A 55873-nucleotide genomic window follows, 5' to 3' on the forward strand; every position below is an offset into this window, starting at 1 on the left:
GAACGAATCGTGGTCGAGTACGAGTCTATCGCCGCCGGGAAGGCGGACGCGGTTCCGAACCGGGAGGTCGGTCGGGTCATCAACGTGGTTCGGGACCTGACCGAGACGCCGCGGGGCGTTCGCGGGTCGGTGACCGACCTCGACGGCGAGCCGGTGGGTCGCTGGCACGCGGAGGCCGAGTGGCTCCGGGCACTCGAAGACGGCGAGCTTTCGCAGGTCGAGTTCTCCCAGCGGGTGGTGGAGACGATAACGGAGTCGTGAGGGGTTCGACGGTCCCGTCTCCGGTCGTCTCCCCGCAGCGGTCTCGCGCCGCGACGCCGCGGGAGCGCGTCGTTCAGAAACCCCTTTACCGACCCACCCGGAAGGAGTCGGTATGTTCCTGACCTTCAGGGAGGAAGTCGAGGACGCCATGGACGGCGCGCTCGACGCGCTCGGCCTCCCGACCGACGACCTCGGAATCGAGACGCCCCCGGAGGGCGTGGACGCCGTACTCGCCTCCAGCGCGGCGTTCCGACTCGCCGGAGAGGTCGGCGCGCCCCCGCCGGAGGTGGCGGGCGACCTGGCGGACGAGATCGACGCCGACGAGTTCGAGTACGTGTCGGCGGCGCTCGCCCAGGGGCCGTACGTCAACTTCCTGCCGAGCGACGCCTACTACGAGGGCACCGTCGAGCAGGCCCAGGACGAGGAGTACGGCCGCCTCGAACCCACGGGCGAGGAGGTCGTCGTCGAACACACCAGCGCCAACCCGACGGGACCGGTCCACGTCGGCCGGGCGCGCAATCCCATCGTCGGCGACGCGGTGGCGCGGGTGCTCGACTTCGCGGGCCACGACGTCGACCGCCACTACTACGTCAACGACGCCGGCCGCCAGATGGCGGTGTTCACGTGGGCCTACGAGACGTTCGACGAGGAGGACCTCCCCGCCCCCGAACGCGAGAAGGCCGACTACGACCTGGTGCGCTACTACCGCAAAGGCAACGAGTTCCTCGAAGAAGGCGACCCCGAAGCGGTCGAGGAGGCCGAGACCGAGATTCGGGCCATCATGCAGGGCCTCGAAGACGGCGACGAGGAGGCCTACGAACGGGTCCAGACCGTCGTCGACGCCGTGTTGGGCGGGATGCGCGAGACCCTCGACCGCCTGCCCGCGGAGTTCGACGAGTTCGTCAAGGAGACGAGGTTCATGCGCGACAGTTCGACCGACGACGTGGTCGACCGGCTGAAGGAACTCGACCAGGCGGTCTACGAGGAGGAGGCCTGGCAACTCGAACTCGACGAGTTCGGCATCGAAAAGAACCTCGTGTTCCTCCGGTCGGACGGCACCAGCCTCTACCCGACCCGGGACCTCGCCCATCACGAGTGGAAGTTCGACGAGTACGACCGCGCGGTGACGGTGTTGGGCGAGGATCACAAGCTCCAGGCCGAGCAGATGAACGCCACGCTCGAACTGCTCGGCAACGACACCGACCAACTCCGGCAGGTGCTGTACTCGTACGTCAACCTCCCCGAGGGCAAGATGTCGACCCGTGCCGGCACCGGCGTCGACCTGGACGACCTGCTCGACGAGGCCATCGACCGCGCCCGCCAGGAGGTCGAAGATCGACTCGACGACCGCATCCGCGACGACGACCTCTCGGAGGCCGACGTCGACCGCATCGCGCGGCAGGTCGGCATCGGCGCGGTCCGCTACGACATCGTTTCCAAGCAACCGACCAAGGCCATCACGTTCGAGTGGGACCGCGCGCTCGACTTCGAGGCCCAGAGCGCGCCGTACGTCCAGTACGTCCACGCGCGCTGCTGCGGTATTATCGCGGAAGCCGACGAGGCGCGACGGGCCTCGGTGGAAGCGAGCGGTGAGCAGAGCGAACCGCGAACCGGCAACGAGAGCGCGATTCCCGACGCCGTCGACGCCTCGCTGCTGGAGGCGGACGAGGAGCGCGAACTGCTGGAGGTCATCGCACGCTTCCCGGCCGTCGTCGAGTCCGCCGCGGACGACCTCGAACCGCACACGGTCGCCACCTACACCCGCGAATTCGCGGAGACGTTCAACGCCTTCTACCGGGAGTGTCCCGTGCTCGCCGACGACGTGGACGACGACCTGCGCGACGCCCGCCTCGCGCTCGTCGTCGCCGCCAGACACACCGTGGCGAACGCGCTGTACGTCCTCGGCGTCGAAGCGCCCGATTCGATGTAGAAGTCAGGGCGGCGACGGCGTCGCCGCCGGCCGATTCTATCGGGCGACGTATCAGTCGCGGAGCGGCGGGTCCTCGAACTCCGCACCGCAGTCCTGGCAGACGACGACCGTCCGGCCCCCCTCGCCGAGCGCGACGCGCAGGTCCTCGTGGCCGCACTCGGGACACGCGCCGGGGACGCGCGCGTCCCCGCAGTCCGGGCAGACGAGTTTCGGTTCGTCCCCGCCCGTCTCCAGGCGCACGTCGCCGCGGCCGCACTCGGGACACGCCAGGGGAATCCGCACGTCCTCGCTGTCCCGAGGTGCCCCTATCGCGAGCGCCACGAGGTCGCCGTCAGAGTCGTTCCTGCCCGACTGGAACTCGCCGGGGGCGAACCGTATCGCCTCGCCTTCGCCGACGGTGACCTCGCCGCGCTCGCTCGCGGGCTCACCGCTCGACCGGTCCGCGTCGCTCCACCACGCGAGCGTCTCGAAGGTCGCCTCCCCCTCGACGACGTAGAACACCTCCTCCTGGTCCACGTGGGCGTGAAGCCCACCGGGAAATCCCTCGCCGGGGGCGAGCCGGTAGCGGTTGACCGCGACGTCGATCGTCCCCAGCGGGTTCGATAGCCCGTGTCGGTCGACGCGGGCGTCGCGTTCCGCGTCGTCGGTGGAGACTCGCTCCATGTCCGTCGGGTCGACCAGCATCCACAAATCGTTTCGGTCCTCGCAACCGCCGGGACCGCACGTTCCCGGGGCGCTCCGCGAGCGGACGAACCCGAGACGTTCCGCGGAGAGGACGATTCCCGGGCCGTTCCGCGCGACGGACGCGTTCGGGCCGCTCTGCGTGCTACGCCTCCTTCCGGAAGACGAGACAGTAACTGTGGTCGTAGCCGTACCCGAACGCCCCCTCGCGGTCCGGGCTCCCCTCGTCCTCCCACGTCACCACGATTTCGCCGTCGAAGTGGAGGACCTCCGAGACGGCGTCCGCCACGTCCCACGCCAGCGGCGTCACGTCGCCGTCGTACTTCACGTTCACCACGTTGACGAGGACGGGCGCGCCGGGGGACAGGACCGACCCGAGTTCGGAGAACGCCCGCCTCACGTCGTCGAGATACGACTCGTAGTCGCTCTCGCCGTCGTAGTTCTCGAAGGGGTTGGTCTCCATCCCGCACACCATGAACGGCGGGGAGGTGAGACAGCAGTCGACCGTCGGCAGGTCGTACGCCGACAGCTCCAGGGCGTCCCCGTGGACGACGTTGTCGGGGTGGTCAACGCGGTCGCGGACGTACTCCGCGCGGTCGGCCTCGTACTCGACGCCGTAGGGGACGCGATCCATCGACTCCGCGACCGCTAGCGTGGTTCCGAATCCGGCGAAGGGGTCCAGGACGGCGTCGCCCGGGTCGGTGAACTCCCCGAGGAAGTGCTCGACGAACGACTCCGACATGACGACGTCGGCGTCGAGCGTCGGCGGGAGGTCGTGCTCCCTTTCGTGCCGCAACGTCGTGAACGTCCGCATGGCCAACGTATCATCCATCGAACCCATAAGCGGTTCGCTCGCGGGACCGGAGCAGTCTCCTCCGACGGGCGCGTAGAGGTCAGGGATGACGGACCGTCCCGGCCCAGACGACGCCGACGCGAACCGCCCCGACGCGAGCGACCCGGACGCCGAGCGGACCAGACCGGAGACCGAATCGAGTTACGGCATCCCGGCGAGCGGGGAGGGGATGCTGCCGTGGTCGTTCGTCGCCGAACGGATGGCGAGCGACCGCACCTACTGGGCGTCGACGACGCTCCCGGACGGTCGCCCGCACGCCCGTCCCGTGTGGGGCGTCTGGATCGACGACCGGTTTCACTGCGGCGGCGGCGAGCGCACGCGCTGGGTCCGGAACCTCGCCGCGAACCCCGCTATCGTCGTCCACCGCGAGAGCGGTGACGAGGTCGTCATCGTCGAGGGCGAAGCGGAGGAACTCGCCGACGAGGAACGCCTCGCGCGCGTCGACGCGGCCTACGAGGAGAAGTACGGTACGCCGCACGGGACGCCCGCGTTCGCGGTCCACCCCGACGCGGTCCTGGCGTGGAGCGACTTCCCGACGGACGCGACCAGGTGGGAGTTCCGGAGCGACGGGTGACGGCGGGTCGGTCGCGAGTCAGTCCGTCGACGCCCACTCCCAGTCCTCCTCGACCACCGCCGGGTCGTGGAGGTGGCAGGCCGCGGGGTGGCCGACGCCGGTCACCTGCTCCGCGGGGTCGCGGCGTTCGCAGACCGACTCGAACTCGCTCCGGAGGCGCTCGTCGGCGGCCTCGACGTCGCCGCGGACGACGTCGTCGAGCGCGGCCGACAGCACGCGGTCGGCGGCGTCGTCCCCGAGCGACTCGGGCAGGCCGTACTCCTCGCGGAGCGCCGTCCTGACGCCCGACTCGTCGACGTCCTCGGGGTCGTCCGCGACGCCCTCGGCGACCGCGAGTTCCCGGAGCGACGCGCGGTCGACGTCGCGGTCCGCGACCGCCATCCGGAGGTCCATCACCGCGCGCCAGTCGTCCTGGTCGAGGTCGTAGCCCTCGGGCTGGACGACCTTCGGGCAGCGCGGATGGAACCGACAGCCGGACGGCGGGCTGGCGGCGTCCGGCACGTCGCCGGTCAGGGTGACCTCCCGGTCGGGGGCGTCGGGGTCCGGCGTCGGGACGGCGGCGACCAGCGCCTGGGTGTACGGATGCTGGGGGTTGGCGAACACCGCCTCGGTGGGACCGCGTTCGACGATTTCGCCGAGATACATCACGCAGATGCGGTCGCAGATCTGCCGGACGACGCCCATGTCGTGGCTGATGAGCAGCAGGGAGAGGTCGAACTCCGCCTGGAGGTCGTCGAGGAGCGCCAGAATCTCGGCCTGCACCGAGACGTCCAGCGCGGAGACGGGTTCGTCTGCGACGACGAGGTCGGGGTTGAGGACGAGCGCCCGGGCGAGGGCGGCGCGCTGTTTCTGCCCGCCCGAGAGTTCGTGGGGGTAGCGTTCGAACTCGTCCGCCGAGAGGCCGACGCGCTCCAGCAGGTCCTCGGCGATGGCGCGCCGACGGTCGGCGTCGGACATGCCGTGGACGAGCAGCGGTTCGGTGACCGACTCGCCGATGGACATCCGCGGGTCGAAGCTCGCGGTCGGGTCCTGGAACACCATCTGGGCGCGCCGCCGGAACGCCTTGCGCTCGGCGCGGTCGTACGCGCCGACGTCGTCGCCGTCGAACGTGACCGTGCCGTCGGTCGGCTCTTCGAGGTGAAGCAGCGACGTAGCGGCCGTGGACTTCCCGCTGCCGGACTCCCCGATGAGGCCGACCGTCTCGCCCGGGTACACCTCGAAGTCGACCCCGTCGACGGCGCGCACCCGGCCCACCTCGCGCCGGAGGGGGCCCTCGGTCACCGGGTAGTGTTTCTTCAGTCCGTCGACCGAGAGGAGCGCGTCGCTCCGCGTCTCCGACGGTCGCTGGCGTCGCTCCGTCATCGGTCACCTCCCCACGTCGAGGCGGCCTCGCCGAGCACGACCGACTCGTCGCGGTCCGGGCGGTAGTAGACGCAGGACGCCTGTTGTGTCCCGCCGACCGTCCGGAGTGGCGGCTGGCCGTCGCGGCGACACTCGTCGGTCGCGTGCGGACACCGCGGGTGGAACCGACAGCCGGACGGCGGGTCGACGGGGTCGGCCAGCGACCCGCCGATGGGTTGCAGGTCGCGGCCCTGTCCCGGCAGGCAGTCCAGCAGCGCCCGGGTGTAGGGGTGGCTCGGGCGGTCGAACACCTCGTGAACGTCGCCCCGCTCCATCACCTTGCCGCCGTACATGACGACGACGCGGTCGGCTATCTCCGCGACGACGCCGAGGTCGTGCGTGACGAAGAGGACCGCCATGTCGCGTTCCGCCTGGAGGTCCGCGAGCAGGTCGAGAATCTGGGCCTCGATGGTCACGTCCAGCGCGGTCGTCGGTTCGTCGGCGACGAGCAGGTCCGGGTCCGAGGCGAGCGCCATGGCGATGACGGCGCGCTGGCGCATCCCGCCCGAGAACTGGTGGGGGTAGTCGTCGACCCGGGTCGGCGCTTTCGGGATGCCGACGCGTTCCAGCAGGTCGACGGCGCGCCGGCGGGCGGCCGCGTCGCCGACGTCCCGGTGGAACTGGACGGCCTCGACCAGTTGCTCGCCGACGGTGTAGACGGGGTCGAGCGCGTTCTGCGGGTTCTGGAAGACGTGCGCGATGCGGTTGCCCCGCACCGTCCGGAGTTGCTTCTCCGAGCGCTCGGTGAGGTCCTCGCCGTCGAAGACGATGCGACCGCCGGTTATCTCGCCCGGCGGCATCGGGACGAGCTTCGTCACCGACTCGCAGGTCACCGTCTTGCCGGACCCCGACTCGCCGACGAGACACACCGTCTCGCCGCGGTCCACCTCGAAGCTCACGCCATCGACGGCTCTGACCGTGCCGTCGCGGGTGTCGAACCGCGTGTGCAGGTCCTCGACCGAGAGCAGGGGGTCGGCCATCAGTCGTTCACCCCCTCGACCCTCGGGTCGAGCACGTCGCGGAGCGCGTCTCCGAGGACGTTGAACGAGACGGTCGTGAGCACCAGGACGAGAACGGTCGCGCCCGACTGCCACCAGAGCCACGTCGGGAAGTATTCGCTGAACATAGCTGTTTGAATCACGTATCCCCACGACCGGTACGCCGTGAGGGGGCCGAGTTTGAGGAACGACAGCGTCGTTTCGACGATGATGAGCGTCGGTACCTGGAGCGTCACCGCGGTCAACACCGTACTCGAGACGTTCGGGACGATGTGGCGGCGGACGATGGCCAGCCGACTGCAGCCCGCGTTCCGGGCGGCCTGCACGAACTGGGCGTCGCGCTTCTGGAGCGCCTCGCTGCGTACCAGCCGCGCGACGCCGCCCCAGTTCAGCAGGCCGAAGATGAGGATCATCAGCGCCAGTTCGACGTGGTACATCGTCCGCGCGACCAGGTAGACGAAGAACGGCGGAATCGCCTGCTGGACGTCGACGTACCGCATCAGCGTCTCGTCGACGCGACCGCCGAAGTAGGCCGCGACAGTGCCGACTATCGTCGCCAGCGGCACTACCAGCATCGACGTTATCAGCGCTATCTGGAGCGCGACGCGGCTCCCGCGCAGGATGAGCAGGGCGACGTCCCGTCCGGCGCCGGTCGTCCCGAGCGGATGGAGCCACGTTCCGTGGCACACGTCGTTCGTCACCGCTCCGACGCAGTTCGACGTCGCGAACACCGAGGTGGTGAATCCGACCGGCGGCTGCACCGAGGACATACCGCCGTAGGCCCCGTCGCGTGCGAGCATGTACTCCTCGACGGGAGCGGCGAGCACCGGTCCGAACAGCCCCGCGAGGAAGAACAGGCAGACGTACACGAAGCTCGCCGTCGCGAGCCGGTCCGTCCGAAGCTGTCGCCAGTAGTAGCGCGTCATCCGGGGGTTCCGCGCGAGCGGAACCACGACGTAGAACGCGAAGACGACCAGCGCGAGGAGGAACAGCCAGTCGAGCAGGCTCACGTCCCACCACGCGAACGTCGCCTGCCGTTCGGGGAGGACGACGTAGTCGTAGAGGAACGCGACGAGCAGTGCGACGACGGTGCCGACGAACGCCCACGTTCGAGGGGTCGCCAGTCGTCGGTCGTCGTCCAGGGCCTCCCACCGAACGGACTCCGCGACGACGCCGTCGCTAGATGCACCAGCCATCGGTGGGGACACCTGCCTCGGGGGAGGGGAGGGCGGTTCCGCGGGCGTGCCGGGGACACCTCGACATTGTTCTGTAGAGACAATTATAGGTACTAAAAACCTGAGGTTGTGTCACGTACCCACGACCGTCTCGGCCACGAGACGTCCTCTCCCGGAGAGACGGACCCCGATGCGTCCGCCCCCGGAGGGGCGGGCGTAACTGCCAAAACGTTAATACGTTCCGGTGAGTCGCACGCGACCGTGAAGTGGTATCTCGCCCGCCGGCTGCTCTGGACGGTCGTCGCCGCTTACCTCGTCCTGTCGGGGGCGTTCCTCGCGCTCTGGTTCGCGCCGCCGCCGAGCGCCATGGAGTCGGGGTCGGCCATCTCCGTGCCGAACTCCCTGGGGTCGCCCAGCCCGGTCGTGGACTCCTCCGAACCGCTCCAGGAACGATACGTCGCGTTCCTGGTCAAGTACGCGACGCTCGACTTCGACGCCGAGACGACCGAGCGGCTCACCGGTTCGCTGTCGGTGACGCTCGCGTACCTCGTGCCGGCGTTCCTCGCCGCCGTCTTCGGCGGCACGTCGATCGGACTGTACGCGGCGATGAACCCGGAGAAGCCGCTCGGGCGACTGGCGACGCTGACGGCGTACGTCGGCGTCGGCGTACCGGGCTACTGGCTCGCCAAGTGGGCGAACGTACTCGCGTACGAGTGGTTCGACTGGGAGCGACGGTTCGCGTACGACGGCGGCCTCGCGCCGTGGAGCGCGGAGAACCTGCCGCTGGTCGCGCTTCCGTTCGCCGTCTCGCTCGTCGGGATGCTCGCGGTGCAGGCCCGCTACGCCCGGTCGGAGACGGCCGAACACGTCCACAGCGAGTTCGTCAAGACCCTGCGAGCTAACGGCGCGAAGCCCCGGACCATCGGTCGACACGTCCTGAAGAACGCCGCGGTACCGCTGCTCTCGCTGCTGTTCGTCCGGACGCTCACGATGCTGTTCGTCACCGTCGCCGTCGTCGAGGTGGTCTTCGGCATTCCTGGATTCGGTTCCGTCGCGCTGCACGCCGTCCGAAACCGGGAACTCGACCTCGTTCTCGCCGTAACCACGGTTCCGGTGTCGCTCGCGCTGCTGGGGAATCTCGTACAGGACGTCGCCTACACGTTCCTCGACCCCCGGGTCGAACTGGGCGGCCGGTAGCCGGCGACGGCCCCCGGACGGTCAGTCGAGCACGTCGACGGTCGCCTCGGCGGCGTTCGCTTGCACGCTCTCGATGCCCTTCCTCGCGCCCGCCTTCCGGTCGTACCCCTCGCCGCTGTCGGCGATGACGTTGCCGTTGTCGTGAACGAGCCGCCAGCGCCACTCGTCGGCCTCGTCGCGGTACAGTTCGAACGTTGCTTTGCTCATACCCCATCTGACGGTCGCGGTAAACTTGACTCCCCGCGTCTCGACACAATTCTGGACTGTCGTCGACTGGCTCGCTACCCCCGGTCCGCCCGCGCGGCGACCGACGGCGCGCGTTGGCGGAAAGCGAAAGCGGGCCACTCGTCGCGCCCGGAGGAGCAACGAGCCCGCACGTTCATCATGCTCCACGCCGTTAGGGGAGTCGAATGCGCTCGCTCGTCCCCGTCGCGTTCGTCCTCGCGGCCCTCCTGTTCGTCGGCGCGTACGTCGCCGGCTACCCCGTCCCCGGCGAGGCGTCCGTCGAGTCGCTCCAGGGAGCGGAGGTCGTCTCGGTGCCGGACGACCGACCCGCGAACGTGAGCGACCCGTCGTCGGCGCAGTTCCGTCGGTGGGTCGAGTTCTACGTCCACCTGTACGTCAACGAGGAACGGCGGGAGCGAGGGAAGACACCGCTGGAGTTCGACGCTGGACTCCGCACCGTCGCCCGCGGGCACAGCGCCGAGATGGCCCGCCAGGACTACTTCGCGCACGTCTCGCCCGACGGCGAGGACCCGGGCGACCGCTACCGGGAGTCGAACTACTTCTGTCTGCAGGGCGCGGGCGAGAACATCGCCTACACGTACTTCGGCCGCCGCGTTCGCACCGAGAACGGTACCGTCGACCGCTATCGGAGCGCGAAGCAACTCGCCCGCGGCGTCGTCACCCAGTGGATGAACTCGCCGGGACACCGCAAGAACCTCCTGTCGCCGAACTGGGAACGGGAGGGAATCGGCGTCTACTACGCCGACGACGGCCGTATTTTCGTCACCCAGAACTTCTGCTAGGTGCTCACAAAAAACTAAGTGGCCTGCACTACACATCACTGAACAGAAGTTTACGCCTGGGTTATAAGATGAGCGAAATCAAACGGAGAGCGTCCCACGAGCCCGAGTCCGAGAAGCCGTCGAGAGACGTCATCTTCCAGGTGCTCGGTAACCAGCGGCGTCGGTACGCACTCCACTATCTCAAACACTACGAGAATCCCGCCGAAATCGGACCGCTCGCCACCCGGATAGCGAGCTGGGAGAACGACGTTCCCGCAGCGGACGTGACCTCACAGCAGCGCAAGCGCGTCTACAACACGCTCCAGCAGGCACACCTCCCGAAGCTGAACGAGACGGGGTTCGTCGAGTACGACGCCGCCCACGGCCTCGTCGAACTGACGGACCGCGCGGAGGACCTCGACATCTATCTCGAACTCGTCCCCCAGAACAGCCTCCCGTGGTCGGAGTACTACCTCGTTCTCGGCTGCGTCAGCCTCGCGCTGACGACCGTCGCGTGGCTCGACGCCGGTCCGCTGGCGGCCGTCCCGCCGTTCGGCTGGGGGCTGGGGCTGGCCGCGCTGGTCGCCATCTCCGGCGCGGCCCACCGTTACTACCACCGGAACGTACGCCTCGGACACGCCGAAGCGCCGACGGACGCCGAGTGAACGCGGCGAGCGAGTCCGAGTCACCCGACGTCGAGGGCGACCCGTCGTTCAGTCCGCGGCGAGCACCGGTCCGGACGCCGACCGTTCCAGCGACACCGGCTCGCCGAACGCCGCGAGCAGTTCCCGATTCGTCTCGACGTGGTCGGTCACCGTCGGAATCCGCATCCGGCCGCCCGCGAGCGCGAGGAAGACGAGCAACTGGTCGGCCGTGTGCTCGTCGACGGTTCCCGGGCCGGCGTGAAACTCGTGGAACGACTCGACCGCCTCCGTCGCCACCGTCTCCGCGGGTTTGCCGCGCTCGCCGAGTGCGTCGAATCCCGCGAGAACGCCGTCGTAGTCCGCCCGGACGACCAGCGACGACCCGGGAGACCGCGCGTCGACGTACGTCGTCCGGCACTCGGTCACGGCGTGGTCCGCGTCGACGAGTCGATCGCGGGCCGTCGCCGCCTGACGCTCGGCGACGTCGGCGTCCACGAGGTCGTCCGACGCTTTCGAGTAGACCCGGAGCCCCGACAGCGAACCGCGGTCGGCGAGCGAAAGCGACGAGAGCGACGAGGGCGCGAGCCACAGGGTCGCCTCGCCGCCGCCCGCGGGGTAGAATCCGGCCCGGGTCGCGTCCACCGCGGCCATCAGTCCGGCACGGCGTACCAGCGGGAGCTTCACCCGGCGGTGGTACGCCATCGGCGGCGACCACTTCACGTCAGTTCCGCCGCTGGCAGTCACGGCCAGCGGTTCGTCGAGGGCCGTCGCCAGCGGAAGCAGCGCGTCGAAGAGCAGCGTCACGCTCCCGGCCGTGCCGACGTCGACCGAGAACCGGTCGCCAGATAGCGGTCCCGGACGAACAGTCAGCGTCTCGGAACCGACGGCGTCACCCTCGACCGCGGCGTCGCAGGCGCGCGCCACCGCGCGGACGGCGGCGAGGTGCTGCGGGCGGAGTCCGGGATTCGGCCGGTTCGCGCGCACGCCGGTCATCCGGAACGGCTCGCCAGAGAGCGCCGACAGCGAGAGTGCGGTCCGGAGGAGTTGGCCGCCGCCGGTCGAGCCGTCGAGTTCGAGCATCGACGAAACCTTCGTCGCGCGACGACGTGTACGTTGTGCGAGCGCCGCCTGCGCGAGGCAGGTCGATTCGAATCGACCGACGGGACGAACCGTCACGCGGTCGGTTCGACGTTCTGGTTCACGTGGAACAGGTTGGTCGGGTCGTACTCGTTCTTTATCTCGACCAGCCGGTCGTAGTTGTCGCCGTACGCGAGGTTCTCCTCGCCCTCGCGTTCGCTGATGAAGTTCACGTAGACGCCGCCGCTGGCGTACGGTGCCATGGCGTCGAAGAACTCCCGCGCCCACGCGATGCACCGTTCGTCGTCCTCGGGGTCTTCCCACCGGGTGTGGACGTTCATCACGTACTCGGCGTCGCGGTGGGGGTACGCGGTCGCGTCGGCCGGAACGCGCGCCATCGCACCGCCGACCTGTCCGAAGAATATCTCCGACAGCGACGACGGAAGGTCCGCCGCGAACTCGACCGCGGTGTCGATGGCCTCGTCCGAGAGTTCACCGAAGTTGTGTGACTTCCAGTAGTTCCGAGCGCCCTCGGTGAGCAGGGGGTCGAAGCTCTGCTGGAACTCCGCGTACCGGTGGGGTGCGACGGCGTCGGCGATGGGGTCGCCGTACTCTCGGACCGGGGCGAGCACCTCCTCGCCCGCCTCGACGTCGCCCGCGTAGAACGCGACCACGATGACTACCCCGACGCCGTGAACGTCTTCCGGGAGGAAGGGAAGCGGCGGGGCCTTGCGGAGGATGACCCAGACGGCCGACTCGTCGGGCGCGTCGGCGTTGAAATCGCGGACGTGACGGATGACGTCCGGGGCGTCGTCGCCCGAGTAGACCACGGGGCCGGCGAGCACCTCGGGACCGACCTCGTGCAGGTCGAACTCGAAGGCGGTGACGACGCCGAAGTTACCGCTGCCGCCTCGAACGCCCCAGAAGAGGTCCGGGTTCTCCTCCTCGCTCGCGTGACGGAGTTCGCCGTCCGCGGTGACGACGTCGACCGAGCGCAGGTTGTCGACGGTCATCCCGAACTTGCGGGTGAGCCACCCGAACCCCCCGCCGAGCGTGAGTCCGGCCACGCCGGTCGTGGAGTTGATGCCGAGCGGCGTCGCGAGGCCGAACGCCTGGGCCTCGTGGTCGAAGTCGGCGAGGGTCGCGCCCGGTTCGACCCGGGCCGTCCCGGCCGCCGGGTCGACCTGCACCGACGTCATCGGCGAGAGGTCGATTACGAGGCCGTCGTCGCAGACCGCGTTTCCGGCGATGTGGTGTCCCCCGCCCTTGACGGCGACCGCCACGTCGTTCTCCCGGGCGAACTCGACCGCTCGAATCACGTCCGCGACTCCCCGACACGAGGCGACGAGCGCCGGATACCGGTCTATCATGCCGTTCCAGACGGAACGGGCTTCGTCGTACCCCGGGTCGCCGGGCGCGAACAGATCTCCGCGGAGCCCGTCGCCGAGTTCGTCGACTACGCTCTCGTCTAGAGACGTGACTTCCAGTGCCATGGGAGGATATAGGCGCGGTCGAGAGATATAGCTTCGTTAACATATAACGGACCGGACGCCGGGGGCAGTAATGCTCGGCGGAACGAGAAATCAACGACGACGAGAGACCGAAGACCGCGGTCGCGGCCGGATTTCGTGCGACGTCAGCGACGGCAGTGGTCGTCCGTCGCCCGCGTCTATCGCCGGCCGAACGCGACGGGCGGGTTCGACGCGCTACTCCAGGTGGACGGCGGGCCGCATCGGCACCGCGTGGCGGGCCTTGTCCGCCGGGTCCGGAACGTCCTCGCCCTCGCGGTACACCGCCACGTCGGCGTCGAACTCGCGCTCCAGGAAGTCGCGGGCGTTCTCGTAGACGGCCACCTCGTCAACCTCGGCCAGCACGTCGACCTCCGCGTCGGGGCGTTCGCGCACGTCCTCGACCAGGTCCTGCACGAGGTCGTTGACCGCGTCGCCCTTCTCGCGCAGTTCCTCCTTCTGCATCACGCTACCCATCACTGCGCCCACGTCGGGACCGGTCTCCACCACCTCCGAGAGCACCGTCCGCTTCCAGTCGGCGGCGACGTAGACGCGGACTGTGTCGGGGTCGGTGTCGGTCACGTCGACGATGTCGCGCACGTCGTCGGTCAGGTGCTCGACCAGTCGCTCCTCCAGTTCGGTGCGTGCGCTCTCGAACTCGGGGTCCGGTTCGGGCCACTCCGCCTCGGCGATGGGGTCGCCCGTCAGCCGCTCGTGCAGTTCCGTCGCCAGGAACGGGACGAACGGAGCCAGCAGGCGCAGACGGGCGGACAGCACCTCGCGCAGCGTCCAGCGCGCGCCCGGCCGGTCCAGGTCGGCGCGCTTGCGGTACCACTTCAGGTGCTCCTCGAAGCCGTAGAAGGCGGCCTGACTGGCGGTCCGGGTCTCGAAGCGGTCCATCGCCTCCGTGGCCTCCCGAATCGTGTCCTGCAGCTTCGCCAGCAGCCAGCGGTCGACGTGCTCCAGGTCGGGCTCGCCCGCCTCGCCCTCGATGATGTCGGCGGCGCGGTTCCAGAACCGGTCCAGCTGGTCGCGGGTGCTCTCGACCTGCTCGGAGCGCCAGTCGTAGTCCTGCCACGGCTCGGCGCTGTTCAGCAGGAAGAAGCGGACGGTGTCCGCGCCGTACCGCTGGATGGCCTCCTGGGGCAGGACGACGTGGCCCTTCGAGGAGGACATCTTCTCGCCCTCCAGCAGGCCCATCCCCATCACGGTGATGCCCTTCGGCCAGTCCGACTGCTCGAAGAACTCCGCGTGGTGGAACAGGTAGAAGGTCAGGTGGTTGCTGATGAGGTCGTTGCCCGAACAGCGGTAGTCGACGGGATACCAGTAGTCCCACTCCTCCCGCAGGTCCAGCGCCGCCTCGTCGGGGTCGTCCGTCTCTTCGGGGCCGAAGAACAGCGTGTCGAAGAAGTTCCGGTCCAGTTCCTCGACCGGCACGTCGTCGATGCGGTGGGCGATGGTGTAGTAGGACATGTAGATGGTCGAGTCCGACAGCGGCTCGATGACGAACTCGTCGTCCCAGGGCAGTCGGGTGCCCAGCCCGTAGTTGCGGATGGCCGGCCACTCGTTCAGCCAGTCGATGGTGTGGTCGTACTGCTCGCGCGTGTTCTCCGGGATGGCGTCCAGTTGCGCGACGGCGTCGTGGGCCTTCTGTTTCCACTCCTCGTCGTCGTACCGCAGGAACCAGGTCTCCTGCTTGGCGACCTCCACGTCGCCGCCGCACCGACAGACGACCTCCTCGCTGAACTCCTGCATCGAATCGAACGACCCGCGAGCCTCGAAGTCGGCCTTCAGCTCGTCGCGCACGTCCTCGACGACCTCGCCCGCGTAGTCGCCGTACATCTCCTTCAGCGTCCCGGAGTGGAACTCGCGGTTGTACACCTCCTGGGTGGCGTCCTCCAGCGCGGGGTCGTCCGAGGACTCGATGCCGTGTTCGGAGACGGCGTCCCGCGCGGGGAACTCGCCGTACCCCTCCACGTCGATGATGGCCTTCGGCTCGATAGCCTCGACCGCCGCGGGGTCGATGCCGTACCGCTCCATCCGGGCGTCGTCGTCTTTCGCTTCCCGCAGCGCCACCCAGTCGTCAGGCGAGTGGGCGGGCACGGACATCACGACGCCGGTCGCGTTGTCGGCGTCGACGAACGACGCGGGCAGCACCAGCACCTCGTCGCCGGTGACGGGGTTGGTGACGCGCTCGCCGACCAGTCGCTCGCCCGCGAAGTGGTCGTGGACCGTGACGTCGCGCTCCTGCAGTTCCAGCTTCTCGACCGCCGACTCGGAGACCAGCCAGCGTTCGCCGTCCACCGCGGCCTCGACGTAGTCCGCGTCGGGGTCGATGTACGCGTTCGTGACGCCGTGGACCGTCTCGGGCCGCAGCGTCGCCATCGGGACCGTCACGTCGCGTTCGTCGCCCGTCCAGCCGAACTTGACCAGCGTGTACTCCTGGAACTCGGCCTCCTCGCCCTCCAGCAGGTCGTGGGTCGTGACGGGGTTCCGTTCGTTCGTGCAGTACTTCACCGGATGCAGGCCCTTCTCGAGCAGTCCGCGCTCTTTCAGCGTCTCGTACTGCCAGGTGATGAACTTCGAGTAGCGGTCGTCGTTCGTCGTGAACTGCCGCCGCCAGTCGATGGACAGCCCCAGCGACCGCATGTTCTTCCGGTAGCTCTCCTCGATGAAGTGACGGGCGTACCCCATCGGCGTCTCCATCTCCGCCAGTTCGTCGTCGGAGACGTTGTACGTGTCCTGCAGCACCGACAGCTGGTCCTCCTCGCGGTTCTTCAGGCGCTCGACGGCCCCGACGATGGGGGTTCCCGTGACGTGCCACGCGATGGGGAACAAGACGTTGTCCCCCTGGAGGCGGCGGTAGCGCGCCCACACGTCCGGCACGGTGTAAGTCCGGGCGTGACCGATGTGCATCCCGCCGCTGGGATAGGGATAGGGAACCGTGACGAAGGTCGCCTCCTCGTCGGAGGGGTCCACCTCGTACCGACCCTCCTCAGCCCAACGGGACTGCCACTTCTGTTCGACCTCCCGCGGGTCGTACTCGTCCATACGGTGACTTCTGGGCTTGTACCTAAAAGAACTACCATACTTGACTGGTGCATCTGTCAGGATGGCGAGAGGGTCGGTCGTCTCGTCGCCTGCCGCCGCCGACCGGAGAGAAACTCGTCGACGAGTAATTCTCGACAATCGTACGGGAGCAATCGTCAAAACTGATAACCCTGGCCTCCGATTGAACTGACGTATGAGCTTCGACGAAATGGACGTGGACACGATCTGGATGAACGGCGAGTTCGTCGACTGGGAGGACGCACAGGTCCACGTTCTCACGCACGGACTACACTACGGGAGCGGCGTGTTCGAGGGAGTGCGCTGCTACGAGACCGAAGAGGGGCCGGCCATCTTCCGCTGGGAGGAACACCTCGAACGTCTCTACAACTCCTGCAAGCCGTACGACCTCGACATCGAGTACGAACCCGAGGAGCTGACGGAGGCGACGCTGGAACTCATCGACCGCCAGGACCTCGCGTCCTGCTACATCCGACCCATCGTCTACTACGGCTACGACAGCCTCGGCGTCAGTCCGGGCGACTGCCCGACCGACGTGACCATCGCCGCGTGGCCGTGGGGCGCGTACCTCGGCGAGGAGGCCCTGGAGAACGGCGTCGAGGTGATGGTCTCCTCGTGGCGCAAGCACGCCTCCAGCCAGATTCCGACGAACGCCAAGACGACGGGGCTGTACGTCAACAGCATGCTCGCCGGCGAGGAAGCCCGTCGCAACGGCTACGTCGAGGCCATCGTCCTGAACAAGGAGGGCAACGTCGCCGAGGGCCCCGGCGAGAACCTCTTCCTCGTCCGCGACGGAGAGATTCACACGCCCGGCCTCTCCGAGTCCATCCTCGACGGCATCACCCGCGATACCGTCATCACGCTCGCGGAGGAGATGGGCTACACGGTCCACGACGACGCGACCATCAGTCGCGGCGAACTCAACACCGCCGACGAACTGTTCTTCACGGGCAGCGCCGCCGAGGTCACGCCCATCCGGCAGGTCGACAACGTCGAGATCGGCGACGGCGGTCGCGGCCCCGTCACCGAGGAGATACAGTCGCGCTTCTTCGACCTCGTCAACCGGCGCACCGACGACCACGACGACTGGTTCACGTACGTCTAGCGACCGCCTTTTCGCTGCGTCGGTCGCACTTCGGGCGACCGCTCCTCGTAGAAATCCGAATCAAACAGACGCGCTCGGGCTACGCCCTCGCTCGCATCTTCGACGGCGTCGCGGTCGGTGGAATCCCGGGAGCGACCGCTGCCGGACGGAGAGCGACGAAAGAAAGCTCGCAGAACTCAGCTCGTGACGACGACTTCGCCTTCCGCCATCTCGGCCTCGCGCGCCTCGCGCTCCTCGTCTTCCTCCTCTTCTTTCTTCGCCTTGATCTTCTTCATCCGGAAGATCTCCTCGCGCTCCTGCTCTTCGAGCTTCTGCTCGATGTAGTCCTGAGCGTCGTGTAGCTCCGGGAGGAGCTTGAACTCCAGGGCGTTGACGCGGCGCTTGGTCGTCTCTATCTCGTCGAGCATCTTCTTCATCGCCGTCTCCACCTCGGCGGCGAGGATGATGCTCTCGAGCAGTTGTTCGTACGCCTCGGCGGCCTCGTCGATGCGGGCGCTCGTTCCGAGCACGCCGTACCCGCGCTCGTCGAGCGACTTCTTCACCTTCGAGGACTCGATCTGCGGGACGACGACGCCCATGATGTTCTTCGACTCGGTCGTGATCTCCGGGTGTTCTTTGAGCGCCGCGGCGGCCCCGCGAACGGCGACGTCGCCCTCCATCGCTCGCGCCATGTTTATCTTCTGCTGGGCGGTCTCGTAATCCTCGTCGAGTCCCGAGCGCACGTCCTGGGCCTGGTCGAGGATGTCCATGAACTCCATGATGAGGCCGTCGCGCTTCTTCTCGAGCGTGTCGTGACCCCGCTCGGAGAGCTCGATGCGGTCCTCGATCTGCATCAAGTTCTTCCGAGTGGGTTTGACGTCCTTGGCCATCTTGGCGGGGTCTTGTGTCTCGAACGGGTTAACCTTTTACAGTCGATTTCGACGGGACCAGATTTTTCGTACGGCGACGCCAACGCTCGACCGACGCAGGCCCGCCCCGGAACCATGCCTTCCGACGACCGACCCCGATGTGACTCGAATCGCCCCGTTCGCCTCCTGCACTACGCGGACCTCGAGAACGTCTACGACCACCCCGAACGCGTCGGCCGCCTCGCCGGGCGTATCGACGCCCTCCGGGACGACGCGACGCTCGTCGTCGGTGCGGGCGACGACACCGCGCTCGGCACCCTCGCGCTGTTCACGGACGCGGGGCGAGCGCAGGCCCGTCCGTTCTTCGAAGCGCTCTCGCCGGACGCCGAGACCTTCGGCAACCACGAGTTCGACCGCGGGGTCGAGCGCGCGCTCGAACTCGCGCGGACGACCCCCCAGGCGTGGCTCTGTGCGAACGTCGCGGACTGGGCCGACGGAGGACGCTCGACGTTCCCCGACGGGGTGTCCCCCTCCGCGACGTTCGACGCGGGCGACCGACGCGTCGGCGTCGTCGGCGTCGCCCACCCGAAGACGGCCGAGATGAGCGGCGCGGACCTGCAGTTCACGGACCCGGCGGCGGCGGTGAACCGGGAAGCCGCCCGCCTGCGCGAACGCGGGGCCGACCGCGTCGTCGCGCTCGCGCATCTCGGCGACGACCCAGCGTTCGCCGCCGCCGTCGACGCCGACGCGGTGCTCTGCGGCCACGAGACCGAACGCCGGATTCGCCGCGTCGAGGGGACGCTCCTCGTCCAGACCGCCGACGGCGAACTCGCCGAGGTGACGCTGGGCGACGACACGGACGTGACGGTTCACGACGTCGCCGACGCGCCGCTCGACGAGGACGTGACGGCGACCTACCGGCGACGCCGCGCGGCCGCGGGAGTCGACGCGGTCGTCGCCCGCGTCGACGACCCCATCGAGCGCACCCCCGACGTTCGCTACGGCGGCGAGTGCCGACTCGGCAACTTCGTCACCGACGCCTACCGCGCAGGGGCGGACGCGGACGTCGGACTCGTCCACTCGGCGTCGCTGCGCGAGGGGCCGCCGCTCGCGGGCGACGTGACGGTCGGCGACGTGGTCGGTGTCGCGCCGTTCCCGACGACCCTGGTCGAACTCGAACTGTCCGGGAGCGACCTCCGGGCCGCCGTCGAGTGGACCGGGGAACCGTTCGGTCGCGACGACGGCGTCGGCCTCCACGTCTCCGGAGCGTGCGTCCGCCGGGACGAGGACGGCGACCTCCGGGCGGTGCGCGTCGGCGGCGAACCGCTCGACGCCGGGGCGACGTACTCCGTCGCGCTGATGAACTACCTGCCGTCCGTCGAGCAGTTCCCGACGCTGACGACGGACGACGTCGTCGCGGAGTACGGACCGCAGTACGAACACCTGGTCGCACACGCGCGGGCGGGCGGTCTGGCCGCCGTGGAGTGCGAGGGTCGCATCCGCCGGGAGTAGCAGAACTGGACCGATTCGCTGACGGTCCGGAACAGACGCCGCTGGGCGGTTCGAGCGTCGTCGCGCCGAAAAAGTGCCGCGAAACGGCGGTCGTCAGTCGGCCGTGGCCTCTTCGACGTCCGCCTCGGCCGTCTCGTCTTCGGGGTAGTACTTGTCGATGAGGTCCTCGTCGACGCGGTTGAGCTCCTCGCGGGGCAGCATGCCCAGGAGGTCCCAGCCGATGTCCAGCGTCTCCTCGATGGAGCGGTTCGTGTCGAAGCCCTGGTCGACGAACTCGTCCTCGAACCGGTCCGCGAAGTCGAGGTACTTGTTGTCACGCTCGGAGAGCGCCTCGCGACCGACGATGTTCACGAGGTCGCGCAGGTCCTCACCCTCGGCGTACGCGGCGTACATCTGGTCGGAGACGTCGCCGTGGTCCTCGCGCGTGAGGCCCTCGCCGATACCGTCGTCCATCAGCCGCGAGAGGCTCGGCAGGACGTTGATCGGCGGGACGACGCCCTGACTGTTGAGGTCGCGGTCGATGTAGATCTGGCCCTCGGTGATGTACCCCGTCAGGTCCGGGATGGGGTGGGTGTCGTCGTCGCCCGGCATCGTGAGGATGGGAATCTGGGTGACCGACCCGTCGCGGCCCTCGATGCGGCCCGCGCGCTCGTACAGCTGAGCGAGGTCGGTGTACATGTACCCGGGGTAGCCACGGCGACCCGGCACCTCTTCACGCGCCGCGCCGATCTCGCGCAGGGCCTCGCAGTAGTTGGTCATGTCCGTCAGGATGACCAGCACGTGATAGCCCTTGTCGAACGCGAGGTACTCGGCGGTGGTGAGCGCCAGTCGCGGCGTGACCGTCCGCTCGACTGCGGGGTCGTCCGCGAGGTTCATGAAGACGACCGACCGTTCCAGCGCGCCGGTGCGCTCGAAGTCCTCCATGAACTCGTTCGCCTCTTCGGCGGTGATACCCATGGCGCCGAAAACCACTGCGAACTCCGAGCCCTCGTCGTCCTCGCCGGCTTCCTCTTCCTCCGGGACGGTCGCCTGGCGGGCGATCTGGAGCGAGAGCTCGTTGTGCGGCAGGCCGGACCCGGAGAAGATGGGGAGCTTCTGGCCGCGGACCAGCGTGTTCATGCCGTCGATGGCGGAGACGCCGGTCTGGATGAACTCCTCGGGGTACTCGCGGGCCGTCGGGTTGATCGCCGCGCCGACGATGTCCTCGCGGCGGTCCGGAACGATTTCGGGGCCGCCGTCGATGGGTTGACCGGACCCGTCGAGGACGCGCCCGAGCAGGTCCTCCGTGACGGGCATCTTCATGGTCTCGCCGAGGAACCGAACCGAGGCGTTGCGGTCGATGCCGCCGGTCCCCTCGAACACCTGGATGGAGACGAGACCGTCGCTCGATTCGAGCACCTGGCCGCGTAGCGTGTCGCCCTCCGGCGTCTCTATCTCGACGATTTCGTCGTATCCGATAGGTTCGTCGACCTCGGCGAACACCAGCGGACCGCTGATCTCCGTGATTGTCTGGTACTCTTTCATCGTTAGTACTTCTCCCTGAGCTCTGCTTTGATGTCTTCTTCGAGGTCCGCGACGAACGCATCTGCCTCGTCGTCCGGCGTCGTCGCGATGCGGTTGAGTCGCGGCGCGGCCTCGATGTCGGTGATCTCCTCGACCGGCACGCCCGCGTCGAGCGCTTCGAACGCCGCGTCGTTGTACGTCTCGATGGCCTTGAGGATGAGGTACGTCTTCTCCGGCGGACAGTTCGTGTCCACGTCGTGCAGCGCGTTCTGCTGGAGGAACGCCTCGCGGATGTAGCGGGCGACCTCCAGGGTGAGCTGCTGGTCCTCCGGCAGGGCGTCCTTGCCGACGAGCTGGACGATCTCCTGGAGTTCGTCCTCCTCGTCGAGCACGTCGACCGCCCACTGGCGCGTCTCGGGCCAGTCCTCGGCGACGTTGTCCTCGAACCACGGGTCGAGCTGGTCTTTGTACAGCGAGTACGACTCGTTCCAGTTGATGGCCGGGAAGTGCCGGCGCTCCGCGAGGTCGGCGTCGAGCGCCCAGAACGTCTTCACGATGCGCAGCGTGTTCTGGGTGACCGGCTCCGAGAAGTCACCGCCCGGCGGGCTGACCGCGCCGACGACGGTGACCGAACCCTCGGTGTCGTTGATGTTGTCGAAGTAGCCGGCGCGCTCGTAGAACTCGCTGAGGCGCGCGGCGAGGTACGCGGGGTACCCCTCCTCGCCGGGCATCTCCTCCAGCCGGGAGGAGATTTCGCGCATCGCCTCGGCCCACCGCGAGGTGGAGTCGGCCATCAGCGCCACGTCGTAGCCCATGTCGCGGTAGAACTCCGCGATGGTGATGCCCGTGTACACGCAGGACTCGCGCGCCGCGACCGGCATGTTCGACGTGTTGGCGATGAGGCAGGTGCGGGACATCAGCGGCTTCCCGGTCTTGGGGTCTTCCAGTTCCGGGAAGTCCTCGATGACCTCCGTCATCTCGTTGCCGCGTTCGCCACAGCCGATGTAGACGACGATGTCCGCGTCGGCCCACTTGGCGAGTTGCTGCTGGGTGACCGTCTTCCCGGAGCCGAACGGGCCCGGAATCGCGGCCGTCCCGCCCTTCGCGAGCGGGAACAGGCCGTCCTGGACGCGCTGGCCCGTCACCAGCGGCGTGCGCGGCGTCTTCTTGTCCCTGGCGGGCCGTGCCTCGCGGACCGGCCACTCCTGCTGCATCTGGATCTCCTCGCCGTTGTCGAGTTCGACGACCGTCTCCGTGACGGAGTAGTCACCGTCGCTCGTGGAGACGACCTCGCCGCCCTCGTAGTCCGGCGGGACCATCACTTTGTGCTCGATACTCTCGGTCTCCGGAACGGTCCCGACCACGTCGCCGGGGGCGACCTCGTCGCCCTCCTCGACGGTGGACGTGAACTCCCACGTCCGGTCCTGGTCGATGCCGGGGGCGTCCACGCCGCGGTCGAGGAACGCGCCCATCTTCTCTTCGAGGACCGTCAGCGGGCGCTGGACGCCGTCGTAGATGGAGTCCAGCATCCCTGGTCCAAGGTCCACCGACAGCGGCTCGCCCGTGTTCTGGACGGGTTCGCCGGGGGCGACGTTGGACGTCTCCTCGTAGACCTGGATGGTCGTAATGTTCCCTTCGATCTCGATGACCTCGCCCATCAGGCCTTCGTCGCCGACGTAGACGACGTCGTTCATCCGGGCGTCGAGGTCCGTGGCGGTGACCACGGGACCGCTCACGCTCTCGATTTCGCCGTCCTCTCGAACGGCGTCGGTGTCTGTTGCTTGGCTCATTCGTTGTCACCTTGTTCGTCTTCGTCCATAAGGTCGATACCGATCGCTCGCTTGATCTTGTCGCGGAGACCGCCGCTTCCCGCGCCGCCGCCCAGCGTGACGAGGGTCGGTTCGACGCTCGTCTCCACGTCGCTGCGGACGTTCCGCGAGAGGTGCGACATGTCCTCGTCGTGCATCACGATGATGCCGACGTCGTCGTCGTCCATGACGCGGCTCACGGCGTCGTCGAGTTCCGTCTCCTTCTGGTCGTCCGGGACGTTCTCGAACTTCCGGACGCCGGCGAGCCGGAACCCGGTCGTGAACTCCGGACTGCCGATGACGGCTATCTCCTGGCTCATAGTACCACCAGTTCCGCCTCGATTTCGTCCTCGGAGAGGCCCGCTTCTCGTCCGCGCGCGATGGCGCGGATGTTGTCCACCTCGCGCTCCTTGGCGAGCACGTACGCGAGAACCGGACATATCGACAGCGGAAAGACGTGCGAGAGGTGCTCCGAGTACTCGAGCAGTGCAGCGTCTAGTGCGTGCTCGAATCCGATGAGGCTGTCGGCTCGCTCCAGTTCGTCGAGCGCCTCGTCGAGTTCGTCGCTGTACGTGCTCTCGCGGATGTGCGCGACCAGTTCGTCGGTGTTGGTGGCCAGCTGGGACAGCTCCGACGCGCCGAACAGCTGACCGCCGTCGATGAAGTACTCCGAGGGGTCGATGTCCGCCCCGCTGCGACTGATGCGCAGCGCGTTCCGGATGTTGCGGAAGTCTATCTCGGCCTGCAGGAACTCGGCGTACAGCTGCAGTGCCCGATTCTGGGACTCGGTGATTCCCTCCATCAGCTCCTCGTAGAACGCGCGGTCGACGGCGTTCTCCAGGGGGACGAGCAGGTTCGTCGCCTCGTAGTCCTCGTACGCGTCGGCGACCGGGTCGCCGAAGATGGTGCCGTCGAGCAGCTCGACGACGTCCTCGACGGAGCCGGCTTCGGTCAGCCGGTCGAGGAAGTCGTCGTCGAACTCGCCCGCGCGGATGAGGTCCGACCGGACGTCCTCGCGGTCCGTGTCGGAGTAGATGCCGCGGATGATGGTCTTGACGTTCCAGGCGTCGAACTTCCGCAGGTAGCGGGCGATGAGGACGTAGAGGTCGCCGCTGGAGAAGTCGAGCAGGTCGTTGAAGTGCTTCGCCAGGTTGCGGTTCAGCGCGTACTCGATGAGGTCCACCCCGTCGTACCGAGCGCCGAGCGCGTTGATCTCCGACTCGTACTCGGACTCCTCCATGAACCGGGCGATCTCGCCCGGACCCATGCGAAGCAGCTTGCGGTAGTCCTCGTCGTCGAACAGCGCGGCTCGGCGTGCCCGCACTCGGGCGTTGACGTACTCGTAGTTCGAGGTTCCCTCTGCGTCTGCCGTCCTCATTGCTCGAACAGCCGCGAACTGATGTCCTGGAGGTTGTCCTCCCACACGTCCTCGAGTACCGAGTCGAACGTGTTGTTCACGCGGAGCCGAGAGGCCTCGCTCTCGACGACGACGCCGCCGAGGCAGTCGCGCTCCCCAGCGTACTCGAAGCCGTCGTAGTCCGCGAGAACGTCCGTGAGCAGTTCCTCGTCGTCCGGTCGGCCGTACACCTTGATGGTGGCGTCCGAGTCGAACTCCTCGCCGGCGGCGTCCAGCAGCGTCCGCGTCAGCTTCTCGCGGTCCTCGCCGCCGAGGTTCGCGATGCGCTTCTCGACGTCGCTACGGACTTGCTGGAGCACGTCGCGGCGGGCCTCCAGGCGCTTCTGCTTGGCCTCCAGCTTCGCGCTGGAGAGCTTCTGCTCGCGCTCGCGCTCGATTCGGTTCTCGACGTCGCGCTCTTTCGCCGCGAGGATCTCGTCCGCGTCGGCCTCGGCCTCTTCGATAATCTCGTCTGCGCGCTCTTGGCCGTCTTCGCGGATTTCCTCCGCGCGCTCGCGGGCTTCGTTCCTAATATCCTCAACTACCGTTTCCAAGCTCATTGATTAAGAGGGGGAAGGGGGGTGCGTTTAGACCACGAAGACGGTAACCAGCGCCAGGATGACCAGCGTCTCCGGCAGGACCGTCAGGATGAGGCCCGTACCGAAGAGGTCCTTGTCTTCCGTGATAGCGCCGACTGCCGCGGCACCGATGCCGCGCTCCGCGTAGCCCGAACCGAGGGCGGCGAGACCGACCGCGAGCGCGGCGGCCGCCTCCTTCGGGATAGCCGGCTGGGGGTTGAACTGCTGCTGAAGCGGTGCAAGTGCGTCGACGAATGCGAATATGAATTCGTACATTTTCCTTGGGTCCTCCGTAGGCTCTCTCGTAACCGAACAGGAGGAAGTTCACGCTACAGGCGTCATAAAACTTCCCAAACTATCCGGGCGTATTCGGCGGTATCGGGCACTGTATCCCAAAAATCATGATACTACGCACCAAAGGGGAACGAGAAACGGACGCCGAAAACGGTGAAAATCGGCGGGAAAGAAGGACGAACGGTTAGTCCTGCGTCGTGTACGTTCGCTCGTAGCCGAACGGATCGTACTTCTCGCCGCCGCCCTCGTAGAACTTGCTGAAGAACTCGACGTACTCGAGACGCACCGCCTGCAGGCCGGCGCTCGTGACGCCGAGCGCCAGCACCAGCGCGTGACCGAGCACGAGGATGAGCAGTCCGACGAGCACTCCGGCGGCCCCGGAGTGGATCATGCCGGGGAACATGATTTCGGTGACCTCGTGGCCGTGGACCATGTCGCCGACGTGGGGCATGTGGTCGATAGCGAAGTGCCACTCGGCGTGGCTACCTTCGTCCGTCACGTAGACGCCGAAGAACAGCAGGTTGACCACGAACGCCATGCCGGCCTTCGCCAGCAGCACGGCTCCCAGCCGGGTGTACGACAGCACGTTCACCAGCACGTTGAGGAACTCGACGCCCTCGACGGGGTCGCCCGACAGGAGCAGCACCAGACCGAGCGCGAACGCGGCCAGCCCGGCGAGACCGGCGACTTCCGGGACGCCGGTGAAGCCGAACGGGAACGGATGGCCGTTGAAGACGCTCTCGGAGCCGACGAGGATGCCCGGTGCGCTTCCGTTCGCACCCGCGAAGATCCACGCCCACAGGCCGAACATCATCATCAGCCACGAACCGCTCTCCTGCATGGCGTCGACGAACCCGTGGCTAAGGTTCTCGATGAAGTCGAACGTCCAGCCGATGGTGAGGTGGACGATGCCGGCCAGCAGGCTCAACACCAGCCAAGCGGTGGCGTAGTCGCCGAACGCGGGCTGGAGACCCTTGTGAATCGGCGGGCCTTTCATGCCGAGTCCGTCGACCCAGACGACATCGCCGAGCACGTGCAGGCCGAATATCTCGCCGTACAGGACGCCGAACAGCGCGGTGAACGCACCGGCCCAGACGGCGATGCCGCCGAGGCTCTTGAACGCCGCAGAGTCGAAGCTGCTGTACAGCCAGTAGCCGAGCCCCATGTACAGCAGGCCGTACCCGAGGTCGCCGATCATGAACCCGAAGAACAGCGGGAACGTGAGGAACAGGATGACCGTCGGGTCGAACTCGAAGTACTTCGGCCGGTTGATGGTCTCGACGAGCAGTTCGAACGGCTTCACCGGCCCGGGGTTGTCCTGGACGACCGGCGGCTTGTCGTCGTCGATGGTCGCGGTGCCGCCGTCGGCGGCGACGCCGGTGTCGCCGGCCTGTTCGACCGGCGCGTGGTGGCCGCCGTGCTCCTCGTAGTCGGCGCGCTCCAGTTCCTCGACGTCGACGTGGTCGTCGACGGCGTCGGTGAGCGCGCGTTCGAGGTCGCCGTAGCGCTCCGTCGGAATCCAGCCCTCGGCGACGAAGGCGTTGTCCGTCGTCGCGAACTGCAGCGGCGCTTCCGCCTTCTGGACCTCGATGGAGAGCTTCTCCTCGGCCGCCAGCAGGAAGTCCGCGGCGTCGAGCTTGATGTCCTCGAGTTCGTTCTCGGCGTCGTGGAGCTTCGATTCGAGCTGCTGGCGCTCGTGACGGAGTTCGTCGACGTGGTCCTCCGGCGTTCCGGAGGCGTCGGGAATCTCGTAGGCGGCGAAGTCGACGCCGACGAGCGCCTCGTCGAGCACGTCCGCGTCGGCGTCCTCCGTCGGGTACGCGAAGACGGCGACGGTCCCGTCGTCCGTGAACAGTTCGAACTCCCGGACGTCGTCGTGGTCGGCGAGATGCTCGCGGACGTCGTCGGCGTCGCCCTCGCCGACCGCGACCTGCAGGCTGTCGTAGCCCGACAGGAGGTCGAGGTCGATGCCGAGGTCCGCGAACGGCTCCATCGTGTCGATGCGCTCCTCGACCTCGCGGAGCTCGCCCTCCAGGTCGCTCCGGCGGTCGTCGAGTTCGTTGACCCGCGTCCGGATGTCCGCCAGCTCCTCCTCGAGCGCGTCGTCGGTGACGATGCGGCTCCGGCCGGCGTCCTCGTCCTCCACGTCGAGGATGCTCTCGATGGACCGGACCGTGACGAGCTTGTCGGACGCCTCGTTGGCCCCCTCGATGGGGTTGCCCGGCTCGAACCCCTCCCAGGAGTCGTCGTAGTTCGAGAGGTGAACGAGGTTCAGGTCGTGAATCGCCTCGATGACGTCGTCCATCACCATCCGTGATCCCGTCACCGAGACCTTGCTCATCTGTTCAGGTCTGAGCATGCACCGCCTCCCTGAACCGGTCGACGACGTGTTCGATGACGTCGTCTACGTTCCCCTGGGCGCGCTCTTCGAGTACCTCGCGCTCACGTTCGCCCTCGGCGAGAATCTCCTCGCGCTCGGTCTCGATTTCCTCGCGCGCCTCCGCCAGACGCTGTTCCTCCAGTTCGGCGGCCTCCGCCTCGGCTTCCTCGCGGATCTGCTCCGCGCGCTGGCGAGCCTCGGAGATCCGCTCCTCGCGGTCCTCCTCGGCCTCGACAACGATCTCGTCAGCCTCGCTTTCGGCCTCCTTGACTCGTTCGAGAACCTCTGGCCTCGGCATATGCTGTAATCAAGCGGAAGGTTGCGCTAGCGGCTATAAACTACTTGCGGAACCGCTTCCCGAGCCCGCTGGTCGCTCGCGAACCGGGGATCCCGTTTCGTCACACGAAAACGTATAACACGCCAGCGACCCTACGACGGTGCATGGACGACGGCCAACCCGGAGACGAACGAACCGGGCGTGGTGGGGACGCCGAGGCCGCCGATGCGGCGGACGACGGAGCGGGAGCGAAGCGCACCGAGGCCTGCGGTCGCTGCGGGTTGTCGTCGGTCGTGGACGCGGCGGGCGACGGAGCAGGCCGCGACCCCTACGGCGACGCGCGCATCGAACTCCGGGAGTCGGAGCTGCGAACGGCCAGCCGCCACGTCGAGCTACTGGGGCGCGTGAAAGACCGCCTCGACGACTTCGCTCGCCGGGTCGCGTACGGTCGATAGCTCAGCCGAACTCGCCCGAGGTCACGGCGGTCGGCGAGCCGAACCGTCGCAGCGAGGGGACGGCGAACCAGTAGGCGGCCGCCAGCGCGGTGCCCAGGCCGCCGAGTAGCATCACCGCCTCGCTGCCGAACCGCTCGCCGGCCAGGCCGCCGAGCAGCATTCCGGCGGGCATCACGACGCTCGTCGCGCTGCCGATGGCCGCGGAGACCCGGCCGAGCAGGTCGTCCGGGACGCCCGTCTGGACGGTCGCCATCGCGGAGACGTTGTAGACGCCGAGCGGGACGCGCGACGCCGCGAACAGCGCGACCGTCGCCACGACACCGGGAACGGCGACCGCGCCGGTCCAGAGCGCGCTGGAGGCGACGAAGCCGACGACGGTGGTGTACCCCATCGGTAGCCCGTCGACCGCCGAGGCGGCGACGGAGCCGACGAGCACGCCGACCGTCGTCCCCGCGAGCAGCAGGCCGTACGTCGCCGGACCGCCGAGCGTGGCGGCGAATGCCGGCAGGACCGCCAGCGCGACGCCGGTGAGGAAGTTCGCGAACAGGCTGGCGACCAGCATCCGCCCGGCGAGGGAGTCGGCGAGAAGGGCGAGGCCGCCCCGGAGGTCGGCGAGGTAGCTTCCGAGCGCGAGGTCGTCGTCCGGCGGAGTGCGGGCCGGCACCGAGAGGACGGCGAACGTCAGCGCCGCGACCGCGAAGGTGACGGCGTCGACGACGTACACCGCGACGCCGCCGGCGACCGCGACGAGCGCGCCGGCCACCGCACGCGACGTGGCGTCGACGCTCTTCGAGACGATGGAGGCGACCGAGTTCGCCCGAACCATGCGGTCCTCGTCGACGAGTCGCGGCAGGGCGGCGGTCTGGGCCGGGCCGGCGAAGAGGTTGCACAGCGCCAGCAGCGGCATCGCTGCGAGGACGACCGCGACGGACAGGTGGCCGAGCGCGGCCGCGAGCGGGACCGCGAGCACGACCAGACACTGGGCCACCTCCGAGAGGGTGAGCACGCGTCCGAGTCGCGCCCGGTCGACGAGCGGTCCGGCGAGAAGCTTGAACGCGCCGGGGGCGCGGGTGAGCATCCCCGCGAGGCCGGTGTAGGCCGTCGAGCCGGTGAGGTCGTAGACGAGCCACATCGCCGCGACCGAGTAGAGGCCGTCACCGAACTTGCTGACGCCGCGGCCGACGAGCAGTCGCCGGAAGCCGGGGTTCCCCAGCACGGCCAGTCGACGGGCGACCGCGTCGGGCACCAGTTCGGCGGCTCGCGCGGAGAGGTCGGTCGCCCGAGAGTCGGTGGATGTCACGTCCCCGTCCGACGACCGAAGCGGTCTTGAGCGTTCCGTGAACGCCAGTTCTGTAGGAACATTTATACTTCTCGGCAGATTGAAGATGGCGGCCGGCCGACACGACCGCATGGCGGACGACGCGACCGACGCCCTCGAAGTGCTCGGGAACGAGATTCGGATGGCGACGCTCCGGGAACTCGCCGAGGCGGACGGCCCGCTCTCTTTCACCGAACTGCGCGAACGCGTCGGCGTCCGGGACACGGGGAAGTTCAACTACCACCTCACGAAGCTCTGTTCGTACTTCGTGCGCGAGACGGACGGCGGGTACGAACTCGGGCACGCCGGTTCGCGGGTCATCGCCGCGGGCGACGTGGACGCCGCCGCGACCGCGGGCGACGGCGGGAGCCCACCCCCGGACGACGCCTGCCCCGTCTGCGGCGACGACGACTGCGAGAAGTACTTCCACGTCCACCTGCGACCGTCCTGGCTCTGAGGCGGGGGTCCCGGTCTGACGGGGGCGTCCGGTCGTAACCGAGAGCCGGACCGTCCGCGACGCGGGAGACTCCCGACGAGGAGAGGAATCCACGTCGCTGGCGTGGGGGACAAGAGGTATATCCGTCGAAACCATACTGCTCCACCGACCGAATGGAAGAGAGTATCTCCGGGTTCAAGCTCCGCGGTGATTGGGGGGACATCGTCGAACACGGCGAGCGTATCACCCAGGCGCTCCGGGAAGCGGGAGCTTCCGGTGAGGCGTTCGAGGAGTGGGACGAGTGGCGACCGAAGACGCACGAGCGCTTGGGCGAGGACGTAGCCGAGAAAACCGCCGAGCAGGCCCACGTCGGCGAGGGGAAAGGCGAACAGGAGGGCGAATCTCCGGACGAGGACCTGAAGACCGCGGGCGAGAAGCTCACGGAGTCGTACGAGAAGCTCGAAGACGACGACACTGAAGGCGCGGTCGACCGCTGGCAGGACTCGGTGAACTACGTCGCCCGGGCCGCCGACTCCGCGAGTCGGAAGGCCATCCGGCGCGTCGAGGACACCGTCTACCAGAACGTGATGACGCAGCTCGCGCCGTACTACTTCGACAACGAACTCGTCAGCGCCAACATCCAGCAGACGAACCGCAACGGCGGCGAGGAGCGGTTCATCTTCGAGGTGAACGTCAACGACGACGAACTGAAGGAGGAGGTCTCCGACCGGCTCGCCGACTACGAGGACGAGATCGACCGCTGGCACGTCGACGCCGAGAAGGAGACGGAGAACGTCGAGGCCGCCGAGGGGGTCGACGCGCCCCGGAACGGCGGCGAGGGGAAGTTCGACACGACCTGATGCCGTCGCGGGCCGACCTCGGTTTCGCGCCCTCCTTCCGGTACACTATTGGCCCGAGAACGGAAATCGCTGGGCATGAGTGGTTCGCTGCTGACTCTGGTCGTCGCCGGCGTCGCGAGTTTCTTCATGGCGTGGGCCATCGGCGCCGGGTCGAGCGGGTCGACCCCGTTCGCTCCCGCTGTCGGCGCGAACGCGGTGTCGGTGATGCGTGCGGGCTTTCTGGTCGGCATCCTCGGCTTTCTCGGCGCGACCCTGCAGGGAGCGAACGTCTCGGAAGCGGTCGGCCGCGAACTGATTCGTAACGTCCAGTTGTCGCCGCTGGCGGCGACGACCGGCCTGCTCACCGCCGCCGGCCTCGTGGCTATCGGCGTGTTCACCGGGTATCCCATCGCCACCGCGTTCACCGTCACGGGTGCCATCGTGGGAGTCGGACTCGCACTCGGCGGCACGCCGGCGTGGAGCAAGTACCAGCAGATAGCGGCGCTGTGGGTGGCGACGCCGTTCGTCGGCGGCGGCGCGGCGTACGCCACCGCGCGCTTCCTCCGGAGCGAGAACGTCGCCGAGCGCGTCGCCATCCCGCTCCTGGGCGGCCTCGTCGGACTCATCGTCGCCAACATCGAGTTCGTCATGTTCGGACCGCCGGGAGAGAGCGCGTCGCTGTCCGTGGCGGTCGGGAACGAACTCTCCCTGCCGGCCGTCGCCGGTATCGACGCCGGCGCGCTGTTGACCTCGCTCGTCGTCACCGCCGGCATCGCGGCGCTGCTCCGTCGGCAACTCGTCACCGACCGGATGCGAGGGCAGCGTCGGTTCCTGCTCGCGCTCGGCGGCTTGGTCGCGTTCTCCGCGGGTGGGAGCCAGGTCGGACTGGCTATCGGCCCGCTGCTCCCGCTGCTCGACCCGTTCTCGATTCCGTTGACTGCGGTCCTGGTCGGCGGCGGCCTCGGCCTCCTCGCCGGCTCGTGGACCGGCGCGCCGCGGATGATAAAGGCGCTGGCGCAGGACTACTCGGCGCTCGGGCCGCGCCGCTCCATCGCCGCGCTCATCCCCTCGTTCGCCATCGCCCAGAGCGCCGTCTTCTTCGGCATCCCCGTCTCGTTCAACGAGATAATCGTCAGCGCCATCGTCGGTAGCGGGTACGCCGCCAGCGACGGTGGCGTCAGCGGTCGGAAGATGCTGTTCACCGTGCTCGCGTGGATCGCCTCGCTCGCCATCGCGTTCGGCGCCGGATACGGCATATTCGCCCTCATCAGCTCGGTCGTCGGATGACTCCCCGTCGCGGTCACCGCCGACGCTCGGGGGAACTCGACCGGAGGGAACTCACTCGCCGTCTCGAATCTCGGCTCGGCCGCTCGTCGCGCTGCGGAGACGGTCACGGAGGTCGTCCGCCACTTCGACCGGAATCCGGACGGCGAACCGGACGTCCTCACCGTACTCCGCGTCGAACTCCGCGCCTTCGCTTTCGAGAATCCCTCGCACCGTCCCCGAGTCGTCGTACTCGACGGCGACGGTGACGCGCTCGTGGGGACGCTCCTCGACGACCCCCGCGTCGTCGACCGCTTCCTTGACGGCCTGTGAGTACGACCGCGCCAGTCCGCCGACGCCGAGGTTCGTCCCGCCGTAGTACCGGGTCACGACGACGACGACGTTCTCGAGGTCGCGCTGCTGGAGGACGTTCAGCGCCGGCTTTCCCGCGCTCCCGGACGGTTCGCCCGCGTCGCTGGAGTACTCCCGGAACGGGTCCGCACGCACCCGGTAGGCGGGGACGTTGTGCGTCGCGTCCGGATGGCGCTCCTCCACCTCGGCGACGAACGCCTCGGCCGCCGACGCGGTGTCGGCGGGGGCGGCGTAGCCGAGGAACTCCGAGCCGCGAACCTCGAACGCCGCCTCCCCGCGTCCCGCTATCGTCCGGTACGTCTGCCCGGCCATCGTCGGCGGTTCGCTGCCCACCCCCGAAAAGCCCCGGATTCGGACCGGGCGGAGTCCGGTCTCCGCCGCGTCTTCGAGCGCCGCCCGAGCGGTCCCGAAAAGAGTTAAGCACGCACTACGTAGTTGCCCGCAATGCTGCTGGTCCTGTGCGTGGACCTCGACGACGACCTCGGACGGAAGACGTCGTTCGACACGCCCGTCGTCGGGCGGGACGCCGTCGAGGACGCGGCCGTCGCGCTGGCGACCGCCGACCCGGAAGACAGCGACGTGAACGTCATCTTCGAGGGCGTCCACCTGTACGACCGCATCGACGCCGAGGAGAGCGTCGAAGTGGCGGTGGTCACCGGCAACGAGGGCGACGACGTCAGCGCGAACCGGGAGGTCGGCGAGGAGGTCGACACCGTGCTCGCGGGTCTCACCACCAGCGAGGAGGTCAACGCGGTCATCGTGACCGACGGCGCACAGGACGAGAGCGTCATCCCCGTCATCCGCTCGCGGGTGCCCGTCGACGGCGTGCGCCGGGTGGTCGTCCGGCAGGCACAGGACCTGGAGTCGATGTACTACACCATCAAGCAGGTGCTCAACGACCCGGAGACGCGCGGAACCATCCTCGTCCCGCTGGGCATCCTGTTGCTCATCTATCCCCTGGCCATCGTCGCCGACTGGGTCGGCCTGCCGGGGACCGTCTTCGGCGGTACCTCCGCACTGCTGGGGCTGTACGCCCTCTTCCGTGGCCTCGGCCTGGAGCGGACGTTCGACCGCCTCGCGGAGACGGCCCGGAACGGACTGTACGCCGGCCGGGTGACGCTCATCACCTACGTCGTCGCCGCCGCGCTGCTGGTCGTCGGCGGCGTCAGCGGCGTCGAAACCCTGGAGTCGGTCCAGAACCACTACAGCGGCGACATCGGCGCGATACGGGTGCTGGCGTCGCTGATGTACGGCGCCGTCACGTGGTTCACCGCGGCCGGCATCACGTCGAGCCTCGGCCAGATCACCGACGAGTACCTCGCCGACCAGTTCCGGTGGCGCTACCTCAACGCGCCGTTCTACGTGCTCGCCATCGGCGGCGTGCTCCACGCGGTCAGCGCCTACTTCCTCAACGAGGTGTCGCTCGAGTACCTCGCCGGGATGTTGACGGCGGGCACGCTGCTCGGGCTTATCAGTACGCTCGTGTTCGCCATCGCCGAGTCGCGGTTCTCGCGGTCGGGCCAGGCGCGCGTGAGTTGAGGAGAGTCGACCGTCAGCGTTCTCGCGTGACGACGAACGCCGCGAAGTCCCGCAGCAGGTCCACCGCCTCCGAGTCGGAGACGCCGATGCGGTCCAATGCGGCGAGCGCGGCGTCGGACTGTTCGTGGGCCAGTTCGTTCGCCTCCTCGGCGTCGAGGTCGGTCACCTCGACGATCGACGGTCGGCCGACCTCCGCGTCCTGGCCCGTCGGCTTCCCGAGTTCGGCGGGGTCCGCGGTGGCGTCGAGCACGTCGTCCCGTATCTGGAAGGCGACCCCGACCTTCTCCGCGTACTCGCCGAACGCCTCTATCGTGGCGGCGTCGGCGTCGGCGGCTATCGCCCCGAGTTCCGCGGCGGCGCGAAAGAGCGCACCCGTCTTCCGGCGGGCCAGTTCCATGTACTCGGCCTGGTTCGTCGGTCGGTCGACGAGTTCCGACGCCTCGCCCTGCCCGAGTTCGACCATCGCCTCGGCGACCACCTCCATCGCGCGCGGGTCCGGCGAGAACAGGCCGAACGCCTCGCCGAGCATGCCGTCGCTGCCGACGATGGCGGGGCCGTAGCCGTACTCCGCCCACGCGCTCTTCGTGCCGCGGCGCACGTCCGAGCGGTCGATGATGTCGTCGACGACGAGCGAGGCGTCGTGGACGAGTTCGATGCCGACGCCGAAGTCGACGGCGTCCTCGGCGTCGCCGCCCGCCGCCTCGCAGACGAGCATCGCCACCGTCGGCCGCACGCGCTTGCCCCCGGAGAGCGCGGTGTGTGCCAGCCGGTCGGAGAGTTCCGCAGGCTCGACTCGGTCGACGACCGTCTCCAGACGGTCCTCGACGAGCTTCCGCCGGGCCTCGAGGTACTCCATTCGTCGAAGCCTCGGGACGGGGGACGCAAATACGTGACGGGTTCCGAGCGTCGCTACGGCGACTCGCGCCAGTCGTAGCGCATGACGAGCGTCTCTTCGTCGACCTGGTCGGCGAGCGTCTCGACCATCTCGTCGCGTTCGAGGTCGCCGAACTGCTCCAGTTCGTACGGTTTGACCGTCACGGGACTGCTTTCGCCGTTAGCGACGCGCTCCTGGAGCTTGACGACGCCGTACACGAGCGCCTCGGGGCGAGGCGGACAGCCCGGCACGTGGATGTCGACCGGGACTATCTCTTCTGCGCCCTCGACGACGCTGTATCCCTCCTGGAAGGGCCCGCCGCTGATGGCGCACGAGCCCATGTTGACGACGAACTTCGGCTCGGGCATCTGGTCGTAGATTCGCTTCAGGCGCGGGCCGAACTTGGCGACGATGGTCCCCGGGACGATCATCACGTCGGCCTGGCGCGGCGACGCCCGCGGCACCCCCGACCCGAAGCGGTCGAGGTCGTGTTTCACGCCGAAGGTGTGCATCATCTCCATCGCACAGCAGGCGATGCCGAACTGGAGGAGGAACATCGACGACCCCCGGACCCAGTTCATGAACGCGTCCAGTTTCGTGAGGATGAACGGCGACGAGCCGAACGCCTCGCGGAGCCGCGAGTTGAAGCGGTCGTCGACACCCGGGCCCCTCCGGTCCCCGCGGATCTCGCTTATCGCGTCCCGTCTCGCCGTCGCGTCTTCGGTCGTCGCGTCGCCGTTCGTCCCCGCTGTCTGGTTCCGTACGTCGTCTCCCATGGCTCTACCGGTGGGTTGCCGCCGAGTTCGAAAGCCGGTTCTGCCGTACCCACTAGGATATTTTTAAGCTACCTCCCGAAACGAGCGACGAAGACCGTGAAGTACCTCCGGCTAACCCTCGCTCACTCGACGACGACCATCCACCCCATGCACCGGTTCGCAAACGAGACCGACGCCGTCGAGGACTACCGGATGCTCCACTGGAACACCGCCAGCAACGGGACGAACACGCTCCTCTTCTACGTCGAGGGGGACCGCGAGGCGTACGTCGACGCGTTAGCAGACGTAGACTCCGTCGTGAACTACACCGTCACACCCATCGACGACGAGGCGTTCTACGCGTACGTCGACGACGTGGCGGACGGCGTCGGGAAGCAACTGGTCGACGCGGTCTCGCAGGGTAGCCTCGTCCTCGCGTCGCCGCTCGAGTACCTCGACGAGGGTCGCGTCCGGTTCACCCTCGTCGGCAGTCCGGCGGACCTCCGTGCGGCCGTCGACGCGATTCCGGACGGCATCCAGGTCGAACTCGACCGCGCAGGCGAGTACGACGACACCCCTGCTGTCGACGGACTCACGGACCGCCAGCGGGACGCGCTCGGCGCTGCGGTCGAGGCAGGATACTACGAGGTGCCGCGTCGGGGAACCGTGGCGGACGTCGCGGAGCGACTGGACTGCTCGCCCGGGACCGCCTCGGAACACCTCCGGAAAGCGGAGGCGACGCTGGTGTACGAAGCAGTCGGAGAGTCGCTCTGACAGCGGAGCAAAAAGACCCGCTCGTTCGGGTTCCTCACTCGGGGACGAGGAACCTCACTGGAACTCGTCGATGAGTTCCGGCACGACCTCGAACAGGTCGCCGACGATGCCGTAGTCGGCGATGTCGAAGATGGGGGCGTTCGGGTCGGTGTTGATGGCGACGATGGTGTCGCTGCCCTTCATCCCGGCGACGTGCTGGACCGCGCCGGAGATACCGATGGCGAGGTAGACGTCCGGCGTGACGACCTTGCCGGACTGGCCGACCTGCCGGTTCTTCGGCAGCCAGCCGTTGTCGACGATGGGACGCGAGGAGGACAGCGTCGCGTCCGTCGCCTCGACGAGGTCCTCGATGAGCGAGAGGTTCTCCTCCTCCTCGATACCGCGGCCGATGCTGACGAGGAAGTCGGCCTCGCTGATGTCGACGTCGCCGCCGCCGACCTCCTCGAAGCCAGTGACGGTCGAGCGGACGGCCGACTCGTCCGGTTCGAAGTCGAACGACGAGATTTCGGCCTCGCCGACGCCCTCGGCCTGCGGCCACTCGCCGCCCCGGGTCGTGACGACGAAGCTGTCGCCGTCGACCTCGATGGTCGTCTCGACCTTCGAACCGTACATCTCGCGGGTGGCGACGAGCGTGTCGTCGTACTCGACGTCGACGACGTCGGTGACCACCGGGAGGTCCAGCGCGTTCGCCACGGCGGGCGCGTAGTCCAGGCCGTTGACGCTGTTGGGCGTCAGGACGACGGTCGGGTCGAGGTCGGCGTACAGCGCCTCGACGGCCTGCGCGTAGACGTCGTGGTTGAACTCCTCGCCGTAGTCGACCGTGTGGACGTGGTCGACGCCCTTGCGGTTCAGGGAGTCGGCGAACGACTCCACCTCGCCGGAGACGACGGCGACGTGAAGGTCGCCGTCGATGTCGTCGGCCAGGTCGCGGCCGGCGGAGACGACCTCGAAGCTCTCGTCGCGCAGTTCGCCGCGGCGGTGGTCGGCGACGGCGAGAACGGCGGTCATTCTGCCACCCCCTTCTCGCGGAGGACGTCAGCGAGTTTCCCGGCGGTCTCCTCGGCGCTCCCCTCGAAGATCCGGGCGTCGCTCTCGCTCTCGGGTTCGTACATGGCCGTCAGGGCCAGGTTGCTCTCGGCCGCCTCACCGTCGAGACCGAGGTCGTCGAGGCTCTTCGGCGCTATCTCCTTGCTCTGGGCCTGCCGGATGCCGCGCAGGCTGGCGTACCGCGGTTCGTTGATACCGGTCTGGATGGTGAGCACGGCCGGCAGTTCGACGTCGGTGAGTTCCTCGACGCCGCCCTCCAGTTCGCGGTGGACGTGCGCGACGCCCTCGTCCGCGTCCAGGTCGAGGCTGTTCACGACGGCCGCCCACTCGTAGCCGATGGAGTCGGCCAGCGAGACGCCGGTCGCGCCGAAGGCGTCGTCGCCCGCCTGGACGCCGGTCAGCACGAGGTCGGGGTCCTCCTCTTCGACGACGGCGGCGAAGATGTCGGCCTTGGTCTCGACGTCGAGCAGGTCGGTCCCCTCGAGTGCGTCGTCCCAGATGCGGACCGCGCGGTCGGCCCCCTTCGCGAGCGCCATCCGGATGGTCTCCTCGGAGCGCTCGGGACCGATGGTGACGGCCACGACCTCGTCGGCGATGCCCTCCTCGCTCAACTGGACGCCCTCTTCGACGGCGTAGTCGTCCCACTCGTTCAGGTCGTACTCGAGGTAGCGGTCGGCCACCTCGGTCCCCTCGATCTCGAAGTCGTCCGCGAGTTCGGCGACTTCCTTCACCGTTACCAGGACCTTCATGGTTGTTTGCTTCCCCGTTCAGGTGGTAAACGTTTTCGAAACATCGGACGGGGAGCGTTCAGTTGTTCGAGCACTCCCACCGCAAACGTCGAATCCCGCGGCCCACGTCGCCGCGGACGGCCAGAGCGTCGTTCGGAACCCGAGTCGGCGTCGTCGAACCGAGGCCGCGACCGTCGCCGGGGATAACTCTGACCCCGGTAAATGCGTAACGTCCGTCATTTCCTAATCCCCAGAGATAGCGACTTCTGTAGCCGCTACTCCGCCTTTCTGCCCATTATCTGCGGAAACCTATACGTTCGACCGTGGCGTATATAGCTCATGGCACAAACAGCCGAAGAGTCGTCCGTAGAATCGTCCACAGAAATAGTACGCGGACGCGAGTTCGTCAACCGCCGGGCGATGTCCAGCGCGGTCGTCGCCGGCGTCGTCGGCGGCGTCGCGTTCGGCGGACTCCTCCAGTCGATGGGGATGTTACCGGTGGTCGCGTCGCTGTACGGTCTCGAGGGTCTCGCGTGGGGGTGGGTCGCGCACCTCTTCAACAGCGTCGTCTTCGCGCTCGTGTTCGCCGGCCTCCTCACCGGAACCGGTCTCCGGAGATACGCCGGCGACACGTCCGCCGACGTCGGTCTCGGCGCGGCGTACGGCGCGGTGCTGTGGTTCGTCGCCGCGGCCGTCGTGATGCCGCTCTGGATGGGCGCCGTCGGACTCGACGCTCCCCCCGTGCCGAACCTCGACGTCGCGAGCCTCGGCGGTCACCTGCTGTACGGCGTCGTTCTGGGTGCGGTGTTCGCCATCGCGTACCGACGCTGAACCGTCCCCTTCTTCGCGTCCCGTTTTCTGCCCGAACGCTCTCGGATGCGAGGTCAAAGCTTACTTACCGACTGGAGCGGCTAGTTGTGGGTAATGAGCCAGCAGGAGGAGGGCGAACCGTCCGACAGGAAAAAGTACGAGTTCCAGAAGGTCATCGAGGACCTCCGCGAGTACGAGGGCTCGGGGACCCAGCTCGTCACCATCTACATCCCGCCGGACAAACAGGTAAGTAGCGTCGTTCAGCACGTCACCCAGGAGCACAGCGAGGCGAGCAACATCAAGTCCAAGCAGACGCGGACGAACGTGCAGGACGCGCTGACCTCCATCAAGGACCGGTTGCGCTACTACGACACGTTTCCGCCGGACAACGGTCTGGTCATCTTCAGCGGGGCCATCGACACCGGCGGCGGCCAGACCGACATGATAACGAAGGTGCTGGAGGACCCGCCGGAGCCCATCCAGTCGTTCCGCTACCACTGCGATTCGGCGTTCCTCACGGAACCGCTGGAGGAGATGCTCGGGGACAAGGGGCTGTACGGTCTCGTCGTCCTCGACCGCCGCGAGGCCAACGTCGGTTGGCTGAAGGGCAAGCGCGTCGAACCCGTCAAGTCCGCCTCCTCGCTCGTGCCGGGCAAGCAGCGCAAAGGTGGTCAGTCCGCCCAGCGTTTCGCCCGCCTGCGCCTCGAAGCCATCGACAACTTCTACCAGGAAGTCGCGGGGATGGCCAACGACCTGTTCGTTCCCGAGCGCCACGACCTGGACGGGGTGCTCGTCGGCGGTCCCTCCCCGACGAAAGACGAGTTCCTCGACGGCGACTACCTCCACCACGAACTCCAGGACATGGTGCTCGGCAAGTTCGACATTGCCTACACCGACGAGTCCGGCCTCTACGACCTCGTCGACGCCGCCCAGGAAGTGCTCGCGGACGCCGAGGTGATGAAGGACAAGTCCGAGATGGAGGAGTTCTTCAAGGAACTCAACGAGGGCGGTCTCGCGACCTACGGGTTCGAGCCGACCCGGAAGAACCTCGTGATGGGGTCGGTCGACCGCCTGCTCATCTCCGAGGACCTCCGCAAGGACGTGGTCGTCTACGACTGCGGCGACAAGGAGGAGTACGAGTTCGTCGACCGACGCGCCGACACCCCGGAACACACCTGCGAGGACGGGTCGAGCGTCGAAGCCGAGGAGCGCGAGGACGCCATCGAGTACCTGATGAACATCGCCGACCAGCGCGGCACCGAGACCAAGTTCATCTCAACGGACTTCGAGAAGGGCGAACAGCTTCTGAACGCCTTCGGCGGCGTCGCCGGCATCCTGCGGTACTCCACGGGCGTCTAGACGGCCCGTCTCCGTTCGTCGCTTCTCCTCTCGACGGCTTCTCCGTCAGTCGCGCAACTGGAGCAACTGCTCTCGCCGCCGGTCGATGTTGAACGGCGGTCGGAGGTCGGGGTCGTCGGCGAGACGGTCGAGCACGAGCAGCGGGTCGACCCCGGTCGCCTCGACGTGGTCGAACAGGGCCTCGATGTGCTGGCGGTTGCGCGCGAGCGACGACATGAGCGCCGTCGCGAGCACCATCGCGGCCGCCGTCTCGCGGTCGTCGGGGAGGGCGTCGCTGACCGTCGAGAAGTCGGTGAGTTCGGTGCCTCCGTTCTCGGACGGTTCGAGGGAGAGACACGTGGGGCAGATGGCCACCGACTCCGGTGACGACGGAACGTGTTCGCGGAGTTCGGGCGGGACGACGAACGGGAGCGCTTCGTCGCCACATTCGGGACACTCCATACCGGTACAACGGTCGGAAGCCTCAAAAGTGTGGTAGTTACGGCGGAGTCGTCGGCGCGACGACCTGGACTGGCGACGACGGGCCTTCGAATCACGTCGGCGGCGGCGTCTCACGACGGTTCTCGTCGCTCTCCTCCTGTACGTCGATGTGGATACCGCTGTCGTTGTTCTCGCCGAATCCGGCGCTGAGGATGCGCGTCAACGCGTCCTCGACGCTCTCGTCCGTCTCGGTGAACTGGTCCGGTTCGACCTCGATGACGAATCCCGTCGTGATGTTCGGCGCGGTCGGGAGAAAGAGCACCTCGCGGCCGTCGTCGGTCATCTTCCCGGTCTTGAACGCGGTCATCCGGAGGCCGTTCCACGTCTCGAGCTTGACGGGTTTCTGGAGCTGGTTGGTGTCCGAGAGCGCCGTCTCGGCGGCCATCTTCGAAGCGTTGTACACCACCCGGAGGCCGGGAAGCCGGTTCATCATGCCGTCGATGGTGTTCTCGACGAAACTCCCGACGGTCGTCCGCATCAGGTAGCCGACGCTGAACACGAGCGTCGTGAACACGACCAGCGTGATCAGAACCCGCTGGTAGCTCTTCAGCTCGGCCGGGAACGGTATCTTTGCTATCTGAAAGTACAACCAGGCGACGATGTAGGCCGTGACGAGCAGGGGGGCCAGCACGATGAGACCGCTCGCCGCGTCGCGCTTCCACGAGGACATTTTACGCCTACCAATCCATTGCAGGAACATAAACCAGTTGCAAGTTCGGTCGTTATCGAAGGTGCGCCTCTCGACCGCCCGCGTCGAACGTTCGGGTTTCAGGAGCGGCCTCTGCCGTCACCATCACACTCTTGTCTCGCTGTTCCCTATCGCACGGTGTGTCAAGCATCGAACTGTACGAACTCGAAGGGTGTCCGTTCTGCACGAAGGTCACGGACAAACTCGACGAGCTCGGCCTGGAGTACGACTCCCACTTCGTTCCGCGTGCGCACCAAGAGCGGACCGAAGTCGAGGAGATAAGCGGCCAGACGGGGGTCCCGGTGCTGGTGGACCACGACCACGGCGTCGACGGGATGCCCGAGAGCGACGACATCGTCGCGTACCTCGAAGAGACGTACGGCCAGCGCGAGGGTTAAAAGCGCTTCAGATATTAACGCGTAGAGATAACTGAAACAATCACGTCGAATCGGGTACGACGAAACGTCGGTTCCGCGAGACTGCAGCCAGCATCGTCCGCCAAACGACCGTACCGCTCGCCAGACAGTATCGCTCGCCCAATACGACCACGCCGTGTGACCCTGGTGCCTCCGTCTCCCGTACAGTTCGGGTGACTACCCCCCGTCGGCCACCCTCTTTAGGTGCGTGCCGCGCGTCGCCTCGTTCATGGTACGCACCACTCGCCGACGATTCTCGTACCTCGCTAGCCTCTCGATCGCCGGACTGGCAGGCTGTTCCTTCCCCGGCGGAGGCGAGGGTGGAGAAGGTGGCGAAGGTGGCGGTGGCGAAGGCGGAGAAGGTGGAGAAGGCGGCGAAGGCGGAGAAGGTGGGGAGGGTGGCGAAGGCGGCGAAGGCGGCGAAGGCGGAGAGGACTAGGAAGACAGATGGGAGAAGAGCGACGACGTAGTTCTACTTCTGGCGGGCGAGAGAAAGAGGGCCGTCGACGACGGGCGGATTACGCTTCGGCGCGTTCCCGGATGATCTTCTGGAGTTCGTCGGCGTCGTCGATGTCTTCTACCTCCTCGCGCTCGACCAGCGCCGTTCCCTCGACGGTCTCGCGGCGCGTCTCGTCGACGAAGTAGACCGAGTGCGTCCTCGCGACGCGACTTATCGAACTCATGATGCGGGCGCGTTTCTCGGCCGTCTCGTTGAACGTCGAGTGGCTGGTGAGGACGCGGTCCTCGCGGTCGTCCTCGCTGACGGTCTTGAACGGCGCTCGGGTCGTCGGGTGGACGGTGAACCCGACGCGGGTGAGCACCGTCACCATGTGCTCGTCGTCCGGCTGGGCATCCGGTTCGTCGGGGTCGGGTTCGTCGTTGACCTCGTCCGCGCCCTCGAGCACGTCCACCGGGCTTGTGAGGTCGCGCTCGAACATCTCTTCGAGTTCGAGCGCCACTTCGACGCTGGCGTTCATCCCGTCCTCGTACTTCGAGACGGTGCGACGGGAGACGCCGAGTTCGGACGCGAGTTGGCCGAGGCTCCAGCCGCGTTCCTCGCGTTCGTCTTTCAGTATCTCGCCGTCGATGTTGACGTAGAGGCCGCCCGGCGCTGCGTACACCAGCGGCGGGATTCCCTCGACGAAGAGGTCCATGGCCGTATCGGGCGACAGCACCGGGACGCCGTGTCGGAAGTACACTACGCCCGGTTCGAGGTCCTGGTCGCGGGTCCGTAGACCGACGACGACTGGCGTGCCGTCGAGATACGTCCCGAGTCGTCGCATCTCCATTCCTGTCTCGGCGTCGAACGCGTCGACGTTGCCGAGAATCTTCAACAGCAGCAGGTCCGGCCCGCGACGCGCCGCGACGTCGAAGCTCTTGGGCCGAACGGCACACCGGTCGCTGACCACGAAACCCGCGTCTTCGAGCATCGCGGTCACGTTTCCGACCAGTGCGGAGCGGGACATGGTGAAAAGTAAGTGGTTCCCATATAAATACGTTGCGCCAGGCGGAACTTCCGCCTGCTTGCGATTCCAGGCCTCGGCGGGGACAGTTTCATATATCGTTGAGGGTCCGAAAGCCGTTAGTTCGCCACACCGCTACGACCCACCGTGACCGTAATCGGCGTCGACGACACCGACTCCCGCGAGCGCGGGATGTGCACGACTTACCTGGCTACCCGGGTCGCAGAGCGACTGCGCGCGGCCGGCGGCGAGGTGGAGCGCCTGCTGCTCGTCCGCCTGAACCCCGCCGTCGAGCACAAGACGCGGGGGAACGCCGCGCTCGCGGTTCACACCGACGTCGACGCCGAGACGGCCTTCGCCCTCGCCCGCGAGGAACTCGCCGCCGCCGCGGAGACGGACGACCCCCGGACGAACCCCGGACTGGTCGTCGCCGACCACGCACCCGAGGCCGCCCCCGACGCAGTCGCCGACTTCGCTCGCGATGCCGTCCGGGACCTGCTCTCGCGGAAGGCGGCCGAGCGCCGCATCGAGGCGGCGGGCTACCGCCACGCGGGCTGGAAGAACGGCCGCGGGAAGATCGGCGCGCTCGCCGCCGTGGGCGCGTGGGCCGCCTTCGCGGAGTGGACCTACGAGCACATCTCCTACCGCGAACCGGAGCGACGGGGGACGCCCCGCGAGGTCGACCGGGAGTCGCTGTTCGCGGCTGCCGACGACGCCTACCCCCTCGCGTGGGACACCGTGGACCGCGGTTCCGGCGAGGCGGTCTGTGTCCCCCACGCGCCCGGCCCCATCCTCCACGGCATCCGGGGCGACGACCCGGACGCAGTTCGAGGCGTCGCCGAGCGCGTCGAGAGCGAACCCGTCGAGCGCACCGCCCTGTTCGTGACGAACCAGGGCACGGACGCCCACCTCCGGGACGCCTCGCTCGCGGCGGTCGCGGACAGTGGTGCGTACCGCGTCGACGGGACGGTCGCCACCGCTCCCGAGACGCGCCGCGGCGGCCACGTCTTCTTCCGCCTGGCCGACGGAGACGACGAACTCCGCTGTGCCGCCTTCGAGCCGACGAAGCGGTTCCGCGACCGCGTCCGGGCGCTCCGGCCCGGCGACCGCGTGACGGCCTGCGGCGAGGTCTCCTCGGGGACGCTCAAACTGGAGAAGTTCGCGGTCCGGGACCTCGACGCGACCGAGCGCGTCACGCCGGACTGCCCCGACTGCGGGCGCTCGATGAAGAGCGCCGGAGCGAACCAGGGTTACCGCTGCCGGGACTGCGGGACGACGGCGGACGGGAAGGTCGAGCGGACGGTCGAGCGCGACCTCGACGTCGGCTGGTACGAGGTGCCGCCGGAGGCGCGGCGACACGTCGCGAAACCCCTCGTCCGCGGCGGGTTCGACGCGCCGACCCATCCGGAGCGCTGACCGGCCTCCGGCGCTCGCTACAGAGCGTCCGGAGCCGACTCGAAGCGCTCGCGCTGGCGCTCCCGGAACGGTTCGTCTGCCCGCTCGAACGCCGTCGGCGTCCAGAATCGGGCGTCGCTGGCGTCCGACCCCGCGGTGACGCTGCCGGTCGTTCGCTCGCGAGCGACGACGAACCCGATAGAGACGACGTGCTTGCCGTCGTGGGGGTCGAGACTCCGAGCGTCGAACAGCGAGAGGTCGTCGGGAGCGACCGACAGGCCGCTCTCCTCCTCGAGTTCGCGGGCCGCGCCCACGGCCGGGGGTTCGGCGCGCTCCAGGTGGCCGCCGGGGACCGTCCAGTCGCCGACGCCGGGTTCGGCGGCGCGTCGGACGAGCAACACCGCGTCGTCGTCCACGACCGCGACGCTCGCGCAGGGGACCGGGTTGTGCCAGACGACGCGGTCGCAGTCGCGACAGAGGAAGTGTTCGTTGCCCTCGACGTCGGTCGTCGTCAGTTCCGTGCCACAATAGGGACAGTAGTCGGCGGGGCGGGAGACCATCTGTCCGGAGCCTCTCGGCATCCGGGCAAAACGGTTGCGCTCCCGCGGGACCTTCTTACTCGCTCGACTCGTCGGCCAGCAGTTCGGAGGCGGAAAGCAGCGCCTCCAGTTCCACGTCGTGCTCGGCGAGGTTCTCCCGGCCGCCCTCCTCGCGGTCGACGACCACCAGCACGCGGTTCACCACCGCCCCGGCGTCCCGGAGCGCCGCCACTGCGTCGACCGCACTCTGGCCAGTCGTGGCAATGTCTTCGAGGACGACGACCTCCTCGCCCTCGTCGAGTCGACCCTCGATGAGGTTCGCGGTGCCGTACTCCTTCTGCTGTTTGCGCGCGATGACGTAGGGGCTGCCGGTCTCGACGCTCGTCACGGCCACGAGCGGGACCGCGCCCAGCGCCACGCCCGCGAGTTTCGTCTCGCTCGCGCCGAGGTCGGCGAGGCGTTCGGCGAACGCCTCCGCGACGAGTTCGAGACAGTGGGGGTCGGTTTCGAAGAGGTACTTGTCGACGTAGTAGTCGCTGGTACCGCCGTGCGAGAGTTCGAACTCGCCGAACCTGACGGCGTCCACGTCCCGGAGCGCCGCGATGAGTTCCTCGTTCGTCATTACCCGGGATGGGTTCGCGGAGCGGTATAAACGGGACGGTTGGCGTCGGAGAAGGGAGCAAAGCAGGAAAAACTCGGCCGCCGAAGTCGTCCTATCTGTCGTCTCTGACACCGTCCTCTATCTGGCTGTCCCTGACGGTGACGCTCCCCGCGGACTCGGTGATTTGCAGGCCAGATGCGTCGCTCCGCGTGCGAGCGGTGATGCCGTCGATGAGCGTACCGTCGCCGCCCTCGACGACGGCGTGGCTCTGGGAGACGTACGCGCCGCCGCGGACGGTGCAGTTCGAGCCGACGTTGTACAGCCCGTGGCGTCCCGAGTCGTTGCCGTGGTCGACGGAGAGGTCGAGGAACAGGCCGTCGTCGCGCTCGTTGTATATCGCGCTGTACGTGCCCGCGGCCGGTGCCTGTCCGGTGACGGTGGTGTCCCACAGTTTCACGCCACCGCCGCCCTCGTTGATCTTCACCGCCGAGCCGCTGCCCGCTTCGTGCGTGATGTCGCACCGCTGGACGAACGCCCGACCGGAGCCGGACTTGACGAAGACGGCGTACGTCGTCTCGTCGGCCTGTACCGTAATGCTGCTGTCGTTGATGTGGCTCCTGTCGGCGTTGGAGTCGATAACGACGGCGTGGTTGGTGGGGACGTTCGTGCGGACGTCGACGTTCTCCGCCACGAGCATCTCGCCGTTCTCAAACTTGAGACCCAGCTGGGCCCGGTCGGACCCCTCCGACTGGTCGACGACGATGGTGGCGTCGTGGACGTAGCTGTCGTTGCCACCGACGCGGACGTTCGCGCCGAAGCTGTTCTCGAAGCGACCGCCTTCGACCCGAATCGACCCGGTACCGTCGGTGGCGTACAGCCCGTTGTCCGGGAACGACCCGAGGACGCAGTCGCGGAACGTCATCGTCCCCTTGTTGGTGTTACAGATGATGCCGGTCGGTCCCCACTCGAGCTTGTCGCCCGGGGTGTTCTCCACCGGTTCCGCGCCGTCGGGCGCAGTGAATCGTTCGACGATGCCGGAGCCGTCGGGACTGGTGATGTCGAATCGGCCGGGGCCCCACGCGCCGCTGTCGTGACGGCCGACGACGTCGATGTCGCGGACGACCAGCCCGTCGTCGGCAGTCGCGTCGATGACCCGTACGCCCGTGTCGTCCGCGGTCATGTCGACGGTGAAGTTCTCGAAGCGCAGGTCCGTGACCGGGTCGTAGCCGACGCCGAGCCGGAACAGGTTGTAGTTCCAGTCACCGCTATCGTCGAACTCGTCGAACGGTGCCGGGACGAGCGTCGCGCCGTCGCCGACTATCCCGAGGTTGTTGCAGCCGGTGACGCGAATACGCTTGTCGACGTAGTACTCGCCAGCGGGGAACTTGAGCAGGGTGTCGTCCTCCGCGAGTCTCTCGATAATCGGCGTGATCGATTCGTTGCCGTTGGGGTCCGCGCCTTCGTCCGTGACGTCGACGACCGTCCCGTACTGGTCTTCGAGGTCGGACGGCGCCGCAGCGCCAGTGCCGACGAAGGCCGTCGAAAGTGTGGCTGCGCCCGTAAGCTTGAGGTACGAGCGACGACTCGTCTTGGTCCGTTTTCGCTTGTCTGCCGCCATCGATGCCACCGTCACATGGACCCGTATTAGTTATCTGTGTGGTATACTCGTTGTTCCCCGTTCTCCCACCGTTGCAACTGTTGTAAACAGTCTTTTGCCGGGGCTCACCGCCGCTACTTGCCGAGTTCCGTGCTAGCAACCCCCAGGAAATACGGCGGCGCATCGGCGTCCTCACACCACCGCCGGTGACGACAGAGTACGGGCGTTCGGGACGTCGGACCGCTCGCTCTTGTGGAGTATGCCCACGTCCAGTGGTTTCTCTATCCACGCAAATAAGCAGCGGTCCCCCGTCGGTTCTCGTCGCGCTGCGATCACCGCGTCACGCCGTCGGATGTCGTCGCGCCTCGCTGGTCGGGGGCATCGTACAGGCCCTCGCAAAACGGGGAGCGAAACCGCTCGAACTTCGCGCTCGCGTCAGGTTACATGAAGTCCGCGATGCCGGACTGCTTGTTCTTGTCGTTCTCGAAGACGCTCTCCAGCGAGCGGTCCAGCATCTCCAGGCGCTGTTTCGTGTAGTCGCGAGCGCCGTACTCGTCGGCGACCTGGATTGCGGTGTCCATGTACTTGTTCACGGAGCCGCGGTGGACGGTGAGGTTCACGTCGCCGCCGCACTCCCGGCAGTCGCCGGTCAGGGGCACCCGACGGTACTTCTCGCCGCAGTCGAGACACCGCGTCTCCTGGCGCGAGAACGCCCGCAGGTTGCCGATGAGGTCCGGCAGGAAGTGGTACTCGATGACGCGCTCGGCGACGTCCGTCTCGTCGACTGCACGGAGCTTCCGGGAGAGCTCCAGCTGTGCGTCCATCTTGTCCATCATCGACCCCAGCGTCTTGTACGCCGACAGGTCCGGTCCGAGCGCGATGTCGGTCGTGTCGTGGGTGTGCCGGAAGCCGGTGTACTCGCGGTCTGTACCGAGCGTCTCCTCGGCGATGGTCATCACGTCCTCGACCTCGCCCGGGTCGGCCATCTCGCGGGTCGCCTCGTAGAACTCGCGGGGGTACTCGTCCACGATGTCCATGTTGTGCGCCTCGTCGTCTATCTCGCTCGGGTCGATGCGCGAGGACATGACGAGCGGGGCGTCCATCTGCCCGCCGCGCTGGTCGGGGAGGAACTCCTTGCTGAAGTTCAACAATCCGTCCATCAGCAGCATGACGCAGTCCTCGTCCCCATCGCACTGGCCGACGAAGAGGTCGTTCGCCACGAGCGTGTGGGTGTCGGCGACGGTGAGACTATAGGTGTGCTCCAGGTCGCTCTCGACCACCTCGATGGACTCCACCTCGTCCAGCCAGAGGTCACTGCCGTCGCCGAAGATGCGCTGCGAGCGGACCGGCGTCGAGTCGAGGGCGTCCGCGAGCGTCTCGGATTTCCTGTCGAGGTCGAACCCGATCGCGTCGGCGAACTGGACGGCGTTCTCCGACGTCACCTTGAGGACCCACGACTCGAACTCGGGAACCGGTTCGTCGCCGTGGAACTCGGCGACGGCCCCGGTCGACGGACGACGAGTCTCGGTGTACGTCTTGCAGGCGACGCCGAACCGCTTCAGCGCGGCGACCAGGTCCTCCTTCAACTCGTCGCTCACGGTGTGGGCCCGGACTTCGATTCTGTCGGTCGACGCACTCCCGTCGCCACTGAAGTATGCACGGAGGAACTCGCGCAGGACCGGTCTCGGGGCGTTCACGACGCAGTCCGGGATGCGCTTCGTCTCCGAAGTCGTACCAGCGTCGAGGACGTCACTGAAGAGCGCGGCGACCAGGCGACTCGACGCAGTTATCTTCCACTCGTTCTCCTCGTACGGGGTCACCGACAATTTGCGTTCGATGGTTTCGACGATATGTTGTCGGGGTTTCTCGTCGGGCGTACAGATAGTCGTCTGGTAGAACTCGCCCGCTTCACGGCGAGTGAACCCTTCGGCAGCGTAGTAGCCGAAGACCTTCGCCATATCTCGGTCGACTTCGAGTACGCGGCTGACAGACGCGGTGTCGCGACGGATGCCGAGCGTCACGTCCTCTGGTAGCGTCTCGATGATCTCCTGTTCTCCGAAGAGGGTGACGAAGATGGACGCCGGGACGCTATCACGGTTGACCCAGTTGTAGACCGAAGAGTCGCTCCTGCCGAGTCGCTCCGCAACCGGTTGCAGGTACCCTTCGCCGTCGGTCGCCGAATCGAAGAGATCCCGGATCCGGTCACCACCGAGACCGCGAATCACGAGGTCGTCGTTCGGGATGGAATCTGTCGACAGGAACTCGTCGAGAAGGTCGATTTCCGTGCATTCGCCCTCGAACTCGACGTCTTTCGGAGACGGAATCTCGTCACCGGGTTCGAGTTCGCGTGCGTCGGCCTCCTCCACGCCGGCAGGCGTCCACCGCCGCATCGAGTGGTCCGGAGTCACCGTCAGCTCGCGGCCGCTCCGTGTCTCTATCGTCAGCATGTGGTCCGGAGCGGGGTGCTTCGAGACCGCATCGACCGGCTTCAGGACGCGGTCGCCGTCCTCGTCTATCGAGGGGACGCGCACGTTGCCATCGAGTTCCGTCACGAGGGCTCCGAAGTCGTCCGTCCGCGGGTCGTCGAGTCGTTCCTCGACCAGTCGCTGAATCTCGTCGTGGTGCCACGTCCCAGCGTCGTCTTCGAACCAGACCTTCGTCTCCGGATGGAAGCAGTTCCGACGCTTCGCTGCGTGAAAATAAGGGTGCGCGTAGCCGACGGCGGCGCTCGTGAAGCCGACGATGCGACCGACGACCGCGGCGGAGGTGTGGGGCGCCATGCCGAAGACGAGTTCGCCGACGAGGTCCTGGCGCTCCGCCAGGTCGTAGAACGAATCGAGGCCGTAGTAGTCCTCCAGCAGTTCGTCGACGAAGTCGGCGGTCTTCAGGAGGTGTTCGGCCGCGCCGTCCGAGAGGACCACGTCCTGTACCTTGAGTTCGACCAGCTGGTCGTCGTGACGCAGGGGGTCGCCGTGAACGTCCGTCTCGTACCCCAGGCCCCGCAACTGGTCGGCCGTGACGTCCAGTTCCTCCGCCCGGACGGCGGTCACCGGCAGGTCGGTCATGTCGTAGCGGACGGTCCCGTCCTTGAACGCCGAGACGCCGTGTTTCGCCCGGAGCACGCCCTTCTCGATGGGTTCGGGGGTCTTGTGCGACGACGAGAGACCCTTGACGCCTTTCAGCACGTCGAAGGCGTTCTCGCGCTCGCCGACCGATTCGAGGGCGTCGCGGTACTCGTCGTTGACGTTGATGGTCCGGGTCTCGACGCTGGTCGCCTCGACTTCGCAGCGCGGACACTCCGCGCGGCCGGACTGGTCCGGTTCGACCTCCGTGCCGCACTCCGGACACTCGTAGTGCGGGAAGGTGTTGCCGTCGCAGTCGGGACAGCGCGTCCGGAAGGTGTGGGTGCCACAGTCCTCGCACTCGCGGCGGCCGACCTGCGTCTCGACCTCGCCGCGCGTACCCGACATCCCCTCGGTGTGACCGGCGGCCTTGGTGACGTCGCGTTGCGAACCGCCCGCCTCGCCGAGCGGGAAGAGGGTGTGGACCGCCGGACTGAGTTCGCGCTTCTCGGACTTCTCCGGACGGCCCATCCGGTTGCCGATGCGGGTCGGCGCGCGCTCTCTGACCTCGAACGGCGCGACCTCGTTGACGGCCTTCACGGCGTTGTCACCGTTCTCGTCGCCCCACGCGCGGGCCTCCGGAGAGAGGTCGGCGAGACCGTCCCACGTTCGCTCCAGGTCGGCGTCGAACCCCAGCGAGCGAGCGAGCAGTCGCCAGTCCGGGACGCGAATCTCCTCGCCCTGGACGTGCTCGACGAGGAGCGCCTCCAGCGTCTCCCGGGTCCGCTCGTCGTCGGGGAGGACGAGGTCGCCGTCGCGAACTTCGGCGTTCTCGACGGTACTCGCGAGCGCCGCGAACCGCTCGACGGAGACGTCGTGCCAGAGGTAGGTGTAGTCGGGGTGGAGCGGTACGTCGTAGTCGGTCGCCCACGAGAGCGCCTCCGCGGGGGACGGGTCGTCGAGGGAGACGCCGGGGTCGTCCCGCATCGCCTGCACGTCGGCGTCCGACGCCTCGAACTCCTGGACCCACCACTCGAACGTGTAGGACGCCGGCGCGAGAGGGTGGTTGTTCTCGACGAACTCGCCGTAGTTGACGAGGTACTCGCCGAGGTCGAGTATCTTCTCGACGCCGTTCCGGACCGCCAGGGCCTCCTCGGCGTCGTCGATGCGGCGCACGTCGCCGTTCGCGAGGCGTACGGTGGGACCCTCGATGGTGTCGACGGGGACGACGCCCGCGGCCTTGCCGGGGCGTTCGGTCTTTATCTGCGTCCCCGTGGCGAGGAAGTCGTCGACGAGGTGCATCGTCGCCGGGTGGACGCCCGCGGTCGCGAACCCGTGGTTGCGCGCCCGACCGTAGTGCAGTCGGAACCCGCCCGGCGCGCAGGGGTGCGTGAAGACGGGGCGACCGGCGATGAGGTCCCGGAGGAACTTCTCCGATTCGTCCACGCGCGGCGGGCCGTCGATGACGGCCGGTTCGTCGCCGTCGTCCGCCGCCTCGCTCGCCTCGCCGTCGTCCCCGCCGTCGTCCGCCTCGTCCTCGTCACCGCCGCCTTCCCCGATGGTGCCGTCGATGAGGTCCTGGAGCCACGGCCAGTCCACCTCGTCGAGGTTGCGGGTGTAGCGCTGTATCTTCGGGGCCTTCAGCGCGATGCCCTCCGCGAGGACGAGACACATCCCGCCGCGGGCGGTGTTGGTGTCGACGCGTTCGAGGTCCCGGAACCCGGACACCTCCTCGTCGCCCGTGGACTCGCCGTCGAGCATGATGGGCATGTGCTCGGCGATGAACTTCGTCTCCTTGTCCTTCGGCGAGTACTGCAGGCCCGTCTCGCTGTCGTAGAGGTTTATCTCCTCGGCGTAGCGCTCTATCTCGTCGTCGCGGGCCTGGAACTCCTCGACGCCGACGAGCGTCCGGGTGTAGTCGGCGACGAGCACGGAGAGCGCCTGTGCGGTCCCGCCCGCGGACCGGATGGGACCGGCGTAGTAGACGTTGACGAACTCCGTGCCGTCGTCGTTCTCCAGCAGTTCGACGCGGTCGATGCCCTCGATGGGTGCCGCGACGACGCCCTCGGTGAGCAGGGCGACCGCCGTCCGGACGGCGCCCTCGACCTTGCCGGCGCGGGTCTCGAAGTCGCCGACGTTGCCGGCCGCGAAGTCCTCGGCGAGTTCGAGGGCGGCCTCCTCCCTGCTCATCTCACCTTCCAGTTCCCGGACCCGCTCGGCCACGCCGTCGATGCCGAGGATGTTCTCGACGCGGTCGGCCATGTCCTTGGCGACCGGAATCTCGACCTCGGGCTTCGGGTCGGCGCTGTGTTCCCGGGCGTTCTCGGCGACGTCGAACGCCTCGTCCAGGTCGGCTTCCAGTCGCTCGAAGTACTGCCGGTCTGCGTCCCGCATACTACAGCCAGAGGTCGAGGTCGGTCGGTTCGTCGCGTTCGCGAACCAGCGGTTCGTCGAACGTTCGCACGTACAGTTCGCCGGCGAAGACCGTCGCCGAGTCGAGATGGCCCGCGAGCGCCTGTCCGGACTCGCGCGAGAGCACCGCGTGGGTGTGTGCGAATCGCTCGCCGTCCAGCAGCGAGACGTTACCGACGCAGGCAGCCACCTCCATCGGCTCGTCGAAACTCACTTCGTGATACTCCTGGTCGTCCTGGTCGTAGTACCAGACGTCGGCGTCCTGGACCGCGCCCATGCCGACGAACCAGGCCGCGTCGATGCCTTCGTCGTCGGCGAGCGACTCTATCTCTTCGCGCCAGTCCGCACCGTGTCCGAGTCGAGCGACGAACTCCCGCTCCCCGGAGACCTCCCGATAGTCCATATCTGTCTTCAGTTCCGGCAGGGGCAAAAAAGGTTGAGTATCGTCGCGTTTCCGTCGCCGAGCGACCCCGCCAGGTTCTCGAACGGCTCGTCGACGTCCGAACGTACGGGTGGCGCGGCTGGTCGTCGCGGAGTCGGCCACGAAAAAACGTTGGAAGGTCGGAGGGCTATTCGTCGGGGACTATCGCCAGTCCGGAATCGAGGCAGTGTTCGCTACCGGCATAGAGATCCACGCGCTGTCGCAGGTGATGTCGGCGATGACGAGTCGCTCTCCGTCACCGTCGTCGTCCACCGAGGCCATGACCTCGGCGTCGTTCACGACCGGTGCCGACACTGCAGCCGTATCCGGCGTCATACTTTGAGAGTCTATACCACGAGATATAAGACCTCCGAAATTGCGTAACACTAGCTAGCAAGTGACACTACTCGACGGGGAAACAGTCGATGAACGTTGACATTGTTCGGCGAAACGCGACCAATACGTCATTAACATTCACGTTATATCGGTTCTACTGGTCGTTTCCGTGACTCGAAACGCACGGTCTTGTCAGATAGATGTGGCAGAATACTTATTTTACAGGTAGAAATGATGGTATTTTCGGAGAAAAACACGGAGAGGACTGCTTCTGCAATAAACCGCCGGTTTAAGACGGTAATGGTAGGGATTCCAAGCGGTAAGTTTATCCACTATGACACACAACGAGACTTTGGATGACAGATACTGACAACCTGACCCGTCGGCGGTTTCTGAAAGCGACTGGCGGTGCAGCGTCCGCGGCTGCGGTCGCGGGCTGCACGGGTGACAACAACAACAACAATAACAACAACAACCAGAACAGCGGGAATCAGCTGAGTCTCATCAACTCCACGATGACCACGCTGGACCCGATCAAGGCCACGGACACGGCCTCCGGCACGGTCATCCAGCAGATATTCGACCCGCTGATGAACTACCCGAACGCGAAGACGAACGTCAAAAAGCTCATCGCCAAGAGCCACTCCCTGTCGGAGGACAAGAGGACGTACACCCTCAAGCTCAAGGAAGGCGTGCAGTTCCACGGCGACTACGGCGAGGTCACCGCGGAGGACGTCGTCTACTCCTGGAAGCGCCTGGCGATGTCGAAGAACTCCCGGCGCGCGTACTTCGTCCTCAGTTCCATCGGCGTCAAGCACGAGACCAAGACGGTCACGTACACGAACTCCGACGGCGAGGAGGAGGAGATGACGGTCGCGAAGCCGGGTTCGCTCGCCGTCCGGAAGAAGGGCAAGTACGAGGTGGAGATGGAACTGGAGGAGCCGTTCCACTCCACGCTCGAGATGCTGGCGTACACGTCCTTCGCCGTCATTCCGAAGGGCATCGTCGGCGACATCGAGGGCGCCGACGGCGAGATGAAGTACAGCAAGTTCGCCACGAAGAACCCCATCGGGGCGGGCCCCTTCAAGTTCGGCAAGTGGCAGAGCAACCAGGAAGCCAAGGTCGACAAGTTCGAAGATTACCACGGCGAGAAGGCGAAGGTCGACAGCGTCCACTGGAAGATCTTCTCCGACTCGCAAACGCGTTACACGTACGCGTTCCAGAACCAGAACGTCGACATCGCCTACGACGGCGACCTCCCGACCTCCCAGTACAACCCGAAGAAGATCAAGAACACCAGCACCGACGACCTCGGTCGCACGGTCGGGAAGTACGGTCCTGTGGAGGGCAACACGCTGGACTACCTCGGCGTCTCGACCATCGGCTCCTACTACATCGGCTTCAACACGAACGCGGTGCCGAAGCCGGTTCGGAAGGCCGTCGCGTACGCCGTCAATCAGGAGACCATCGTCAAGGAGATCTTCAAGCAGCGCGGGGAGCCGTCGTACCACTTCACGCCGCCGATGATCTATCCGGGCGGTGCGAAGCAGTACGAGCAGCACGCGAAGAACAACTACCCGTACGGGTACAACGAGGAGCAGCTCCAGAAGGCCCAGAAGCTCATCGAGGAGGAGACCGAGTACGGCAAGGGTAACCCGTTCAAGTTCACCTTCACGGTGTACCAGTCCTCGAGCACGTGGCCGAAGGTGGGCAAGCTCATCCGTGACAAGCTGCAGTCCGCCCACATCGAGATGAACGTCGAGAAGGCTCCGTTCTCCACGCTCCTCCAGCGCGGTCGCAAGGGCAACCTGGAGGCGT

At 67.3% G+C, this 55873-nt stretch carries 53 protein-coding genes (2 of these 53 cut by a window edge); 20 read left to right on the plus strand and 33 right to left on the minus strand.

All coding sequences use genetic code 11. The annotated features are described in order from the left end of the window. Positions 1–261 carry the 3' portion of a DUF8159 domain-containing protein gene (locus tag ACTF4R_RS05040; protein ID WP_440006765.1) on the plus strand. It extends 78 nt beyond the left edge of the window, so the window shows 261 of its 339 coding nt (coding positions 79–339); the start codon falls outside the window, past its left edge; it ends in the stop codon at positions 259–261. A gap of 112 nt (positions 262–373) precedes the next feature. After that, positions 374–2191 (plus strand): arginine--tRNA ligase, encoded by a 1818-nt coding sequence (gene argS, locus ACTF4R_RS05045; RefSeq protein WP_440006767.1) that lies wholly within the window; start codon positions 374–376, stop codon positions 2189–2191. Positions 2192–2242: 51 nt separating this feature from the next. On the opposite strand, the gene ACTF4R_RS05050 is transcribed toward argS, so the two are convergent. Together ACTF4R_RS05050 and ACTF4R_RS05055 are read right to left on the minus strand one after the other, a co-directional pair. Further along, positions 2243–2854 (minus strand): cupin domain-containing protein, encoded by a 612-nt coding sequence (locus tag ACTF4R_RS05050; RefSeq protein ID WP_440006769.1) that lies wholly within the window; start codon positions 2852–2854, stop codon positions 2243–2245. A gap of 163 nt (positions 2855–3017) precedes the next feature. Further along, positions 3018–3686, minus strand: a complete 669-nt coding sequence (locus ACTF4R_RS05055; protein WP_440006771.1) for a DNA methyltransferase — start codon at positions 3684–3686, stop codon at positions 3018–3020. Positions 3687–3771: 85 nt separating this feature from the next. Here ACTF4R_RS05055 and ACTF4R_RS05060 point away from each other — a divergent pair, with 85 nt between their 5' ends. Continuing rightward, on the plus strand, positions 3772–4299 hold the full coding sequence (locus tag ACTF4R_RS05060; RefSeq protein WP_440006773.1) for a pyridoxamine 5'-phosphate oxidase family protein: 528 nt from the start codon (positions 3772–3774) through the stop codon (positions 4297–4299). Positions 4300–4317: 18 nt separating this feature from the next. Here the strand turns inward: ACTF4R_RS05060 and ACTF4R_RS05065 are convergent, their stop codons facing one another. From ACTF4R_RS05065 to ACTF4R_RS05075, 3 genes are read right to left on the minus strand one after another with little or no spacing between them, the layout of a single operon-like run. Further along, a complete protein-coding gene (locus ACTF4R_RS05065; protein WP_440006775.1) occupies positions 4318–5661 on the minus strand; it encodes an ABC transporter ATP-binding protein in 1344 nt (447 codons plus the stop codon). After that, the gene (locus ACTF4R_RS05070; RefSeq protein WP_440006777.1) at positions 5658–6680 is read right to left on the minus strand and encodes an ABC transporter ATP-binding protein; all 1023 of its coding nucleotides are present in this window, start codon (positions 6678–6680) and stop codon (positions 5658–5660) included. The genes ACTF4R_RS05065 and ACTF4R_RS05070 overlap by 4 nt, the downstream gene beginning before the upstream one ends. Next, a complete protein-coding gene (locus ACTF4R_RS05075; RefSeq protein WP_440006779.1) occupies positions 6680–7894 on the minus strand; it encodes an ABC transporter permease in 1215 nt (404 codons plus the stop codon). The genes ACTF4R_RS05070 and ACTF4R_RS05075 overlap by 1 nt, the downstream gene beginning before the upstream one ends. Positions 7895–8134: 240 nt before the next feature. Between ACTF4R_RS05075 and ACTF4R_RS05080 the strand changes: the two genes are divergently transcribed. After that, complete coding sequence (locus tag ACTF4R_RS05080; protein ID WP_440006781.1) at positions 8135–9070, plus strand: ABC transporter permease; 936 nt, start codon at positions 8135–8137, stop codon at positions 9068–9070. Positions 9071–9091: 21 nt separating this feature from the next. On the opposite strand, the gene ACTF4R_RS05085 is transcribed toward ACTF4R_RS05080, so the two are convergent. Continuing rightward, positions 9092–9277: an HVO_2922 family protein gene (locus ACTF4R_RS05085; RefSeq protein ID WP_440006782.1), complete on the minus strand. Its 186-nt coding sequence runs from the start codon at positions 9275–9277 to the stop codon at positions 9092–9094. 203 nt (positions 9278–9480) lie between these two features. Here ACTF4R_RS05085 and ACTF4R_RS05090 point away from each other — a divergent pair, with 203 nt between their 5' ends. Together ACTF4R_RS05090 and ACTF4R_RS05095 are read left to right on the plus strand one after the other, a co-directional pair. Continuing rightward, positions 9481–10098, plus strand: a complete 618-nt coding sequence (locus tag ACTF4R_RS05090; protein WP_440006784.1) for a CAP domain-containing protein — start codon at positions 9481–9483, stop codon at positions 10096–10098. A gap of 68 nt (positions 10099–10166) precedes the next feature. After that, positions 10167–10742 (plus strand): DUF7344 domain-containing protein, encoded by a 576-nt coding sequence (locus ACTF4R_RS05095; RefSeq protein ID WP_440006786.1) that lies wholly within the window; start codon positions 10167–10169, stop codon positions 10740–10742. Positions 10743–10790: 48 nt separating this feature from the next. On the opposite strand, the gene rtcA is transcribed toward ACTF4R_RS05095, so the two are convergent. The 3 genes from rtcA to leuS all read right to left on the minus strand — a co-directional run bounded on the left by rtcA (position 10791) and on the right by leuS (position 16357). After that, the gene (rtcA, locus tag ACTF4R_RS05100) at positions 10791–11801 is read right to left on the minus strand and encodes an RNA 3'-terminal phosphate cyclase (RefSeq protein WP_440006788.1); all 1011 of its coding nucleotides are present in this window, start codon (positions 11799–11801) and stop codon (positions 10791–10793) included. A 92-nt stretch (positions 11802–11893) separates the two neighbouring features. Then, on the minus strand, positions 11894–13291 hold the full coding sequence (locus ACTF4R_RS05105; protein WP_440006790.1) for an FAD-binding oxidoreductase: 1398 nt from the start codon (positions 13289–13291) through the stop codon (positions 11894–11896). Between the two features lie 213 nt (positions 13292–13504). Beyond that, entirely contained in the window at positions 13505–16357 is a 2853-nt protein-coding gene (leuS, locus tag ACTF4R_RS05110) for a leucine--tRNA ligase (RefSeq protein WP_440006792.1), read from the minus strand. Positions 16358–16550: 193 nt separating this feature from the next. Between leuS and ACTF4R_RS05115 the strand changes: the two genes are divergently transcribed. Next, on the plus strand, positions 16551–17480 hold the full coding sequence (locus ACTF4R_RS05115; protein ID WP_440006793.1) for a branched-chain amino acid transaminase: 930 nt from the start codon (positions 16551–16553) through the stop codon (positions 17478–17480). A gap of 176 nt (positions 17481–17656) precedes the next feature. Here ACTF4R_RS05115 and ACTF4R_RS05120 read toward each other — a convergent pair whose 3' ends face one another. After that, on the minus strand, positions 17657–18349 hold the full coding sequence (locus ACTF4R_RS05120) for a V-type ATP synthase subunit D (protein WP_113274487.1): 693 nt from the start codon (positions 18347–18349) through the stop codon (positions 17657–17659). Positions 18350–18463: 114 nt separating this feature from the next. On the opposite strand from ACTF4R_RS05120, the gene ACTF4R_RS05125 reads away from it, so the two are divergent. Beyond that, entirely contained in the window at positions 18464–19840 is a 1377-nt protein-coding gene (locus ACTF4R_RS05125; protein ID WP_440006795.1) for a bifunctional metallophosphatase/5'-nucleotidase, read from the plus strand. A gap of 93 nt (positions 19841–19933) precedes the next feature. Here ACTF4R_RS05125 and ACTF4R_RS05130 read toward each other — a convergent pair whose 3' ends face one another. The 8 genes from ACTF4R_RS05130 to ahaH all read right to left on the minus strand — a co-directional run bounded on the left by ACTF4R_RS05130 (position 19934) and on the right by ahaH (position 28097). Next, complete coding sequence (locus ACTF4R_RS05130) at positions 19934–21364, minus strand: ATP synthase subunit B (RefSeq protein WP_440006797.1); 1431 nt, start codon at positions 21362–21364, stop codon at positions 19934–19936. Positions 21365–21366: 2 nt separating this feature from the next. After that, positions 21367–23133, minus strand: coding sequence for an ATP synthase subunit A (locus tag ACTF4R_RS05135; protein WP_440006798.1), 1767 nt, complete (start codon positions 23131–23133; stop codon positions 21367–21369). Beyond that, positions 23130–23471, minus strand: a complete 342-nt coding sequence (locus tag ACTF4R_RS05140; RefSeq protein WP_433628700.1) for a V-type ATP synthase subunit F — start codon at positions 23469–23471, stop codon at positions 23130–23132. The genes ACTF4R_RS05135 and ACTF4R_RS05140 overlap by 4 nt, the downstream gene beginning before the upstream one ends. After that, positions 23468–24529: a V-type ATP synthase subunit C gene (locus ACTF4R_RS05145; protein WP_440006800.1), complete on the minus strand. Its 1062-nt coding sequence runs from the start codon at positions 24527–24529 to the stop codon at positions 23468–23470. The genes ACTF4R_RS05140 and ACTF4R_RS05145 overlap by 4 nt, the downstream gene beginning before the upstream one ends. Then, the gene (locus tag ACTF4R_RS05150) at positions 24526–25107 is read right to left on the minus strand and encodes a V-type ATP synthase subunit E (protein WP_440006802.1); all 582 of its coding nucleotides are present in this window, start codon (positions 25105–25107) and stop codon (positions 24526–24528) included. The genes ACTF4R_RS05145 and ACTF4R_RS05150 overlap by 4 nt, the downstream gene beginning before the upstream one ends. Before the next feature lie 27 nt (positions 25108–25134). Then, positions 25135–25401 (minus strand): F0F1 ATP synthase subunit C, encoded by a 267-nt coding sequence (locus tag ACTF4R_RS05155; protein ID WP_440006804.1) that lies wholly within the window; start codon positions 25399–25401, stop codon positions 25135–25137. 202 nt (positions 25402–25603) lie between these two features. Continuing rightward, positions 25604–27778 carry a V-type ATP synthase subunit I gene (locus ACTF4R_RS05160; RefSeq protein WP_440006806.1) on the minus strand — a complete coding sequence of 725 codons (2175 nt, stop codon included), beginning with the start codon at positions 27776–27778 and terminating at the stop codon, positions 25604–25606. Then, complete coding sequence (ahaH, locus tag ACTF4R_RS05165; protein WP_440006808.1) at positions 27765–28097, minus strand: ATP synthase archaeal subunit H; 333 nt, start codon at positions 28095–28097, stop codon at positions 27765–27767. Before ahaH ends, ACTF4R_RS05160 begins: the two co-directional genes overlap by 14 nt. 143 nt (positions 28098–28240) lie before the next feature. On the opposite strand from ahaH, the gene ACTF4R_RS05170 reads away from it, so the two are divergent. Further along, the gene (locus ACTF4R_RS05170; RefSeq protein ID WP_440006809.1) at positions 28241–28531 is read left to right on the plus strand and encodes a DUF8007 family protein; all 291 of its coding nucleotides are present in this window, start codon (positions 28241–28243) and stop codon (positions 28529–28531) included. A 1-nt stretch (position 28532) separates the two neighbouring features. Here ACTF4R_RS05170 and ACTF4R_RS05175 read toward each other — a convergent pair whose 3' ends face one another. After that, positions 28533–29831 carry an MFS transporter gene (locus ACTF4R_RS05175; protein WP_440006811.1) on the minus strand — a complete coding sequence of 433 codons (1299 nt, stop codon included), beginning with the start codon at positions 29829–29831 and terminating at the stop codon, positions 28533–28535. Positions 29832–29940: 109 nt separating this feature from the next. On the opposite strand from ACTF4R_RS05175, the gene ACTF4R_RS05180 reads away from it, so the two are divergent. The 3 genes from ACTF4R_RS05180 (at position 29941) to ACTF4R_RS05190 (ending at position 32411) form a co-directional block, all read left to right on the plus strand. After that, positions 29941–30306: a DUF7347 domain-containing protein gene (locus ACTF4R_RS05180; RefSeq protein ID WP_440006813.1), complete on the plus strand. Its 366-nt coding sequence runs from the start codon at positions 29941–29943 to the stop codon at positions 30304–30306. Between the two features lie 152 nt (positions 30307–30458). Next, positions 30459–31145, plus strand: coding sequence for a DUF5828 family protein (locus tag ACTF4R_RS05185; protein ID WP_433628725.1), 687 nt, complete (start codon positions 30459–30461; stop codon positions 31143–31145). 75 nt (positions 31146–31220) lie between these two features. After that, positions 31221–32411 carry an inorganic phosphate transporter gene (locus tag ACTF4R_RS05190; RefSeq protein ID WP_440006815.1) on the plus strand — a complete coding sequence of 397 codons (1191 nt, stop codon included), beginning with the start codon at positions 31221–31223 and terminating at the stop codon, positions 32409–32411. Positions 32412–32462: 51 nt separating this feature from the next. Here ACTF4R_RS05190 and ACTF4R_RS05195 read toward each other — a convergent pair whose 3' ends face one another. Next, positions 32463–33071, minus strand: coding sequence for an IMPACT family protein (locus tag ACTF4R_RS05195; RefSeq protein ID WP_440006816.1), 609 nt, complete (start codon positions 33069–33071; stop codon positions 32463–32465). 132 nt (positions 33072–33203) lie between these two features. On the opposite strand from ACTF4R_RS05195, the gene ACTF4R_RS05200 reads away from it, so the two are divergent. Beyond that, on the plus strand, positions 33204–34298 hold the full coding sequence (locus ACTF4R_RS05200) for a DUF373 family protein (RefSeq protein WP_440006818.1): 1095 nt from the start codon (positions 33204–33206) through the stop codon (positions 34296–34298). A gap of 13 nt (positions 34299–34311) precedes the next feature. Here ACTF4R_RS05200 and ACTF4R_RS05205 read toward each other — a convergent pair whose 3' ends face one another. Both ACTF4R_RS05205 and ACTF4R_RS05210 read right to left on the minus strand, forming a co-directional pair. Next, on the minus strand, positions 34312–35154 hold the full coding sequence (locus tag ACTF4R_RS05205) for a polyprenyl synthetase family protein (RefSeq protein WP_440006820.1): 843 nt from the start codon (positions 35152–35154) through the stop codon (positions 34312–34314). A 53-nt stretch (positions 35155–35207) separates the two neighbouring features. Further along, complete coding sequence (locus ACTF4R_RS05210) at positions 35208–35948, minus strand: NADH-quinone oxidoreductase subunit B (RefSeq protein WP_440006821.1); 741 nt, start codon at positions 35946–35948, stop codon at positions 35208–35210. Positions 35949–36044: 96 nt separating this feature from the next. On the opposite strand from ACTF4R_RS05210, the gene ACTF4R_RS05215 reads away from it, so the two are divergent. Then, the gene (locus tag ACTF4R_RS05215) at positions 36045–36701 is read left to right on the plus strand and encodes a helix-turn-helix domain-containing protein (RefSeq protein WP_440006823.1); all 657 of its coding nucleotides are present in this window, start codon (positions 36045–36047) and stop codon (positions 36699–36701) included. 54 nt (positions 36702–36755) lie between these two features. Here the strand turns inward: ACTF4R_RS05215 and ACTF4R_RS05220 are convergent, their stop codons facing one another. Together ACTF4R_RS05220 and ACTF4R_RS05225 are read right to left on the minus strand one after the other, a co-directional pair. Beyond that, positions 36756–37709, minus strand: a complete 954-nt coding sequence (locus ACTF4R_RS05220; RefSeq protein ID WP_440006824.1) for an electron transfer flavoprotein subunit alpha/FixB family protein — start codon at positions 37707–37709, stop codon at positions 36756–36758. Beyond that, positions 37706–38497, minus strand: coding sequence for an electron transfer flavoprotein subunit beta/FixA family protein (locus ACTF4R_RS05225; RefSeq protein WP_440006826.1), 792 nt, complete (start codon positions 38495–38497; stop codon positions 37706–37708). Before ACTF4R_RS05225 ends, ACTF4R_RS05220 begins: the two co-directional genes overlap by 4 nt. A 318-nt stretch (positions 38498–38815) precedes the next feature. Here ACTF4R_RS05225 and ACTF4R_RS05230 point away from each other — a divergent pair, with 318 nt between their 5' ends. Both ACTF4R_RS05230 and prf1 read left to right on the plus strand, forming a co-directional pair. Continuing rightward, the gene (locus tag ACTF4R_RS05230; protein ID WP_440006827.1) at positions 38816–39307 is read left to right on the plus strand and encodes a hypothetical protein; all 492 of its coding nucleotides are present in this window, start codon (positions 38816–38818) and stop codon (positions 39305–39307) included. A gap of 93 nt (positions 39308–39400) precedes the next feature. Next, the gene (gene prf1 / locus ACTF4R_RS05235; RefSeq protein ID WP_440006829.1) at positions 39401–40645 is read left to right on the plus strand and encodes a peptide chain release factor aRF-1; all 1245 of its coding nucleotides are present in this window, start codon (positions 39401–39403) and stop codon (positions 40643–40645) included. 45 nt (positions 40646–40690) lie between these two features. Here prf1 and ACTF4R_RS05240 read toward each other — a convergent pair whose 3' ends face one another. Beyond that, positions 40691–41086: a DUF6276 family protein gene (locus ACTF4R_RS05240; RefSeq protein WP_440006831.1), complete on the minus strand. Its 396-nt coding sequence runs from the start codon at positions 41084–41086 to the stop codon at positions 40691–40693. A 91-nt stretch (positions 41087–41177) separates the two neighbouring features. After that, on the minus strand, positions 41178–41795 hold the full coding sequence (locus ACTF4R_RS05245; RefSeq protein WP_440006833.1) for a DUF502 domain-containing protein: 618 nt from the start codon (positions 41793–41795) through the stop codon (positions 41178–41180). A gap of 158 nt (positions 41796–41953) precedes the next feature. On the opposite strand from ACTF4R_RS05245, the gene ACTF4R_RS05250 reads away from it, so the two are divergent. After that, a complete protein-coding gene (locus tag ACTF4R_RS05250) occupies positions 41954–42211 on the plus strand; it encodes a glutathione S-transferase N-terminal domain-containing protein (protein ID WP_440006835.1) in 258 nt (85 codons plus the stop codon). A 338-nt stretch (positions 42212–42549) separates the two neighbouring features. Then, on the plus strand, positions 42550–42699 hold the full coding sequence (locus tag ACTF4R_RS05255; protein WP_440006837.1) for a hypothetical protein: 150 nt from the start codon (positions 42550–42552) through the stop codon (positions 42697–42699). 48 nt (positions 42700–42747) lie between these two features. Here ACTF4R_RS05255 and ACTF4R_RS05260 read toward each other — a convergent pair whose 3' ends face one another. After that, positions 42748–43695: a transcriptional regulator gene (locus ACTF4R_RS05260; protein WP_440006838.1), complete on the minus strand. Its 948-nt coding sequence runs from the start codon at positions 43693–43695 to the stop codon at positions 42748–42750. 144 nt (positions 43696–43839) lie between these two features. Here ACTF4R_RS05260 and ACTF4R_RS05265 point away from each other — a divergent pair, with 144 nt between their 5' ends. Continuing rightward, positions 43840–45108 carry a TiaS agmantine-binding domain-containing protein gene (locus ACTF4R_RS05265; protein WP_440006840.1) on the plus strand — a complete coding sequence of 423 codons (1269 nt, stop codon included), beginning with the start codon at positions 43840–43842 and terminating at the stop codon, positions 45106–45108. A gap of 17 nt (positions 45109–45125) precedes the next feature. Here the strand turns inward: ACTF4R_RS05265 and ACTF4R_RS05270 are convergent, their stop codons facing one another. The 6 genes from ACTF4R_RS05270 to ACTF4R_RS05295 form a co-directional block, all read right to left on the minus strand. Then, entirely contained in the window at positions 45126–45647 is a 522-nt protein-coding gene (locus ACTF4R_RS05270; RefSeq protein ID WP_440006842.1) for an NUDIX domain-containing protein, read from the minus strand. Positions 45648–45702: 55 nt separating this feature from the next. Next, positions 45703–46248 (minus strand): orotate phosphoribosyltransferase, encoded by a 546-nt coding sequence (pyrE, locus tag ACTF4R_RS05275; protein ID WP_440006844.1) that lies wholly within the window; start codon positions 46246–46248, stop codon positions 45703–45705. A gap of 91 nt (positions 46249–46339) precedes the next feature. Next, positions 46340–47845 carry a hypothetical protein gene (locus tag ACTF4R_RS05280; RefSeq protein WP_440006846.1) on the minus strand — a complete coding sequence of 502 codons (1506 nt, stop codon included), beginning with the start codon at positions 47843–47845 and terminating at the stop codon, positions 46340–46342. A 419-nt stretch (positions 47846–48264) separates the two neighbouring features. Next, positions 48265–53280, minus strand: coding sequence for a DNA polymerase II large subunit (gene polC / locus ACTF4R_RS05285; protein ID WP_440006847.1), 5016 nt, complete (start codon positions 53278–53280; stop codon positions 48265–48267). 1 nt (position 53281) lies between these two features. Then, entirely contained in the window at positions 53282–53701 is a 420-nt protein-coding gene (locus tag ACTF4R_RS05290) for a PPC domain-containing DNA-binding protein (protein ID WP_433628773.1), read from the minus strand. A 180-nt stretch (positions 53702–53881) separates the two neighbouring features. Beyond that, the gene (locus ACTF4R_RS05295; protein WP_433628776.1) at positions 53882–54055 is read right to left on the minus strand and encodes a DUF7556 family protein; all 174 of its coding nucleotides are present in this window, start codon (positions 54053–54055) and stop codon (positions 53882–53884) included. Between the two features lie 356 nt (positions 54056–54411). On the opposite strand from ACTF4R_RS05295, the gene ACTF4R_RS05300 reads away from it, so the two are divergent. Then, positions 54412–55873, plus strand: partial view of an ABC transporter substrate-binding protein gene (locus tag ACTF4R_RS05300; protein WP_440006850.1) — the 5' portion only. Its footprint extends 371 nt past the window's final position; the window shows 1462 of its 1833 coding nt (coding positions 1–1462); its start codon is at positions 54412–54414; its stop codon lies off the right edge, out of view.

Source organism: Halomicrococcus pelagicus (genome assembly GCF_051917725.1).
In the GTDB taxonomy this organism is placed as follows: Archaea; Halobacteriota; Halobacteria; order Halobacteriales; family Haladaptataceae; genus Halomicrococcus.

Coding starts and splice junctions, on each gene's coding strand:
- ACTF4R_RS05245 (WP_440006833.1), bottom strand. CDS start 41,795: ATGTCCTCGTGGAAGCGCGACGCGGCGAGCGGTCTCATCGTGCTGGCC.
- ACTF4R_RS05230 (WP_440006827.1), top strand. CDS start 38,816: ATGGCACAAACAGCCGAAGAGTCGTCCGTAGAATCGTCCACAGAAATA.
- ACTF4R_RS05135 (WP_440006798.1), bottom strand. CDS start 23,133: ATGAGCCAAGCAACAGACACCGACGCCGTTCGAGAGGACGGCGAAATC.
- ACTF4R_RS05170 (WP_440006809.1), top strand. CDS start 28,241: ATGGACGACGGCCAACCCGGAGACGAACGAACCGGGCGTGGTGGGGAC.
- ACTF4R_RS05070 (WP_440006777.1), bottom strand. CDS start 6,680: ATGGCCGACCCCCTGCTCTCGGTCGAGGACCTGCACACGCGGTTCGAC.
- polC (WP_440006847.1), bottom strand. CDS start 53,280: ATGCGGGACGCAGACCGGCAGTACTTCGAGCGACTGGAAGCCGACCTG.
- rtcA (WP_440006788.1), bottom strand. CDS start 11,801: ATGCTCGAACTCGACGGCTCGACCGGCGGCGGCCAACTCCTCCGGACC.
- argS (WP_440006767.1), top strand. CDS start 374: ATGTTCCTGACCTTCAGGGAGGAAGTCGAGGACGCCATGGACGGCGCG.
- ACTF4R_RS05085 (WP_440006782.1), bottom strand. CDS start 9,277: ATGAGCAAAGCAACGTTCGAACTGTACCGCGACGAGGCCGACGAGTGG.
- ACTF4R_RS05155 (WP_440006804.1), bottom strand. CDS start 25,401: ATGTACGAATTCATATTCGCATTCGTCGACGCACTTGCACCGCTTCAG.
- ACTF4R_RS05075 (WP_440006779.1), bottom strand. CDS start 7,894: ATGGCTGGTGCATCTAGCGACGGCGTCGTCGCGGAGTCCGTTCGGTGG.
- ACTF4R_RS05105 (WP_440006790.1), bottom strand. CDS start 13,291: ATGGCACTGGAAGTCACGTCTCTAGACGAGAGCGTAGTCGACGAACTC.
- prf1 (WP_440006829.1), top strand. CDS start 39,401: ATGAGCCAGCAGGAGGAGGGCGAACCGTCCGACAGGAAAAAGTACGAG.
- ACTF4R_RS05050 (WP_440006769.1), bottom strand. CDS start 2,854: ATGGAGCGAGTCTCCACCGACGACGCGGAACGCGACGCCCGCGTCGAC.
- ACTF4R_RS05060 (WP_440006773.1), top strand. CDS start 3,772: ATGACGGACCGTCCCGGCCCAGACGACGCCGACGCGAACCGCCCCGAC.
- ACTF4R_RS05160 (WP_440006806.1), bottom strand. CDS start 27,778: ATGCTCAGACCTGAACAGATGAGCAAGGTCTCGGTGACGGGATCACGG.
- ACTF4R_RS05240 (WP_440006831.1), bottom strand. CDS start 41,086: ATGGAGTGTCCCGAATGTGGCGACGAAGCGCTCCCGTTCGTCGTCCCG.
- ACTF4R_RS05270 (WP_440006842.1), bottom strand. CDS start 45,647: ATGGTCTCCCGCCCCGCCGACTACTGTCCCTATTGTGGCACGGAACTG.
- ACTF4R_RS05130 (WP_440006797.1), bottom strand. CDS start 21,364: ATGAAAGAGTACCAGACAATCACGGAGATCAGCGGTCCGCTGGTGTTC.
- leuS (WP_440006792.1), bottom strand. CDS start 16,357: ATGGACGAGTACGACCCGCGGGAGGTCGAACAGAAGTGGCAGTCCCGT.
- ACTF4R_RS05290 (WP_433628773.1), bottom strand. CDS start 53,701: ATGGACTATCGGGAGGTCTCCGGGGAGCGGGAGTTCGTCGCTCGACTC.
- ACTF4R_RS05140 (WP_433628700.1), bottom strand. CDS start 23,471: ATGAGCCAGGAGATAGCCGTCATCGGCAGTCCGGAGTTCACGACCGGG.
- ACTF4R_RS05115 (WP_440006793.1), top strand. CDS start 16,551: ATGAGCTTCGACGAAATGGACGTGGACACGATCTGGATGAACGGCGAG.
- ACTF4R_RS05260 (WP_440006838.1), bottom strand. CDS start 43,695: ATGTCCCGCTCCGCACTGGTCGGAAACGTGACCGCGATGCTCGAAGAC.
- ACTF4R_RS05200 (WP_440006818.1), top strand. CDS start 33,204: ATGCTGCTGGTCCTGTGCGTGGACCTCGACGACGACCTCGGACGGAAG.
- ACTF4R_RS05190 (WP_440006815.1), top strand. CDS start 31,221: ATGAGTGGTTCGCTGCTGACTCTGGTCGTCGCCGGCGTCGCGAGTTTC.
- ACTF4R_RS05145 (WP_440006800.1), bottom strand. CDS start 24,529: ATGAGGACGGCAGACGCAGAGGGAACCTCGAACTACGAGTACGTCAAC.
- ACTF4R_RS05095 (WP_440006786.1), top strand. CDS start 10,167: ATGAGCGAAATCAAACGGAGAGCGTCCCACGAGCCCGAGTCCGAGAAG.
- ACTF4R_RS05210 (WP_440006821.1), bottom strand. CDS start 35,948: ATGGGAGACGACGTACGGAACCAGACAGCGGGGACGAACGGCGACGCG.
- ACTF4R_RS05150 (WP_440006802.1), bottom strand. CDS start 25,107: ATGAGCTTGGAAACGGTAGTTGAGGATATTAGGAACGAAGCCCGCGAG.
- ACTF4R_RS05120 (WP_113274487.1), bottom strand. CDS start 18,349: ATGGCCAAGGACGTCAAACCCACTCGGAAGAACTTGATGCAGATCGAG.
- ahaH (WP_440006808.1), bottom strand. CDS start 28,097: ATGCCGAGGCCAGAGGTTCTCGAACGAGTCAAGGAGGCCGAAAGCGAG.
- ACTF4R_RS05195 (WP_440006816.1), bottom strand. CDS start 33,071: ATGGCCGGGCAGACGTACCGGACGATAGCGGGACGCGGGGAGGCGGCG.
- ACTF4R_RS05185 (WP_433628725.1), top strand. CDS start 30,459: ATGGAAGAGAGTATCTCCGGGTTCAAGCTCCGCGGTGATTGGGGGGAC.
- ACTF4R_RS05055 (WP_440006771.1), bottom strand. CDS start 3,686: ATGCGGACGTTCACGACGTTGCGGCACGAAAGGGAGCACGACCTCCCG.
- ACTF4R_RS05180 (WP_440006813.1), top strand. CDS start 29,941: ATGGCGGACGACGCGACCGACGCCCTCGAAGTGCTCGGGAACGAGATT.
- pyrE (WP_440006844.1), bottom strand. CDS start 46,248: ATGACGAACGAGGAACTCATCGCGGCGCTCCGGGACGTGGACGCCGTC.
- ACTF4R_RS05220 (WP_440006824.1), bottom strand. CDS start 37,709: ATGACCGCCGTTCTCGCCGTCGCCGACCACCGCCGCGGCGAACTGCGC.
- ACTF4R_RS05280 (WP_440006846.1), bottom strand. CDS start 47,845: ATGGCGGCAGACAAGCGAAAACGGACCAAGACGAGTCGTCGCTCGTAC.
- ACTF4R_RS05065 (WP_440006775.1), bottom strand. CDS start 5,661: ATGACGGAGCGACGCCAGCGACCGTCGGAGACGCGGAGCGACGCGCTC.
- ACTF4R_RS05125 (WP_440006795.1), top strand. CDS start 18,464: ATGCCTTCCGACGACCGACCCCGATGTGACTCGAATCGCCCCGTTCGC.
- ACTF4R_RS05090 (WP_440006784.1), top strand. CDS start 9,481: ATGCGCTCGCTCGTCCCCGTCGCGTTCGTCCTCGCGGCCCTCCTGTTC.
- ACTF4R_RS05205 (WP_440006820.1), bottom strand. CDS start 35,154: ATGGAGTACCTCGAGGCCCGGCGGAAGCTCGTCGAGGACCGTCTGGAG.
- ACTF4R_RS05295 (WP_433628776.1), bottom strand. CDS start 54,055: ATGACGCCGGATACGGCTGCAGTGTCGGCACCGGTCGTGAACGACGCC.
- ACTF4R_RS05225 (WP_440006826.1), bottom strand. CDS start 38,497: ATGAAGGTCCTGGTAACGGTGAAGGAAGTCGCCGAACTCGCGGACGAC.